This window comes from Ancylobacter lacus, from assembly GCF_018390635.1.
Lineage (GTDB): Bacteria > Pseudomonadota > Alphaproteobacteria > Rhizobiales > Xanthobacteraceae > Ancylobacter > Ancylobacter lacus.
This window is the reverse complement of the sequence record NZ_JAHBGE010000074.1, coordinates 31,975-87,913: the sequence shown is the minus strand read 5'-3', so window position 1 is coordinate 87,913 and position 55,939 is coordinate 31,975. Positions and strand designations below refer to the sequence as shown.

Below are 55,939 nucleotides of genomic sequence, written 5' to 3'. Positions count from 1 at the left end.
CACACCGGCGGTGAAGGAGGGGCGCATCTTCCGCGTCGACGGCGGCTATGCCCTCAATTTCGGCCCGCGCACCCCGCAGGCGGCGCGCGACCTGATGGCGCTGGTCTATCCCGAACTCGACCTTCCGGCCCTGCCGGCCCATGGCTGGACCCGCCCGGCCAATGCCGCGGCCACCCCGCCGGCCGACCGCCCCGCGATTGCCGCACCGGCGGGATCGCCGGGGTGAGGTCCCCCGCCATGAGGTCCCCGCCATGAGGTTCCCGCGATGAGCCTTGCCGTGGCGAAGGCCCCGGCCGGCGGCCGGCGGGTGGGCCCGCGCGCCGGGCTTGCCGCCTGCGCCGGCCTGCTGGGGCTCGCGGTGCTGGCCTCGCTCGCCATCGGGCCGGTCACGCTTCCCGCCGGGCGGGTGCTGGAGGTGCTGGCGGCGGCGCTGCGCGGCGCTTCGCTCGCCGGGGTGCGCGACGCGGTGATCGTGCTCGACATCCGTCTGCCGCGCACCCTGCTCGGGGCGCTGGTGGGGGCGGCGATCGCGCTGGGCGGGGCGGTGATGCAGGGCCTGTTCCGCAACCCGCTGGCCGACCCGGCGCTGATCGGGGTTTCCAACGGCGCGGCGCTGGCGGCGGTGATGTGGATCGTGCTCGGTGCGCCGGTGCTCGACGGGCTGGCCGCGGCGCATCTGCCGGCGGCCCTTGCCGGCGCCGGCCTGCCGGCCTGCGCCTTTCTCGGCGCGCTGGCGGCCACCTTCGCGCTCTACGCCATCGCGACGCGGGACGGGCGCACCTCGGTCGCCACCCTGCTGTTCGCCGGCATCGCGGTCGGCGCGCTGAGCGGGGCGGGCACCGGGGTGATGGTGTTCCTCGCCTCCGACCAGCAATTGCGCGACTTCACCTTCTGGACCTTCGGCAGCCTCGGCGGCGCGACCTGGGCCAAGGTCGCGGCGGGGCTGCCCTTCCTGCTGTTCATGCTGGCCGCCGCCCTGCCGCTGGCGCGGCCGCTCGACGCGCTGGCGCTGGGCGAGGCCGAGGCCTTCCATATCGGCGTCGACGTGCAGCGCACCAAGCGCCTCGCCATTGCCGGCGTCGCCGCCGCGGTGGGGGCGGCGGTGGCGATGGCGGGGGTGATCGGCTTCGTCGGGCTGGTGGTGCCGCATCTGGTGCGGATGATGATGGGGCCCGGCCACCGCGCCCTGCTGCCGGCGAGCGCGCTGCTCGGCGGCGCGCTGCTGCTGGGGGCGGATGTGGCGGCGCGCACACTGGTGGCGCCGGCCGAGCTGCCGCTCGGCGTGGTGACCGCCGCGTTCGGCGCGCCGTTCTTCCTCGCCCTGCTGCTGCGCCGCCGGGCGGCGCTGTTTGGATGAGCGGGGTGGCGGAGATGGAGGAGGGCGCCGGCTATGTGGCGCAGGGCATCGGGCTGCGCCGCAACGGCCGGCGGCTGCTGGAGGGGGCCGGCGTCGCGCTGGCGCCGGGCCGGGTCAGCGTGCTGATCGGCCCGAACGGGGCCGGCAAGTCGAGCCTGCTCAAGGTGCTGGCCGGCGAGATCCGCCCGCAGGAGGGCCGGGTGAGCCTCGACGGCGGGGACATCTTCCGCCTCCCGCCCGCGGCGCTGGCGCGGCGGCGGGCGGTGCTGCCGCAGGCGGCGCAGGTGGCCTTTCCCTTCACCCTCGCCGAGGTGGTCGCGCTCGGCGCGCCGCCCGGCCGCACCACGGCGGAGCGGGTCGCGCGGCTGCTGGCCCGGGTCGGCCTCGCCGGCCGGGGAGCGGGGCTCTATGAGCGGCTATCGGGAGGGGAGATGCAGCGGGTGCAGCTCGCCCGGGCGCTGCTCCAGCTCGAACACGGCGCGCGGCCGGGCTATCTGCTGCTCGACGAGCCGACCGCGAGCCTCGACCTCGCCCACCAGGTGCAGGTGGTGCGGCTGATGCGGGAGATCGCGGCGGAAGGGGTGGGGGTGCTCGCCGTGCTGCACGACCTCAACCTCGCGGCGATGGCGGCGGACGAGATCGTGGCGCTGCAGGCGGGCCGGGTGGCGGCGCGCGGCACCCCGGCGGAGGTGATGACCGATGCGGGGATCGCCGCGCTCTATGGGGTGCGCGCCCGCATCGGCTGGGCGCCGGCCTCGCCTTTCCTGCTGCCGCAGGGGCTGGAGGGATGAGGCGGGCCGCCGGCCCGGCGTCTTGCCCGCGGCCGGGGCTCGACGTCGGGAGAGAGGGGCTCAGCCGCCGAGTTCCTCGCCCGCCAGCTCCAGCCGCACCAGCTCCAGCACATGGGCGAAGGCGGCGCGGGCGGCGGCTTCGGCCCGGGCCTCCTCTTCCGCCGAGAGCGCGACCGCGTCCAGCGCGGCGGTGAAGCGGCGCCAGTGCAGGCCGCGCCCTTCGGCGTGGCCGGCGAGATGGCGGGCGCCGAAGCCCTCGTCGAGGCCGAGGCCCGCGGCCTCGCGGGCGAGGAGCGCGGCGCCCATGTTGGAGCCCTCCACCACATAGAGCCAGCCGAGCGCTTCCGGCAGCGGCAGCGCCACGGCTTCCGCCGCGGGGGGCAGGTCGAGGCCGAGATCGGCGAAATCCTGCTCCAGCGCCGCGAGGCGGGAGCGGGCGGCAAGGCCGGGCAGATGCGCGGCCAGCGCGGCATCGGCATAGAGCGCCTCCACCCGGCGGTGCAGCCGGTGCTGGAAGCGCAGGAAGCCGGCGTAGCGGTGGCGGCTCGCGAAGGGCGCAGCGGCCATGACCGCGGCGTCGACCCGTTCATGCGCCTCGTGGGAGGCGTTGCGCAGGCGGCGGGCGCGGGAGGCGGCGGGTTCGGCGGCAATCGTCATGTGTCGGCTTCTTTCGTGTCGGTGCGGCGTGTGGCCCGCGGACCGGCGCCGCGGACCGCTGGTGCCGAGGGGCGGCGGAGCCCCGCCGGAGCCGCCGGGGCGGCCGGTTTCCGTCGGTTACTTGGTGATCAGCGGCTGGGCGCTCGCCACCCCGCCGCCGAAGCGCACGGTGATGCCCGCCTTCACCGTCAGGCCGGCGCTGGGCAGGAAGGTCTGGTATTGGGTATATTGCTCGTCGAGCAGGTTTTCCACGGAGAGCCGCAGCAGCGTGTCCGGGTTCCACTGGTAGCCGGCATAGAGGCTGACGAGGTTGAAGCTCGGCGTGGGGTCGTAGACCGCATTGTCCGGCAGGTCGGAGGCGGTGACGGCGGCGACCGCGGTCCAGCGGGCGGCGATGGTGAGCCGCTCGTCGAGGAAGCGGAAGCCGAGCGTGGTGGTGATCTGGTCCGGCGGCACGGTGGAGAGCGGCTGGCCGGCATCCGCGCCCGCGGTGACCTCGCCGTCCGTGGTCTGGCCGGACAGGCCGAGGAACCAGCGCCGGGCATCATAGGTGCCCTCGAACTCGAAGCCGCGCAGCCGCGCCTCCTCGACATTCTGGTACTGCGCGAGGGAGTAGCCGTTATAGGCGACGCAGCGCCCGCGCACCGAATAGATGCAGGCGGGATCGCCATAGGTCACCAGCTCGATGTAGTTGTCGACATCGTTCTGGTAGTAGCTCGCCTTGATGCGCAGCCTGTCGCCGCTGACGAACAGGTCGTCCTTCTTGATGTTGACGCCGATTTCCTTGTTCTTGCCGACTTCCGCCTGCAGCCCGGGATTGGGCACGAAGGCGAACGGGGCGGAGCCGCCGGTGAAGAAGGCGGGGTGCGAGCCGGAGATCAGCGCCTCGGTGACCGACGGCGCGCGGTAGCCTTCGGCATAGGTGCCGTAGACGGTGATCCAGTCCCACGGGGTGACGCCGAGGGTGAATTTCGGCGAAAGCCGGTCGCCGGAGGTGCCGCCGTCGTCGGAGCTGAGGGAGTAGGCGTCGTAGCGCAGCGCGGCGATGGCCTCCAGCCAGGTGGAGTAGTTGCCCTTCCACTGCACGAAGCCGCCGCCCACGCCGCGCTCGCCCGAGGGGTTGTAGCCGTCGCCGAAGCCGTAATCGTCGGTGTTGTCGACATCGTCGTGGAAATAGTCGCCGCCATAGGTGATGGCGTTGGCCCAGCCGGCGCCCTCGAAGCGCGAGGTGTTGTTGGCGTCGAAGCCCACCGTGTCGATGACGAAGCTGCGGGGATCGCCGATCGCGCCGGTGATGAGGCTGGTCGAGCCGGCGACCTTGGTCTGGTCCTCGTCCACCCGGTTCCAGTAGACGCTGGAACGCCAGTCGAACAGATTGTCGTCGGGGTTGGAGTAGTTCCACGCCGCCGACACCGTGGTGTTGGTCACGGTGGTGTCGTACTGGGTCGCCGTGCTGGCGGAATCGCTGCTGGTGGTGAAGTCGCTGACATAGTTCATCGCCGAGATCTTCACCTCGTGGAAGTCGGCGGGGCGGAAGGTCGCTTTCGCGATGCCGGTCCAGGTGTCGTAGGCGGTGTTGGCGACGGTGTCGCCGTTGCCGTCCTTGTAGTCGCCCTGGTCGCGATAGGTGCCGCCGACGAAAAGGTCGACGTTCTGGCCGACCCTGGTGGCGCCGAACAGCGAGCCGAACCCCATCGGCCCGTTGCTGCCGCCCTCGGCATTGGCCTCGATGCCCCAGCTCTGGCCGGGGGCGATGATGTCGGCGGCATCCTTGGTCTGCATCGTCACCACGCCGCCGATGGCGCCGGAGCCGTAGATGTTCGACACCGGGCCGCGCACCACGTCCACGGTCGAGATCAGCCCCGGCTCGACGAAGAAGGTGCCGGCGCCGTTGCCGTGGCCGAGCTGGGTGAAGTTCTGCCGGGCGCCGTCGATGATGACCGCGACGCGGCCGAAATCCTGCAGGCCACGAATGTTGATGGCGGTCTGGGTGGAGTTGCCGTTCTCGATGGCGGTGACGCTCGGCATGCCCTGGAACAGGTCGGCGGTGCGTACCGGCATCAGCCTCTCGATGTCGTCCGGCCGCAGCACGCTGACCCCGGCGAGGGTGTCGATCCAGCTTTCCGGGGTGCGGGTGGCGACCACGGTGACGGGGTCGAGCGCGATGTACTGGTCGGTGGCGATCATCGCCGCGCTGGTGCCGGCGGGCGTCGTCGTCGCGGCCTGCTGCGCCAGCGCCGGCACCGCCGCGGCGAGGGAGAGCAGCGACACGCCAAGACGCAGGCGGCGGCGGGCCGCCCGGCGCGGCGGGGTCCGGTGGGACCTGGGGTGGCGGGCGGGCGTCGCGGTCATGATGAAATCCCCAATTCGGCCGGCCTCGCGGCGGGCGCTGCTGCATCCAAGGCCCGGCCCGGCGATGCCGGTTCCGGCGCAGCGAAGCCCCCGCATTCGCTGCGTCAAGGACAAGTATTTGGGTGATTTCTCTCAGTCAAACGGGCCTGATATTTATTTGGAGTTATTACAAAATCGAAATCTTGTTGAATCAGTGACTTAAATGGATTCGTCGGTGTCGCATTATTGCCATGAGTGAGGCGAATTGTTTTTGATATTTATTACAGCTACAGACAAGGGCTCTGTGTGGAGACGGTGTAAATGCCGGGCGCCCGTCCGGCGGGAATGACGGGGGTTCGAAAACCAGAGGCAGAACGGTCGCGCTGCCGTCGAATCGCGCGCATCGCGTCGACACGGGGCCGCCTCAGCCGGCAGGTGCGGTTCGTGTCCGGTGGCTCGGCGACGGCCGGCGGTTGGTTGCTTCGGCAAGGAGACGGGCGTGGAGGCGCAAGCGGCGCCGGGGGCGCGGGGAGGGCTCAGCCTTCGCCGGCGCGCCCCGGCTGCGCCATCACCCGGCGCACGCCCTCCGCCACGGTGCGGCGGAACTGCTCCGGCGAGAAATCGCCGACATAGGCGTCGACCGCGGCATCATGGGCCGCCAGTGACCGGGTGCCGGCATCGGTGCGGGCCTCGCCAAGGTCCAGCCCGGCGAGGACGTCGAACAGGGCCTGCGCCAGCGCCTCGACATCCCCCGTCTTCGCGAGCCGGCCATGGCCGCCGGCGATGAAGGCGAGGTTGTAGGCGTCATAGGTCACCGGCAGGCAGCCCGCCCGCAGCGCCTCCACCACCGGCTTGCAGAAGCCCTCGTGATAGGACGGCAGCACGAACAGATGCGCCCGGGCATAGAGCGCCGCGCGCTCGGCGTCGGTCACGGTGCCGAGGAACTCGATGCTGTCGGCGAGCCCGCTCTCGGCCACCGCGGCGCGGACGCGGGCGACATAGTCCGCCGGCGACCATTCCATATTGCCGGCGATGCGCAGCCGGATCGGCCGGTCCAGCCGCGGCGCCAGCCGGCCGAGCGCCTGCACCAGGTCCAGCACGCCCTTGGAGGCGACGATGCGGCCGAGGAACAGCATCTCGATCGGCGCGCCCGCGGCGTGGCGGCCGGGGGCGAGCTTGGCGGCCAGCGTGCCGCGCGGCGGCTCCTCCACCGCCAGCGGCGAGAGCACCAGCCGCTCCGGCGCGACGCCGTGGTCGCGGGCGACCTGCGCGTTCACCGGGCTGCAGGCCCAGACCAGATCGGCCTCGCGCAGCAGGTGGACCTGCTCCCACGCCCGGGTCAGGCTTTCCCGGTCGGCCGGCGGCATCAGCTCGGGCGGGGTGATGTTGTGGAAGCGCACGATGTGGCGCCGGTGCGGATGCGACAGCAGCAGCGTGTCGAACAGCGGGGCGAACACGCCGAACTCGAACACCGCCACGTCGCAGCCGACGAAGAACGGGTCGGTCAGCAGGTCGACCGGGCCGGTGGCGCGCCGGGCCTTCAGCTCGGGAAAATCCGACCGGCCGGTGAAGTAGCGGACCTCCGCGTCCAGCGCCTCGGCGAGGGCGCGCCCGGTCTCGATCGCCGTCAGGGAGATGGCGTCGAGCCGGGCGATGATCGGCGAGACGATGGCGATGCGTGGGCGCCGGGCCGGGTTCGGGCCCCCGGCCGGGGCGGGTGTCAGGGTCACGAGGCGATCTTCCGGTTGCGCGCGGCGAAGCGGCCGGCGGCCTCGTCCAGCAGGCGGAGCACGTCCTGCGCCATCCGCTCGGCGGTGAAGCGCGCCTCATAGCGGCGGCGGCCGCCCGCGCCCAGCCGCGCCCTCAGCTCGGCATCGTCGATCAGCCGGGCCAGCGCCGCCTCCAGCGAGGCCTCGTCCCCCGGCTCGGCGAACAGGGTGGTCTCGCCTTCGATGCCGATTTCCACCATGCCGCCGGCGCGGGAGGCGATCGTCGCCTTGCCCCGCATCATCGCCTCGACCAGCACCAGCCCGAAGCTCTCGAACAGCGAGGGCACCACGACGAGATCGGCCTCGGCGTAGAAACCGCGCAGGTCCGCCTCCGGCGTGCGGCCGTGGAAGCGCAGCCGTGCCTTCACATCCTCCGGCGCGTTGCCGGCCTCGAAGGCCTGCCGGAAGGTGAGCCCGCCGGGCGCGTCGGCGATGCTGTCGTCGCCGACCATGTCGACATGGAGGCCCGGCCGGCCCGCCATGAGCCGGGCCAGCGCCGGGAGCAGGAACTGCACGCCCTTGCGCAGTTCCAGCCGCCCGACGAACAGCACCCGCACCGCGCCGGGCGGCAGCGGGGCCGGCGGGACCGCCGGCAGGCCGGTCTCGTCGATCAGCCCGTGCGGCACGATGGTGAGGCGCGGCGGGGCGAGGTCGACCCCGTGGCGGGCGCGGATTTCCTCGACGATGGCGGCGCTGTTGCCGTGAATCGCGTCGGCCTCGCGCAGCAGCCGGGCCTCGGCCGCCAGCATGGGCGTGCCGAAGCGCTCCATGAACTCGGTGTCGGCGGCCTTGTCGGGGTGGCTGTCGAGCCACTGCCGCATGGTGGTGTGCAGGCCGACCACATGGGCGAATTCGCCGCTCTGGGTGACAGCGATGCCTTCGGCGTCCCAGATCGGCGAGTGCACCACGCGCACCGGGCGCTTGGCGGCGATGCGGCGGATTTCCTCCAGCACGCGGGTGGCGTGCCGCCACGCCGAGCGCGGCACCTCGACGCCGGCGGGCGGGTGGACCCGCGGGAGGTTGCGGTCCAGCCGGTGCACCCACACGCCGTGCTCGAAATCGACGCGGTGGTGGTTCTCGCTCTCGGTGATGACGTGCACCTGATGGCCCATCGCCGCGACGGTGGTGGCGAGCGCGAAGATGTGCGAGCCGATGCCGCCGACCACGCCCGGCGGATATTCCCGGCTGACGAAGCAATAGGCCCCGGCTCCGGGCCGGGGGATGCTGCGCGGGAAGGGCAGGAAGGGGGCCGGCTGGCTGAGGAAGCCGGGCGGGGGCAGGCGACGCGCGCCCGAAAGGCCGCGCGCCATGCCGGCCTCCAGCGCGAGGTCGGCGTCGGCGTGGAACTCGGCGAGGTCGGCCGGCAGGAGCTTGCCGTGGTCGACGTTGTAGACCATGTCGCGGGTGTGCTCGCGTATGAACGCCAGCGCGTCCTCCACGATCTCCACCCGCGAGTGATGGCCGCGATTGTTGATGATGGAGAAGTAGATCTTGTTCTTCAGGATCGCGTAGCGCTTGCGCGTGATCTTGTTCTCGGAGCGGATCGCGCTCGGCAGGAACTTGTGGTGGACGAAGGCGTGATCGAGCTGGCGTATGGTCCAGCCGGCGTCGATCAGCCGGCAGCACAGGTCGGTCTCGTCGAGATAGAACTCGTATTCCTCGTCGAACCCGCCGATGTCCAGCAGCGCGGCGCGGCGCGCCGATGAGTTGGCCCCGAGTATGTGGGGGAATTGCGAGGAATAGGGGAAATTGAACTCGTCCGCGGCGCGGTGCCAGTTGCGGTCGGTGTGGCCGAGCCGGTCGGAGACGGCGAAGTCGTACTGGATGCCGACGCCGGTATGGTCGTAGACGATGCCGCCGACCGCGCCGACCTGCGGGTCGGCATAGGGGGCGACGAGCTGGCCCAGCCATTCCGGCTCGGGAAAGGCATCGTCGTCGAGGAAGACGATGATCTCGCCCGACGCCGCGGCGATGCCGATGTTGCGGGCGACGGAGATGTTGCGGACCGCGCAGTGCCGGACCTTGATCCGCTCCCGCAGCGCGGCCATCGCCTCGCGGGTGCCGTCAGGCGTCGGCCCGCAGACCACCACCACCTCGAAGCTGGCGGCTTCCAGCCAGTTGAGGCTCTCGAGGGTCTTGACCAGCGCGTCGCGCCGTCCGTCGGAGACGATGACGATCGAGACGCTGGGGTCGGGGAAGGCGTTCAGGTGAGGCATGGGCAAACGATAAACCGCCATGGTCCGCCGCCGGGGCTGTGTGGGAGGGGCCGGTGTCGTGGCGCGGCGGGTCTTCCGGGGAGAGCGGGCGCGCCCGACTCACGAAGCCTTCTGCGAGAGGTTCCGCACTTCGAACCGGCGGCCCGGCAGATCCGGGTCGGCGTGGGGGGCGGGCCCCCCCGCCGTGCCGGCCACGGCGTTCTTCAGCGCCTCGATCTCGGCGCGCAGCGCCTCATTCTCCGCCTTCAGCGCCGCCACGTCGCGGCGAACCCCGGAGAGTTCGAAGCCGAACGCCTTCACCGTGCGAACGGCGGCGAGAAAGGCGGGAATCTGTTCTTCGAGCGCGCTCTGGCGGGCGCGCTGCCGCCGCTCGGTCTTGCCCGTCCAGCGGTCGACATGGGGCTTCAGCCGACGTTCCACGGGGCGCCAGAGCTTGGAGACCTTCTTGCTGAAGGTGCGCATGATGCCAGCCAATGATTCTCTCCCGTCCCCGATGCTGCGGCGGAAACCCTGCCGTTGCATCAACGTGGAAGCGCAGGATTGGACCCATCCGCTTCTCCTAATGTTTCTAAGGTGCCGGGTGCGTGCCGGCAACGGCCGGAGCGGAAGGTGCCGGGATTTTCCGTTCCGAATATGGAAATCATTGTCCGAAAACGGAAAATCATTGGCCGCGGCATGAGGTGGCGGCTGCCCGATGAACGCGTCCGGCGTTAGTAAGACCCGGAATGGTGGTGATGAGGTCTTTTACCATGGCTGAGCAGGGGCGAATCGGTATCGGGATCGGCGGATGGGTGTTCGAGCCGTGGCGGGATACCTTCTACCCCGACAAGCTCGCCCAGAAGCGCGAGCTGGAATATGCCGCGCAGCGCCTGACGTCGATCGAGATCAACGGCACCTATTACGGTTCCCAGAAGCCCGAGAGCTTCGCCCGCTGGCGCGAGGAGACGCCGGACGGCTTCGTCTTCGCCATGAAGGGGCCGCGCTTCGCCACCAACCGGCGGGTGCTCGCGGAAGCCGGCGCCTCGGTGGAGCGCTTCATCGCCAGCGGCATCCTGGAGCTGAAGGACAAGCTGGGGCCGATCAACTGGCAGTTCATGGCGACCAAGCGCTTCGACCCTGCCGATTTCGAGGCTTTCCTCAGGCTGCTGCCGGCGAGCTATGAAGGCCGCGCCCTGCGGCACGCGGTAGAGGTGCGCCATGACAGCTTCCGCCACCCGGATTTCATCGCCATGGCCCGGGCCTACGGCGTCGCCATCGTGACGGCGGGGGACAGCGAACACCCCCAGATCGCCGACACCACGGCGCCCTTCGTCTATGCCCGCATCATGGGCACGCGCGAGGCCGAGCCGCTCGGCTATTCCGCGGCGGAGCTGGACGCCTGGGCCGGGCGCGCCCGCCGCTGGGCCGAAGGCGAGCGGCCGGCGGACCTCGCCCATGTCGCCGACGCACCCGCCCCGGCCGGGCCGCGCGACGTCTACCTCTATGTGATTTCCGGCTACAAGGAGCGGAACCCGCACGCCGCCATGTCCCTGATCGAGCGTCTGGGCTGACGGACGGCGGCACGAACGGAGGCGAAGGAATGGTCACCCTGTACGGCATCAAGACCTGCGATACGGTGCGCAAGGCGCGCGGCTGGCTCGACAGCCACGACGTCGCCTACCGCTTCCACGATTTCCGGGCGGACGGGCTGGAGCGCGACCGGCTGGGCGGCTGGATCAAGGCGGTGGGCTGGGAGACCCTGCTGAACAAGGCCGGCACCACCTTCCGCAAGCTGCCGGAGGCGCGGAAGCAGAATCTCGACGGCCTCGCCGCCTTCGAGCTGATGCTGGCCGAACCCACCCTGATCAAGCGCCCGGTGCTGGAACGCGACGGCACCGTGGTGGTCGGCTTCCGGCCGGAGCGCTACGAGGGGCTGTTCCCGGGCTGAGCCCCGCCGGTCGGTGCCGGGAGGGCGTTCGCGCCCTTGATATTGGCGGGCTTCCCTGCCACATCCGCGGGCATGGACTCCCTCACGACCTCATCACCCCCCGCGCTTTCCCCGCTCGCCCGCGAGGTGTCGCGCCGGCGCACCTTCGCCATCATCTCGCACCCGGATGCGGGCAAGACGACGCTGACCGAGAAGCTGCTGCTGTTCGGCGGCGCCATCCAGCTCGCGGGACAGGTGCGCGCCAAGAAGGACCGCCGCTCCACCCGCTCGGACTGGATGGCGATCGAGCGGGAACGCGGCATTTCGGTCGCCACCTCGGTGATGACCTTCGAGTTCGGCGGCCATGTGTTCAACCTGCTGGACACGCCGGGCCACGAGGACTTCTCCGAGGACACCTACCGCACGCTCACCGCGGTCGACGCCGCGGTGATGGTGATCGACGCGGCCAAGGGCATCGAGGCGCGCACCCGCAAGCTGCTGGAGGTCTGCCGGCTGCGCGACATCCCGATCATCACCTTCATCAACAAGATGGACCGCGAGAGCCGCGACCCGTTCGAGATCCTCGACGAGATCGAGAAGACGCTGGCGCTCGACACCACGCCGATGACCTGGCCGGTGGGCCGGGGGCGCGACTTCGTCGGCACCATGGACATCGCCACCGGCGGCATGCGGCTGCTGGATGGAGACGAGGGCAAGACCGGCCCGCTGCGGCAGATGAGCATGGCGGAGATCGCCGCGCTCAACGCCTCGCTCGATGAGGCGGCGCTCGCCGAGGAGCTGGGGCTGGTGCGCGAGGGCTGCAACCCGTTCGATCTCGATTCCTTCCTCGAAGGCCACCTGACGCCGGTGTATTTCGGCTCGGCGCTGCGCAATTTCGGCGTCGGCGACCTGCTCGAGGGGCTCGGGCGCCACGCCCCGCCGCCGCGCGCCCAGGACGCCGACAAGCGCCGGGTCGAGGCGGAGGAGCCGCGCATGACCGCCTTCGTCTTCAAGATCCAGGCGAACATGGACCCCAACCACCGGGACCGCATCGCCTTCGCCCGGCTGTGCTCGGGCAAGCTGGCGCGGGGCATGAAGGCGAAGCTGGTGCGCACCGGCAAGCCGATGAGCCTTGCCACGCCGCAGTTCTTCTTCGCCCAGGACCGCCAGCTCGCGGAAGAGGCCTATGCCGGCGACGTGGTGGGCATTCCCAACCACGGCAATCTGCGCATCGGCGACACCCTGACCGAAGGCGAGGAACTGAACTTCGTCGGCGTGCCGAGCTTCGCGCCGGAAATCCTGCGCCGGGTGAAGCTGGCCGACGCCATGAAGGCCAAGAAGCTGAAGCAGGCGCTTCAGGAAATGGCGGAGGAGGGCGTGGTGCAGGTCTTCCGCCCGGTCGACGGCTCGCCGGCGCTGGTCGGGGTGGTCGGGCCGCTGCAGCTCGACGTGCTGAAGAACCGGCTGGATGCCGAATACGGCCTCGATGTCGGCTTCGACATGAGCGAATTCCAGCTCGCCCGCTGGGTGAGCTGCACGGATTCGAAGAAGCTGGAGGATTTCGGCACCGCCAACCGCTCCGCCATGGCGGAGGACCTCGACGGCGACCCGGTGTTCCTCGCCTCCTCGGCCTTCATGATCGGCTATACCGGCGACCGCTGGCCGGGCGTGGTCTTCACCGACATCAAGGATGTGAAGAAGGTCGCGGCGTAGGGGTGAGCAAGGTCACGAGGCGGGCGCTCGCGATGGCGACGCGGTCCCGCCCGTTCCGCTTGGCGCCGTAGAGCATCTGGTCGGCCGCGTTGAGCGTCGCCTCGAAATCATAGCCGTTCGGCTGGCCGAAGGCGATGCCGGCGCTTGCGGTGCAGCCGAGGTGGAGCCGTTCCTGCACGAGGGCGGCGAAGCGGGCGCGCACCGCCTCCGCCTCGCGCAGGGCGGACTCGGCGACGGCGCCCCGCAGCAGCAGCGCGAATTCCTCCCCGCCAAGCCGGGCGAAGACCGGGGGCAGGGCGGGGCCTTGCTGCGCCCGCTGTTCGACCCGCTCGCGCAGCGCCTGTGCGAAGCAGGCCAGCACCTGATCGCCGGCGGCGTGGCCGCGCTCGTCGTTGATCGTCTTGAAGCGGTCGATGTCGAACAGCACGACGGCGACATCCCCGCGCAGAGGCTCGTTCGCCACCAGATCGAACAGCGCCCGCCGGTTGAGCAGCCCGGTCAGGGAATCGGTCATCGCCTCCTGCTTGTGGGCGCGGGCGAGCCGGGTCTGGTTCAGCGCCAGGGTGAGGGCGCCGGCGCCGGGCACCGCGATGATGCCGATGATGACGTTGAGGTCCTCGGCCCAGTTTTGCGGCGGTGCGTCCAGCCGTGCCTTGCCGTTGAGCACCAGCAGCACGGTGCAGGGCAGGAAGGAGAGGCCGGCCAGCATGTGGAGCCCGGCGAGCGCGGTGATGGCGCCCGGCGCCTCGGCGCGTCCGCGCCAGTATTCGGCGGCGGTGGCGGCGAGCAGCGTGGCGGCAGCAAGGTTGAACAGCACGCAGCCGACCCCGTCATAGCCGGCCAGCAGGGGCGGCGCCACGATCGCAATGGCGAGGCCGCCGGCGAGCGGGGAGGACCACGACGATGCCCCCAGCCGGAACTGGCGGGACGCGGCGTGCAGCGTGGCGAGCCCGGCGAGCAGCAGGCTGAAGGCGAAGGCGCCGAGCCAGGGCACCGGGCGTGCGATGTACAGGCTGTAGCTGAAGACGTGGAGGACGAGCAGCCCCAGCGCGGCGGCGCAGGTGAGAAGAAAAGTCTCCGTCCGCGCCGTGATCCAGCTCGAAAACAGGATGACGGACAGGCATATGGCCGAGAACCCGATCGCGATCAGCAGGGACGAATAGTCGATCAGCATAAAGCGTTCCGCGACGAAGGACACCGTCCTCCGTGGGTAAGGGCCGCCGGCAAGACAGCCTACCTTACCACCGCCCGGGCGATGGCGCGCCAGGATTATGCACGTTTCGCCGGTATCATGGCGGGTATCAGCCCGGAAAAGTTGCGGGCCTCCGAACCGAGCGGGGGAGCGGGGCCCGAGGGATGCCGCCGCGCTGCCCCGGCCGCTGCCGCGTGCGAACGCCGCGTGGCGCCGAGGCTGGAATCCCTCTAGCGTGCGGGCCGCACCGACCGTCCCCCCCAACGGTCCAGCCCGGAGTTTCCGCCATGATCACGATGCTGATCGGCCTCGTCCTGTTTCTCGGCGCGCATGTCTTCACCACCCGGCGCGACGCCCGCGCGGGCGTGATCGCGCGGATCGGCGAGGGGCCGTACAAGGGGCTGTATGCGCTGGTCTCGACCATCGGCCTGCTGCTCACCGCCTATGGCTTCGGCGAGTGGCGCTCGGAAGGGCCGCGCGTCCTGTATGACCCGCCGGTCGGGCTGCGCCACCTCACCCTGCTGCTGATGCTGTTCGCCAGCATCGCGCTGGTGGCGGCCTATGTGCCGAGCCACATCCGGGCGAGGCTCAAGCATCCCATGCTGGTGGCGGTGAAGATCTGGGCGCTCGCCCATGTGCTCGCCAATGGCGACGTCGCGTCGCTGACGCTGTTCCTCATCGTGCTGGCCTGGGCCGTCTATGACCGCATCTCGGTGAAGAAGCGGGGCGAACCCCTGCCGGTAGCGTCTTCCGGCTGGGGCGGGGACCTCGTTGCGGTGGCCGGCGGTCTCGTGCTTTATGCGGCGCTCGCCTTCCTGTTTCACCCGTACGTCGTCGGCGTGCCGGTGATGCCGGGTTGAAGAGACGCCCCATAAAAGAGACGCTCATGTCCATTCAGTCCGCCGCCCGGCGGCTCACCGCACCGGACATCCGGGCCCGCAAGGGTGGCGAGCCGATCGTTTCCCTGACCTCCTACCATGCCCACACCGCGCGGCTGATCGACCCCCATGTCGACTTCATGCTGGTCGGCGACTCCCTCGGCATGGTGATGCATGGGATGGAGACGACGGTGCCGGTGACGGTGGAGATGATGATCCTGCAGGGGCAGGCGGTGATGCGCGGCTCCTCCCGCGCGCTGGTGGTGGTCGATCTGCCGTTCGGCTCCTATGAAGGCAGCCCGCAGCAGGCCTTCGCCACCGCGGCCCGGGTGCTGAAGGAAACCGGCGCTGGCGCGGTGAAGCTGGAAGGCGGGCGCCGCATGGCGGAGACGGTGCGCTTCCTCGCCGACCGCGGCGTGCCGGTGATGGGCCATGTCGGCCTCACCCCGCAGGCGATCAACACGCTCGGCTCGTTCAGGGCGGTCGGGCGCGACGAGGCGGGCGCGGAACTGATCCGGGACGATGCCCGCGCGATCGCGGAGGCGGGGGCCTTCGCCATCGTGCTGGAGGCCATGGCCGAGCCGCTGGCCCGCGCCATCACCGCCGAGGTGGCCTGCCCGACCATCGGCATCGGCGGCTCCTCGGCCTGCGACGGCCAGATCCTGGTGCTGGAGGACATGCTGGGCCTCTCCGACAAGGTGCCGCGCTTCGTGAAGAAATATGCCGACATCGGCCCCTCCATCGGCGCGGCGGTGGAGAACTTCGCCGCCGATGTCCGGGCGCGGGCGTTCCCCGGGCCGGAGCATGTCTACGCCTCGAAGAAGAGCGCCTGAAGGCGTGGCCGGCGCCGCGGCGGGGCGGCGCCCGGACATTTGCCTTGATCGGGCCGCACCGATGATTTACCCGCGCTTCACGGATGGCCTTTTCCCGCGTCTTCGGGCGTGAGGCCGGCTGTCCCCACCTTACTCATTCCGCGTACGGACGTTCGATGGCAGACATCTTCCACGAGATCGACGAGGACCTTCGCCGCGAGCGGCTGGGCAAGATCTGGTCGCGCTATGGCGCCTATATCGTCGCCCTCGTCGTCGTCATCGTCCTCGGCGTGGCGGCCTGGCGCGGCTATGAGTGGTACCGCGCCAAGCAGGCCGAAGCGGCCGGTGCCCGCTTCGCCGCCGCCCTGCGGCTGGCGGGGGAGGGCAAGCACGAGGAGGCCGAGAAGGCCTTCTCAGCGATCGCCGTCGACGGCAGCGGCGGCTACCGGGTGCTCGCCCGCTTCCGCGCCGCGGCGGAGCTGGCCGCCACCGACAAGCCGGCCGCCGTCGCCGCCTATGACGGGCTCGCCAACGACACGGCGCTGGACCCGCTCACCCGGGATATCGCCCGGCTCCGGGCCGGCTACCTGCTGGTCGACACCGCGCCGCTGGCCGATGTCGAGGCGCGGATGAAGCCGCTCGACACCGATACCGGCCCGTTCCGCCATTCCGCGCGCGAGATCGTCGGGCTCGCGCAGTACCGCGCGGGCGACCTTGCCGCCGCCACCAAGACCTTCGAGACCATTCTCTCCGACCCGGAGACGCCGCCCGGACTGCGCCAGCGCGCGGAGCTGATGCGCGGCCTCGCCGCCGGCGGCCCGGCGCCGGAGATCGCGCCGGCTCCGGCCGCGGTGATCGCCCCCGCGCCGACGCTCGACGCTCCGACCCTGCAACTGCCGACGCCGCTGCCGGACGCCCCCGCCGGCACGCCGCCCGCGACCCCCGAGGCCGGCGCCCCCGCGATCGCGGCTCCCGAGACCACGGTTCCCGACACCGCCGCGCCAGCGCCGGAAGCCGCCGCTCCGGCCGCGCCCGCTTCTCCCGTCCCGGCGGAGCCGGCCCCCGCCGAGGCCGCGCCTGCGGCCCCGGCCGAGCCGGCGCCTGCCGCGCCCGGGACGCCGGCCCCCGCCACGCCGCCCGCCGCCGTTCCGGAGCCCGCCGCGCCGGCCGCGCCCGGCGGCGCTTCGCCCGCCGCCCCGCAATAGGAGCCAGCCATGTCGAACCGCCCGAAGGTACGCCGTCTCGCTCTTGCCGCCCTGGCCATCGGCCTTTCGGTCGGGCTGGCGGGCTGCGAGTCGATGGACGCGCTCAATCCCTTCGCCCAGAAGGAGAAGAAGCTGCCCGGCACCCGGGTGCCGGTCTTCCCCGAGGGCGTGCCGGGCGTCGACTACAATGCGGCCCCGCCGCAGCCGGCGAATTCCGCCATTCCCGACTATCCCGCCCCGGCGGCCGAAGGGGCTGCGGGCGCCGCCACCCCGGCGGCGTCGGGCACCGCATCCGGCACCGTGTCCCGCGGCACCGTCACCACCCAGTAACGGGCGCGGAGGCGCTTCACATGTCCCTCACCGTCGCCATTGTCGGACGGCCGAATGTCGGCAAGTCGACGCTGTTCAACCGGCTGGTGGGCAAGCGCCTCGCTCTGGTGGACGACCGCCCCGGCGTGACCCGCGACCGCCGCGAGGGCGAGGGCCAGCTCGGCCACCTGCAGTTCCGCATCATCGACACCGCCGGGCTGGAGGAGGCCAAGGCCGACAGCCTGGAGGCCCGCATGCGCGGCCAGACCGAGGCGGCCATCGCCGAGGCCGACGTGCTGCTGTTCCTGGTCGATGCCCGCAGCGGCCTCACCCCCACCGACCGCGTCTTCGCCGAGCTGGCGCGCCGTTCCGGCAAGAGCACCATACTGGTCGCCAACAAGAGCGAGGGGCGGGGCGGCGAGGCCGGGTTCCTCGATGCCTATGGGCTCGGCCTCGGCGAGCCGGTGGCGATTTCCGCCGAGCATGGCGAGGGCATGGGCGAGCTGTTCCGCGCCCTGCGCGAGAACTTCCCCGACGACGCCGAAGAGGAAGACGAGGACGAGGAGCCGGAAGCCGACGGCGCCCCCCGCCGCATCCGCGTCGCCGTGCTGGGGCGGCCCAATGCCGGCAAGTCCACTCTCATCAACGCGCTGCTGGGCGAGGAACGGCTGCTGACCGGCCCCGAGGCCGGCATCACCCGCGATTCGATCGCGGTCGACGTCGAACGCTCCGGCGTGCCGCTGAAGGTGTTCGACACCGCCGGCATGCGCAAGCGCGCCCGGGTCGAGGACAAGCTGGAGAAGCTCTCCGTGGCCGACGGGCTCCGCGCGGCGAAATTCGCCGAGGTGGTGGTGGTGATGATGGACGCCACCCACCCCTTCGAGGAGCAGGACCTGCGCATCGCCGACCTCGTGCTGCGCGAGGGCCGCGCGCTGGTGATCGCCATCAGCAAGTCCGATCTCGTGAAGGGCGAGGCCGGCCTCGTCACCCGCATGCGGGAGGAGGCCGACCACTGGCTGCCGCAGGCCAAGGGCATGCCGGTCGTCCTCGTCTCCGGCCTCACCGGCGACGGGCTGGACCGGCTGGTGCAGGCCATCGCCGGCACCTACGAGGTGTGGAACCGGCGCATCGCCACCAACCCGCTGAACCGCTGGCTGACCGAGACCACCAATGACCATCCGCCGCCGGCGGTGTCCGGCCGCCGCATCAAGCTGCGCTACATCACCCAGCCCAAGAGCCGGCCGCCGAGCTTCGTGCTGTTCTGCTCGCGGGCCGAGGCACTGCCCGAGAGCTATCTGCGCTACCTCACCAACGGCCTGAGGGCGACCTTCGACCTGCCCGGCGTGCCGATCCGGCTGACGCTGCGCGAGAAGGACAATCCCTACGCCGAGAAGGACTGAGGGCGCCGGCCGTCGCCGCGCCGCCGCTCACTCCAGCGGCGGCAGCCGGCGCCGCACGGCGTGGCCCTTCACGATCGCGGTGCTGGTCATGGCGTGATCGGCGAGGCTCGAGAGCACGGTGTCGAGCTGGTCGACCGAGCGCACAACGAGCTGGGCGAGGAAGGCGTCGTCGCCGGTGACCTTCAAGCATTCCACCACATGGGGGCATTGCTCGATCAGCCGCTCCACCACATGCAGCTTGCCGGGCAGCGGCCGGATGCGGGCCAACGCCCGCAGGGCATAGCCGAGCGCCGCCGGGTCCAGCTCCACCGAGAAGCCCTTCAGCACGCCGTCCGCCTCCAGCCGCCGAAGCCGCTCCGACACGGCGGGCGGCGACATGCCGACCAGCCGCGCGAGCGCGCTCACCGGCTGCCGGGCGTCGCGGTCCAGCGCCGCGAGCAGGGCGGCGTCCACGGGGTCGAACGGGCGTCTTTCGTTTGCAAGGCGGATCATCGCATCAGCCTTCGTTTCGCAGGCAGCTTGCGCCCTGAGCCGTCGAACCGCCATTCGAATCGGCGCGTGCACCTGCCATTATACGGCTCTCCCGCCATCGGACCCTTCCCATGTTCCTCGGCCTTCTCGCCGGCCTCACCACGGGCGCCCTGTGGGGCCTCGTCTTCGTCGCGCCGCGCATGGTCGCGCCCTTCACGGCCTGGGACTTCACCCTGGTGCGCTATGTGCTGTTCGGCCTCGTCTCGGTGCTGCTGATGAGCCTGCCGCGATTCCGGCCGTGGTCGATGTCGCGGCGCCGGCTGGTGATGGGCTTCGGGCTCGGCGGCTTCGGCTATGTCGGCTATTTCCTCGCGGCGGCGTGGTCGGTGCATTACGCCGGCGCGGTGCTGCCGCCGCTCATCATCGGCAGCTCGCCGGTGGTGCTGGCGGTGATCGCCAATCTGCGGGAGCGGGCGGTGGGCTGGGGCCGGCTGGCGCTGCCGCTGGCGCTGGTGGCGGGCGGCATCCTCGCCGCCCATCTCGGCGCCGCCCCGCTGCCGCCCGAGGCCGCGCCGGAGCGCTGGATCGGCCTTGCCGCGGCCACGGCGGCGCTGGTGCTGTGGGTGCTCTACGGGCTGGTGAACGCGGAGGTGATGCGTGCCGGCGACGCGCCGGACGGGCTGGGCTGGACCGGCCTGCAGGGCCTCGGCGCCGGCCTCGGCGCGCTGCTGCTGATCCCGCTGCTCGGCGTGCCGCACCCGGAACTCGCCACCCCGGCCGAGGGCCAGCGCTTCCTGTTCTGGACCGTGACGATGGCGGTGGTGGGCGGCTGGTTCGCCACCTGGTGCTGGATGGTGGCTTCCGCCCGCCTGCCCATGGCGCTGACCGCGCTGCTGATCGTCGGCGAGACGGTGTTCGGCCTGATCTATGGCCTGATCTACGAACAGCGCCTGCCAACCGCGCCCGAGGCGGTCGGCATCGTGCTGCAGCTCGCCGGCGTCAGCGCCGGGGTGCTGCTGTTCGCCATGCGCCGCCCGGCGGGGGTGCCGCCCGCCGCCGCGGAGGGCTCAGCCCGGCAGGTGGAAGTCGACCAGCTTGCGCGAGGGGAAGTCGTAGAGCCGGCCGGTCTCCTCGAAGGTCGGCAGGCATAGGCTCACAATGGTTTCAGCAACCGCCTCCGGCGTCGGCAGCGTCTCCGGGTCTTCGCTCGGGAAGGCCTTGGCCCGCATCCGGGTGCGCACCGGGCCGGGATTGAGCAGGTTGACCCGCAGGTTGGAGAGATTGGCGGTTTCCGCCGCCCAGGTCCGCGCCAGAACCTCCACCGCCGCCTTGGTCACGGCATAAGGCCCCCAATAGGCCCGGGCCTTGTGCGCCGCGCCCGACGACACCAGCACCGCGCGCCCGGCGGTGGACAGCCGCAGCAGCGGGTCCAGCGAGCGCACGAAGCGGTAATTGGCGGTGAGGTTGATGGCGACGATCTCGTCCCACTCCTTCGGCTCGACCTGCTGAAGCGGGGTCATGGGACCGAGGATGCCGGCATTGCCGATGAAGATGTCGAGCCGGCCGAACCGCTCGTACAGTGCGCCGCCGAGCCGGTCGATCGCCTCGCCGTCCTTCACGTCCAACGGCACCAGCGTGGTGGTGGAGCCGGCCGCGATGACTGCGTCGTCGAGCTCCTCCAGCGCGCCGGCGGTGCGGCCGGTGGCGATGATGTGGGCACCGGCGCGACCGAGCGCGACCGCGGTGGCACGGCCGATGCCGCGGGTGGCGCCGGTGACGAGGGCGTAGCGGCCGGCGAGCGGGCGGGCGTCGGTGGCGTCGGTCATGAAGCTCCTCGGGAAGGCCTAGCCGGCGTCGGTCAGCACCACCGAGGCGGCGGATCGCGTCGCCGGGCCGTGATACACCGCCTCGATATTGTTGCCGGCCGGGTCCAGCACGAAGGCGGCGTAATAGCCGGGGTGATAGTCGCGCGGCCCCGGCGGACCGTTGTCGCGCCCGCCGGCGGCGAGCGCGGCGGCATGGAAGCGGCGGACCATCTCCTCGTCCGCCGCCTGGAAGGCGAGATGCGTCCGCCCGGTGAGCGGATCGCCGGGCGAGACGAAAAGCTCGTCGGCGAAGAAATAGCCGTCGCCCTCCACGATGGGCACACCCAGCACCTCGAGCACGGCGCCGTAGAAGCGGCGGCAGGCCGCATAATCGGCGACCACGAGCGAGATGTGGTCGATCAGCCGTCCGCGATGCCACTCGGAAAGCGCGACCACCTGCCGCCTCCGGTCAGCTTGCTTCCGCCAGCAACGAAAGCTGCCGGGTCGGCACCTCCGTGGCGCGGTCGGTGAGCTGGGTGGGATAGTCGCCGGTGAAGCAGTGGTCGGTGAACTGCGGGCGAACGGGGTCGCGGCCCTCATAGCCCATGGCGCGGTAGATGCCGTCCACCGAGAGGAAGGCGAGGCTGTCGGCGCCGATATAGCGGCGCATGCCTTCCAGATCGTGGGTCGCGGCCAGCAGCTTGTCGCGGTCCGGGGTGTCGATGCCGTAATAGTCGGGGTGGGTGATCGGCGGGGAGGAGATGCGGAAATGCACCTCGCGGGCGCCGGCCTCCCGCATCATCCGCACGATCTTCACCGAGGTGGTACCGCGCACGAGGCTGTCGTCGATCAGCACGATGCGCTTGCCCTCGACTACCGAGCGGTTCGCCGAATGCTTCATCCGCACGCCCTGGTCGCGCACCGACTGGGTCGGCTGGATGAAGGTGCGCCCGACATAGTGGTTGCGGATGATGCCGAGCTCATAGGGAATGCCGGAAGCCTGGGCATAGCCGATGGCGGCGGGCACGCCGGAATCCGGCACAGGCACCACCACGTCGGCGTCGGCGGGCGACTCGTTGGCGAGCTGCATGCCCATGGTCTTGCGGACCTGATAGACCGAGCGGCCGCCGACGATCGAATCCGGGCGGGCGAAATAGATGTATTCGAAGATGCAGGGGCGCGGCGCCACCGGCGGGAAGGGACGCAGCGTCTCCACCTTGTCGGAGGAGAACACGATCACCTCGCCGGGCTCGACGTCCCGCACGTAACGCGCACCGATTATGTCGAGAGCGCAGGTCTCCGACGTCATGATCGGGTGGCCGTCCAGCTCGCCCAGCACCAGCGGGCGGATGCCGAGCGGGTCGCGGGCGCCGACCAGCTTCTTGTTGGTGAGGCCGACAAAGGCATAGGCGCCCTCGATGTGGCGCAGCGCCTCGATGAAGCGCTCGGTGAAGCGGGCCTTCTTGGAGCGGGCGACGAGGTGGAGCATCACCTCGGTGTCGGAGGTCGACTGGCAGATGGCGCCGTCGCGGATGAGGTTGCGGCGCAGCGTCAGCCCGTTGGTGAGGTTGCCGTTATGGGCGATGGCGAAGCCGCCGCCGTCCAGCTCGGCGAAGAGCGGCTGGACATTGCGCAGGATGGTCGCGCCGGTCGTGGAGTAGCGCACATGGCCGACCGCGATGTGGCCGGGCAGGCGCTTGATGACCTCGGCGTCGGAAAAGGCGTCGCCGACAAGGCCCAAACGGCGTTCGGAATGGAAGCGCTGGCCGTCATACACGGTGATGCCGGCGGCTTCCTGGCCGCGATGCTGCAGGGCGTGGAGGCCGAGCGCGGTGATCGCCGCGGCGTCCGGGTGGCCGAAGATGCCGAACACCCCGCATTCTTCCCGCAGCCGATCCGCATGGGGATCGAACGCCTCGGCATCGCCGTCGGTCCGTTTCACCGCAGCGTCATCAACCATCGTGTACGTCATGGGACCTCCGGTCCGTGCGCAGTCCGGCGGCTGCGCGTGCTCCCTGCGCTTCGACAACGCGTCCGTTAAGGACACAAACCGCCGAAACGATGACGTTGCGGCGGCTTACATCATTGGGCCGGCTGCGGCGCCGGGGTCGTCGGCTCCGGCGGCGGCTCGGTGTCGGCATCCTTGGGCCCGCGTATCTCGCGGATGAGGCCTTCGGGATCGTCCGGCAAGACGGAGATGAGCCAGTCGCCCGCACTTTGCAAGACCACCCGGGAGCGCGCATCGCGAATCCACCCGGGCTGTCCCTGTTCGTTCTGGGAAAGCCAGTTGAAGAACAGGAAGGCCACAACCATGATGAGAAAGCCGCGGCCGAGCCCGAACAGGAAGCCGAGCGTCCGGTCCAGCACGCCGATGCGGCTGTCCAGAACGGCGTCGGAGATGCGCACGGTGATGATCGAGACGATCAGCAGCGTCAGCATGAACACACCGCCCGCCGCGGCCGCAATCGCCAGCGTGTCGTGCGAGACATACTGCTTCGCCAGCGGCAGGGCGTGGGGATAGGCGTAAAGGGTGACCACCGCCGCGATGACCCAGGAGGCGATGGCGAAGACTTCGCGCACGAAGCCCCGGACCATCGCCAGCAGCCCCGAGAGCAGCATCACGCCGAGCAGAATGATATCGAGCAGCGTCAAGGACATCCACCTGGGAGGATTCGGGGACGAATCTGGCTCGCGGCCGGTTTCAAGGCGCGCGTGGTATAGCGTGCCTCGCCGGAATCGTCACCCTTCTTCTGTGGCCGCCTGTGGAGCCCGGCGCGGGGCGCGGGCGGCGATGCCGGCGACGAGGTCGGCCAGCGTCGCCGCCGGGCGGATCGACAGGGCGTTGTCGGAGGGCAGCGGGTCGCTCGCCAGCATGGGCGGCACCATCGCACCCTGAAAACCGAGCTTCGCCGCCTCCTTCAGCCGCGCCACGGTGTGGGCGACCGGCCGGATCGCGCCGGTGAGGCTGAGCTCGCCGAAATAGACGTCCTCCGCCGGCAGCACCGCTCCGGTGAGGGAGGAGACCAGCGCCGCCGCCACCGCGAGGTCGGCCGCCGGCTCGCTGATGCGGAAGCCGCCGGCGACATTGAGGTGGACGTCGTGGCCGCCGAGCTTCACCCCGCAGCGCGCCTCCAGCACCGCCAGCACCATGGACAGGCGGCTCGGGTCCCAGCCGACCACCGCGCGGCGCGGCGTGCCGAGGCTGGTGGGGACCACCAGTGCCTGGATCTCCACCAGCACCGGGCGGCTGCCCTCCATGCCGGCATACACCGCGGTTCCCGGCGCGCTGCGGTCGCGGTTGGCGAGGAAAAGCTCGGAGGGGTTGGCCACCTCGCGCAGGCCGAGCCCGGTCATCTCGAACACGCCGATCTCGTCGGTGGGCCCGAAGCGGTTCTTCTGCGCCCGCAGGATGCGGAAGCGGTGGGCGCCGTCGCCCTCGAACGACAGCACGGCGTCGACCATGTGCTCCACCACCCGCGGCCCGGCGATCTGGCCATCCTTGGTGACATGGCCGACCAGGATCACCGCCGCTCCCGCCTTCTTGGCGTAGCGGATGAGGAGCTGCGCGGAGGAGCGCACCTGCGTCACCGTTCCCGGCGCGGATTCCGCGGTCTCGGTCCACATGGTCTGGATGGAATCCACCACCACCAGCGCCGGCGCCCGCCCGGCGGAGAGCGTGGCCACGATATCCTCGACATTGGTTTCGGCGGCGAGCTCGACCGCCGCCCCGGCAAGGCCGAGCCGGCCGGCGCGCAGCCGCACCTGCGCCACCGCCTCCTCGCCCGAGACGTAGATGACGCGGTGCCCGCTTTCCGCCAGCGCCGCAGAGGCCTGGATCAGCAGGGTGGACTTGCCGATGCCGGGATCGCCCCCGATCAGCAGCACCGAGCCCGGCACCAGCCCGCCGCCGGTGACGCGGTCGAATTCGGCAATGGCCGAGACGGTGCGCGGGGCGTCCTCGCTGGTGCCGGCGAGGCCTTCCAGCGGGAAGATGCGGCCCTTGCGCTCGGTGCGCTGGGCGACGGGGAGGGCGCTCTGGCCACCCTGTTCCTCGGCGATGCTGTTCCAGGCGCCGCAGGAATCGCATTTGCCCTGCCAGCGGGGATAGGCGGCGCCGCAGATCTGGCAGATGAAGGAGGCGGGGCGTTTGGCCAAGGCGGTCTCCGATGCCGGAAGCGGCGCGAATCGGTGGCGAGGATGACGCCGCGGCGCGGCGCCGTCACCCCGCCCCGGCATCTCGCCCGGTCAGTCGTGCCAGACCCGGTGATAGCGCCGGCCGAGAGAGGTCAGCACCTCATAGCCGATGGTCTCGGCGTGGCGGGCCCAGTCGTCGACGCCGATGCCGGCACCCAGCGCGGTGGCGAAATCGCCGGCCTGCACCTCGTCGGCCGGCACATCGGTGACGTCGACGGTGATGAGGTCCATCGAGATGCGGCCGATCAGCGGGCAGCGCCGCCCGGCGATCATCACGGCGGCGCCGCGGCGCAGATCGGAGGAGCCGGCGAGGCGCGGCAGCCCGTCGGCATAGCCGGCCGAGAGCACGGCGATGCGTGTATGCCGCCGCGCGGTCTGCGCCGCGCCATAGCCTACCGGCTCGCCCTCGTGCACGTCGCGAAGCTGCACGATGCGCAGCTCCAGCCTCACCACCGGCCGCAAGGCCGACACATCGGCCCGTGCCCGCCCGCCATAGAGCGCGATGCCCGGCCGCACCAGGTCGAAATGCAGCGCGGGATCGCCCAGCGTGCCGGCGGAATTGGCCAGAGAGGCCGGCACGCCCGGGAACAGGGCGACGATGGCGCGGAAATCCTCGAGCTGCCGCATCGTCAGGGGGTGGGAGGGTTCGTCCGCGCAGGCGAGATGGCTGAGGATCAGCGCCACCGGGAAAGCCAGCTCGTCCCGCCGGTCGGCGAGCCCGATCGCATCGGTCGGCGCGAGGCCGAGCCGGTTCATCCCGGTGTCGACATGGATGGCGGCCGGCAGCGGGCCGGCGCGCCCGCGACAGAACGCGCTCCAGCGCTCGATCTCCTCGACGCTGCCGAGAACCGGGCGCAGCTTCTGCGCGAGGTAGACCGGCTCGGCTCCGGCGAAGAGGCCGTTGAGGACATAGATGGTCGCCTCCGGCAGCACCGCCCGCAGCCGGCGCCCCTCGATGGGAAGGGCGACGAAGAAGGTGCGGGCCCCGGCCTGCCAGAGCCGCGCCGCGGCCGGCTCGAGCCCGAGCCCGTAGGCGTCGCCCTTCACCACCGCGGCGCATTCGGCCGGCGCGGCGCGGGCGGCGAGGGCGGCGTAATTGGCCGCCAGCGCGCCACCGTCGAGGGTAAGGCGGCCGCCGGTTTCCTCCAGCGGAAGGGTGGTGACGTTGCGCTCGTTCATCGCCGGTCCGTCACATTTCCTGCGGCGGCAGGAAGTCCTCGCGGGCGAGCGAGGAGAATCGGGTGTACTGCGCCTCGAAGGCCAGCTTCACGGTGCCGGTGGGACCGTGGCGCTGCTTGCCGATGATGACCTCGGCGGTGCCCTGCACCGCCTTCAGGTCGCTGTCCCACTTGAACCACTCCTCGGTGCCTTCCTTCGGCTCCTTGCCCTTCAGGTAGTATTCCTCGCGGAACACGAAGAGCACCACGTCGGCGTCCTGCTCGATCGAGCCGGATTCGCGCAGGTCCGAGAGCTGGGGGCGCTTGTCGTCGCGCGACTCGACCTGACGCGAGAGCTGGGACAGCGCCATGATCGGCACGCTCAGCTCCTTCGCCAGCGCCTTGAGGCCGGTGGTGATCTCGGTGATTTCCTGCACGCGGCCTTCCGAGGCGCGCTTGGACGAGCCGGTGAGGAGCTGCAGATAGTCCACCACCATGAAGTCGAGGCCGCGCTGGCGCTTCAGCCGGCGGGCGCGGGCGCGGAGCTGGGCGATCGAGATGCCGCCGGTGTCGTCGATGTAGAGCGGCACGGTCTGCATCATCTGCGCCCCGGCGGCGAGCTTGCCGAACTCGCTCTCGGAGATGTCGCCGCGGCGGATCTTGTAGGACGGAATTTCGGTCTGCTCGGCGAGGATACGGGTGGCGAGCTGCTCGGCCGACATTTCCAGCGAGAAGAACGCGCAGATGCCGCCATCCTCCGCCCGGGTGGAACCGTCCGGCAGCGTCACGCCGCGATAGGCCGCGGCGATGTTGTAGGCGATGTTGGTGGCGAGCGCGGTCTTGCCCATGCCAGGGCGGCCGGCGAGGACGATGAGGTCGGAGGGCTGCAGGCCGCCCATCTTCTCGTCGAGGGTCGCCATGCCGGTCGCGATGCCGGAGAGGTGGCCGGCGCGCTGGAAGGCGCGGCTCGCCATGTCGACCGCCTCGGTGAGGGCGTCGTTGAAGCGCACGAAGCCGCCGTCGTAGCGTCCGGTCTCGGCCAGCGCGTAGAGCCGCTTCTCGGCCTCCTCGATCTGCTCCTGCGGGGTGGAATCGATCGGGGCGTCATAGGCCTCGTTCACGATCTCCTCGCCGATGGTGATGAGGTCGCGCCGCACCGCGAGGTCATAGATGGTGCGGCCATAATCCTCGGCATTGATGATCGTGGTGGCCTCGGCGGCGAGCCGGGCGAGATATTGCGGCGCGGTCATGCCGCCGATGTCGAAGTCGGCGGGCAGGAAGGTCTTCAGCGTGACCGGCGTCGCCACCTTGCCGGCGCGGATCAGCGAGCCCGCGGTCTCGTAGATCTTGGCGTGGATCGGCTCGAAGAAGTGGGCGGCGTTGAGGAAGTCGGAGACGCGATAGAACGCCTCGTTGTTCACCAGAATGGCGCCGAGCAGGGCCTGCTCCGCCTCGATGTTCTGCGGCGCGCTGCGATAGGAGGGTTCGGTGCCGGCAGAGGCGCGTGCGGGTGTATCGAGCATTCGTCCACTGGTCCGTTGTCAGACCCGACAGCTACCGCCGTCCGGCCCGCGAGTCCGTGCGAATCACGAGACGACCATCTTTGTCTTGTGGAGCGCCTGTGGACAGAGGATTCCGCCTTGACCGGCGAATCGGCCTCCGCCGGGGCACTGCCGGCGCGCCGGGCGGGCGCGCGCGGCCTGTCGTGTGCGGCTGTGGGTCATTCGCCGGCGAGGCGCAGCTCCGGCCGCCGATGCCCCTCCACGGCGCGCAGGGCGGCTTCGGCCTTGGCGATGTAGCCCCGGGTGATGGGGACCACGCCCTCCTTCTTCGCGAGCTGGATCTGGAACACCATCATGCCCTGATGCCGGAACGCCATCTCGGAGGCGGCGAGGTAGAACTCCCAGAGCCGGATGAAGCGCTCGTCATAGAGCCGCTCCGCCTCTTCGCGATGGGCGAGGAAGCGCTCGCGCCAGGCCTTCAGCGTCTCGGCGTAGTGCAGCCGCAGGATTTCGATGTCGGTGACGTAGAGCCCCGCCTTCTCCACCGCCGGCAGAACCTCCGACAGGGCGGGGATGTAGCCGCCCGGGAAGATGTAGCGGGCGATCCACGGGTTGGTGATGCCCGGGCCTTCGGAACGGCCGATGGCGTGGATCATCGCCACGCCGTCTTCCGCCAGCAGCTCGTTCACGCGCCGGAAATAGGTGTCGAAATGGCTGATGCCGACATGCTCGAACATGCCGACCGAGACGATGCGGTCGAACGGGCCGGGTGTGTGGCGGTAGTCCTGCAGGCGGAACTCGGCCCGCTCGGCAAGGCCGCGCTCCTGCGCCCGCCCCTTGGCGACGGCGAGCTGTTCCTCGGACAGCGTCACCCCGGTGACGCGGGCCCCCGCATTTTCCGCCAGATAGAGCCCGAGCCCGCCCCAGCCGCAGCCTATGTCGAGCACCCGCAGATCCGGCCGGTCGAGCCGCAGCTTGGCGGCGATGTGGCGGCGCTTGGCGAGCTGGGCATCGTCCAGCGACTGTCCGGGATGCTCGAAATAGGCGCAGGAATATTGCCGGTCGGCATCCAGGAACAGCGAATAGAGCCGGCCGTCGAGGTCGTAGTGATGGGCGACGTTGCGCCGGGAGCGGTCCGGCGGATTGAACTGGGCGATGCGCCGCGCCATGAAGCGCAGCCACAGCATGCCCTTGGCGCTGACGCCGGGCGGCGACAGGCCGACCTGGGCCATGAGGATCGCCAGAAGGTCGGCGATCGAGCCGCGCTCCATGACGAAGCCGCCATCGGTGTAGGCCTCGCCCAGCTTCAGCTCGGGGTCGAGGGCGACGGCGCGCTGCCAGCGCGGCGAGGTGAAGCGCATCTCGACCGCGGGGCCGGAGCCGTCACCAAACCGGCAGCGCCGGCCGGAGGCAAGGATGATGGTGAGGTTCCCGGTCCGCACGACCCGGGCAAGCACGCCAGCGAGCAACCGTTCCATCGGCCGCCTCCACCTGTCACAACCCTCCATCGAGGGCATTCACCTGCATCAAACCAGAGCAATCGGGCATATGCCTAAATCGATTGCACCACAGGCTTTGGATGGCCGCAACGTCCGTTTCGGGCTGAAAATACGAAAAAGCCCGGCCGAGTTCCGGCCGGGCTACGCAATTCGACGTATGACGTTAAGTAATGTCGATCAGGCTTCTTCGGTTTCCTCGGCTTCCGCCTCGGTTTCGGCCGGCTCGAAGGCCTCGTCTTCATCCTCGTCGTCGCGAACCACAGAGAGGTCCTCGCCGCGCGACTGGCGCACCGCTTCCTCGGCGCTGCGGGCGACGTTCGCCTTCACGGTGACTTCCACTTCCGGGTGCAGCAGCACCGGCACGACATGCAGGCCGATGGTCTTGATCGGGTGGTTGAGGACAACCTGCTGGCGGCCGACGCTGAAGCCGGCGGCGGTCAGGGCGTCGGCGATGTCGCGGGTGGAGACCGAGCCATAGAGCTGGCCGGTCTCGCCGGCCTGGCGGACGAGCACGACCTCGGTGCCGGCCAGCTTGGCGCCGACCTTGGAGGCTTCGTTCTTCAGCTCGAGGTTGCGCGCCTCGAGCTGCACCTTCATGGTCTCGAAGCGGGCCTTGTTGTCCTTGGTCGCGCGCAGGGCCTTGCCCTTGGGCAGCAGGAAGTTGCGGGCGAAGCCGTCCTTCACGCGCACCACTTCGCCCATCTGGCCCAGCTTGGCCACGCGCTCCAGCAGAATGACTTCCATCTCAGTTCTCCGTCTATTCGTCGTTGATGTCTTGGTCGGTTCAAAGATCGTTCGCCGCCGGCGGGCGTGTGCCCATCCGGCCGCGGAGGTCGAGGAAAAGGTCGGCCAGCCCCAGCGCCGCCAGCACCAGGAACGGCCAGCCGAGCACCAGCGTCGCCAGCCACACCGTCGCCAGGATGAGCCGGCGGCCGCCGGCGTTGCGGGTGATGGCGTGGACCACGGCAAATCCCAGCACGCCGAACGCGGTGACCAGGGTGGCGCCGAGCAGCTCGGCCAGCAGCCCGACGAAGCCGGGCACCAGAACGGCGATCGCCAGCGAGGCCGCCAGCAGCACGGCGGCGCCCTGCGGCAGCCGCATCTGCGCAAGATCCGGCCACGGCCGCATCAGGCGGTCCGAGACGCGGGCGATGCGGCCGGCGAGATAGAGGTTGCCGAGCTGGGTGATCATGGTCAGCACCGCCGCCGCGGGCGGCATGACCATCACCATCAGATCGACGAAGCGGCTGGCATCCGGCGGCAGCTCGCCGGCGCGGTCCTGCAGCATGGCCTCGAACAGCTCGCGCAGCGCCGCCTGATAGGATTCGACGTCGCTGGCGACCAGCGGCACCAGCGCCGCGACGGCCACCACGCCCGCCACCGCGGCGGCGAGCACCAGCCGGCCGGTGGGGAACCATTCCAGCTCGCCATCCCGGCCGGGGCGTGCCATCAGCGCGAGATAGGACAGGACATAGGCCGGCAGGCCGACACCGGCGACATAGGCCGCGACCAGTTCGGTTCCCAGCAGCAGGGCGATGGCGAGGGTGGCGGTGGCGGCGGCGATGAGGGCGGCGCGGTGGGACCAGCCGATTCCCGCGATGAGCACCGGGAGCGGGGCGAGGTAGAACAGCGGCAAGGCGATGACGCTACCCGAGGCGACGCTCGCCACGAGCAGGGCGGACGCCGCACCGGCGCCGAGCGCTATCACAAAGGGTCCCATCGACGAGCTGTCCCGCATCGCGGTTAGGGGCAGGACGCCGTCTGGACGACGGGCCTCCCCAGCCAACGGCTTGCGGGAGGAGCCCCGCCGGCCGGTCGTTTTTCACGAAGGCCGTCCCCGGCGTGCCGGGGACGGAAAGGCGAACCTCCCGGGGGAGGCGTGCGATCCGCTCAGCGGATCACGAAGGGCAGCAGACCGAGGAAGCGGGCGCGCTTGATCGCCTGGGCCAGCTCACGCTGCTTCTTCGCCGAGACGGCGGTGATGCGCGAGGGCACGATCTTGCCGCGCTCGGAGATGTAGCGCTGCAGCAGCCGCACGTCCTTGTAGTCGATCTTCGGCGCATTGGCGCCGGAGAACGGGCAGGTCTTGCGACGACGGAAGAAGGGGCGACGCGCGCCGCCGGCGGACGAACCGCCCGTAGGACCGAGAGCCATCATTCGCCCTCCACGTTGGAGCTGACTTCTTCACGATCCCGGCGCGGGCCGCGATCCTCGCGGTTGAAGCCGCCACGGCCGCCGCCGAAGCCGCGATCGCCGCCGCCGAAGCCACGGTCGCCGCCGCCGAAGCCGCGATCGCCGAAGCCGCGGTCGCCGCGGTCGTCACGGTCGCGCTTCTGCAGCATCACCGACTGGCCTTCCTCCAGCGCCTCGACCCGGATGGTCATGACGCGGAGAACGTCCTCGTCGATGCGCATCTGGCGCTCCATCTCGGCCACGGCCGCGGCCGGAGCGTCGATGTTGAGCAGCGAGAAGTGCGCCTTGCGGTTCTTGCGGATGCGGTAGGTGAGCGTCTTCACGCCCCAGTATTCGGTCTTGCCGACCGTGCCGCCATTCGCCTCGATCACGCCCTTGTAACGGGCGGTCATGTCCTCGACCTGCTGCGCCGTCACATCCTGGCGCGCGAGGAACACGTGCTCATAGAGAGCCATGTCTCGTGCCTTTCCCTTTGATCCCGCACTATTGCGGACGCCATCCCGACGGCGAGCCCTTCGAGCCTCGCGGAAAGGCTCGAAACCATCTCGAAGGCGGGGACACGGGACGTCGGCGAACCGTGTGAAGGTCGCCCTGCCGCGCCGTCTCCGCCGAAGCGGGGACGCACGAAGCCATCCGTTCAGCCCCCGGCCGGGACTGACGATGCGCGCGCTTATACTGAAAAACCGCGCAAATGCAAGCCGCGGCGCCCTGGCGGGACACGCGTGCTTGACAGCGCGGCGCCGGGCGTGTTCCTGCCGCACCGTTTTCACCATAACGGATCGCGCCCGCATGAGCACCGCCTTCATCTTCCCCGGGCAGGGCAGTCAGGCCGTCGGCATGGGCAAGGCCCTGGCCGACACCTTTCCCGCCGCCCGCGCGGTGTTCGACGAGGTGGATGCGGCGCTTGGCGAGAAGCTCTCCGCCGTGATGTGGGACGGGCCGATCGAGACCCTGACCCTCACCGCCAACGCCCAGCCGGCGCTGATGGCGGCCTCGCTCGCGGCGATCCGCGTGCTGGAGGCCGAGGCCGGGCTCGATCTCGCCGCCGACGCGGCGTTCGTGGCAGGCCATTCCCTCGGCGAATATTCGGCGCTCGCCGCCGCCCGCAGCTTCACCATCTCCGATGCCGCCCGGCTGCTGCGCCTGCGCGGCACCGCGATGCAGAGCGCGGTGCCGGTCGGCGCCGGGGCGATGGCGGCGATTCTCGGACTCGACTACGACAAGGTGGTCGCCGTGGCGCAGGAAGCCGCGGCCGGCGAGGTCTGCGACATCGCCAATGACAACGCGCCGGGACAGGTGGTCGTGTCCGGCGGCACCGAGGCGATTGCCCGCGCCGTCGACATCGCCAAGCGGGAGGGCGCCGCCCGGGCCATCCTGCTGCCGGTGTCCGCCCCGTTCCACTGCCGCCTGATCGAATCGGCCGCCGAGGCGATGCAGGTGGCGCTGGCGGATGTCGAGGTCGCCGTTCCCCTCGTGCCGGTGGTGGCCAATGTCACCGCCGCGCCGGTGAGCGACCCCAATGCGATTCGTGCGCTGCTGGTGCGCCAGGTCACCGGCACCGTGCGCTGGCGCGAATCCGTTGCCTTCATGGCCGGGGCGGGCGTGACCCGACTGGTCGAGGTGGGGTCCGGCAAGGTGCTGGCCGGCCTCGTCAAGCGGATCGCGCGCGAGATCGCGGCCGCCAACGTCTCGTCGCCGGAAGACGTCGCGGCCTTCGCCGCATCGCGCCAGCCGGCCTGAGTTGAGGACACATCATGTTTGATCTGAGCGGCAAGACGGCGCTGGTGACCGGCGCCACCGGCGGGCTGGGCAACGCCATCGCCCGGGCGCTGCACCGCCAGGGCGCCACCGTGGCGCTTTCCGGCACGCGCCGCGAGGTGCTCGACGCCCTCGCCGCGGAGCTCGGTGAGCGGACCGTGGTGCTGCCCTGCAACCTCGCGTCTTCCGAGGAGGTCGAGGCGCTGGTGCCATCGGCGGAAGAGGCCTTCGGGCCGCTCGACATCCTGGTCAACAATGCCGGCATCACCCGCGACGGTCTCTTCATCCGCCTGAAGGACGAGGACTGGGACACGGTGATCGCGGTCAACCTGACCTCCGCCTTCCGGCTCAGCCGGGCGGCGGCGAAGTCGATGATGCGCCGCCGCACCGGCCGCATCATCGGCATCACTTCCGTGGTGGGCGTCACCGGCAATGCCGGGCAGGGCAACTATGCCGCGGCCAAGGCCGGCATGATCGGCATGTCCAAGGCGCTCGCCAAGGAGGTCGCGGCGCGCGGGGTGACGGTGAACTGCATCGCGCCCGGCTTCATCGCGACCCCGATGACCGACGTGCTCAACGACAAGCAGAAGGACGCCATCCTCGGCGCCGTGCCGGCCAACCGGCTCGGCACGCCCGAGGACATCGCCGCGGCGACGGTGTATCTGGCGTCCGATGAAGCGGCCTATGTCACCGGCCAGACGCTGCATGTGAATGGCGGCATGGCGATGATCTGACGAAATCGAGCAATTCCGGCACTTTCCGGCTCATGTCCGGGTGCTGGCCTTGCTGGATGAAGTGTGCTAACAGCCGCTCCGGCTAACGGGAGGGACACCGCAAAGGTGTTCCGCACAACCGAAAAATCCTGTAATCGGGGCAGGAAACGGGCCGCCCACCGAACCGGTCGGAACGGTGTGGCAAAGCGAAACAACTGATCAAACCTCCGGATACGGACGAGGGTGGACCGATGAGCGACATTGCCGATCGCGTGAAGAAGATTGTGGCCGAACATCTCGGCGTCGAGGCCGACAAGGTCACTGAGAACGCCAGCTTCATCGACGATCTCGGCGCGGACAGCCTCGACACCGTCGAGCTGGTCATGGCCTTCGAAGAAGCCTTCAACTGCGAGATTCCCGACGACGCCGCCGAGACCATCCTCACGGTCGGCGACGCGATCAAGTTCCTCGAGAAGAACGCGGCCTGAGCCGCACATCGCGGCGCGGCGGCCAAGGCCGTCGCGGCCGCTGATCCAGCAGTGACAATCCGGAGAGTGCGGATGAGGCGCGTCGTCGTCACCGGCCTCGGCATGGTGACGCCGCTCGGGTGCGGCGTCGACATTACGTGGCAGCGGCTCCTCGAGGGGCGGAGCGGCGCGCGCCGCATCGAGCATTTCGAGGTTTCCGACCTTCCGGCCAAGATCGCCTGCCGCATCCCCCGTGGGGACGGCAGCGACGGCACCTACAATCCCGACCAGTGGATGGAGCCGAAGGAGCAGCGCAAGGTCGACGAGTTCATCGTCTACGCGATGGCCGCGGCGACCCAGGCGCTGGACGATGCGGGCTGGCATCCCTCGACCTATGAGGACCAGATCGCGTCCGGCGTGCTGATCGGCTCGGGCATCGGTGGCCTGCAGGGCATCTCCGAGGCGACCCTGCTGCTGCAGGAGCGCGGCCCGCGCCGTATCTCCCCCTTCTTCATCCCCGGCCGGCTCATCAACCTCGCCGGCGGCTATGTCTCGATCCAGCATGGCCTCAAGGGCCCGAACCACGCGGTGGTGACGGCCTGCTCCACCGGCGCGCACGCCATCGGCGATGCGGCCCGGCTGGTGGCGCTGGGCGATGCCGACGTGATGGTCGCGGGCGGCGCCGAATCGCCGATCAACCGCCTCGCGCTCGCCGGCTTCGCCGCCTGCCGCGCGCTGTCGACCAGCTACAACGACACCCCGGAAAAGGCCTCGCGGCCCTATGACCGGGACCGCGACGGCTTCGTCATGGGCGAAGGCGCCGGCGTGGTGGTGGTCGAGGAGCTGGAGCATGCCCTTGCCCGCGGCGCCCGCATCTATGGCGAGGTGATCGGCTATGGCATGTCCGGCGACGCCTTCCACATCACCGCGCCGTCCGAGGATGGCGACGGCGCGTTCCGCTGCATGTCGGCGGCGCTGAAGCGGGCCAACATCTCCGCCTCGGAGATCGACTACATCAACGCCCATGGCACCTCGACCATGGCCGACGAGATCGAGCTTGGCGCGGTGCAGCGCCTCGTCGGCAACGCCGCGGCGACCGTGTCGATGTCCTCGACCAAATCCTCGATCGGCCATCTGCTCGGCGCGGCCGGCGCGGTGGAGGCGATCTTTTCGCTGCTCGCCATACGCGATGGCGTGGCCCCGGCGACGATCAATCTCGACAATCCGGCGATGGAAACGCCCATCGACCTGGTGCCGAACGCCCCCCGGAAGCGCAACATCGACGTCGCGCTTTCCAACTCCTTCGGCTTCGGCGGAACCAACGCGTCGCTGGTGTTCCGCCGCTACGCGAGCTGACGGCGAGGCGAGGGCGGAAATTCCCTAACGGGAAGCTCCCGCTTTCGCCACATTTCCCGCTAGTCTGCGTTTGGCCGCGTTGCCAGCCGCACGCCACGCGAGGCCAGAATGGACGATGACGTCGAGAAGCCGCCTGTCCGACCCTCCAGCCGGGCGCGGCACCCGCTGATCGTCGCCGGCAATGTGTTCTTCACGTTGCTCACGGTGCTCATCGTCGTCGGCGGCGGCATCCTCTGGGTGGTGAAGAGCGGCTTCGATTCGCCTGGCCCGCTTCAGCAGGATTCCACGGTCATCATCCCGAACCAGAGCGGGCTGGTCGAGATCGCCGAGCTGCTGGAGCAGAAGGGCGTAATCGCCGACCAGTGGATCTTCATCGCCGGTGCGCTGGGCAACCGCGCCTCCGGCAAGCTGAAGGCCGGCGAATACGCCTTCGCCCGTCAGGCGACCCCGCATCAGGTTCTCGACACCATCGTCTCCGGCAAGGTGGTGGAGTACGACGTCACGATTCCCGAGGGCCTGACGTCGGAGCAGATCGTCGAGCGCCTGCAGGAGTCCCCGGTCCTCACCGGCGTGGTGCGGCAGGTGCCCCGCGAAGGCTCACTGCTGCCGGAGACCTACAAGGTCACGCGCGGCACCTCGCGCGAGGAGCTGCTGCGCCGGATGGCGCGCGAGCAGCAGCAGGCGCTCCAGCAGATCTGGGACGCCCGTTCGCCCGAGATTCCGATCAAGTCGCCGGACGAGCTGGTCGTGCTCGCCTCCATCGTCGAGAAGGAGACCGGCGTCGCCGAGGAGCGCCCGCAGGTCGCCGCGGTGTTCATCAACCGCCTCAACAAGAAGATGCGGCTGCAATCGGACCCGACCATCATCTACGGCATCGTGCGCGGCAAGGGTCGGCTGGACCGCCCGATAACCCGCGCCGACATCACCGCGCCGACACCGTTCAACACCTACGCCATCGACGGTCTGCCCCCCGGGCCGATCGGCAATCCCGGCAAGGCCTCCATGCAGGCGGTGGCGAACCCGGCCAAGATCAAGGCGGTTTATTTCGTCGCCGACGGCACGGGTGGCCATGCCTTCGCCGACACGCTCGACCAGCACAACAAGAACGTCGCGCGCTGGCGGCAGATCGAGCGCAGCCAGAAGCTCGACACCGCCCCCGCCGGCACCAGCGGCACCACCGGCGTGACGCCGAGCCAGTGAGCTGCCTTTCGCCGCAGCGGGTGAAAACCGCGCCGGTGGCCGGCTATTGCGCCCCGACGGCTTGAGGGGGCGCCGCGCCGCCGCTAAGGTCCGCCGCCTTGATGGCGGGCAGGCGAGGACCTCGGAATGGCGTTGACCAGCATGACCGGATTCGCCCGGACGCACGGCTCGTCCGACGGCTGGAGCTGGGCGTGGGAGCTGAAGTCGGTCAATGGTAAGTCGCTCGACCTGCGCCTGCGGGTCCCGCTCGGGTGGGACGGCATCGAGCCCACGCTGCGGCAGGTGGCCGCGCAGGCGCTGGCGCGCGGCAATGTCAGCGCCACCCTCACGCTCAACCGCGCCGGCACGGCGGTGCAGGTTCGGGTCAATGAAGAGCTGCTGCGCGCCGTCGCCGCGGCGGTCGGCCGGGTCTCCGTGAGCCTCGGCATGCCGGCGGCAAGCCTCGATTCGCTGCTGGCGATGAAGGGTGTCATCGACATCACCGAGGCGGAAGACACCGAGGAACAGCGCCGCGCGCTGGAGGCGGCGGTGCTGGCGGGCTTCCAGCGCGCCGTCGCCGAACTCGCCGCCATGCGCCGGCGCGAGGGCGACGCCCTCGCCCTCGTGCTGGGCGACCGGCTCGACGCCATCGCCCGTCTCACCGCCGCGGCCGAGGCCTGCCCGGCCCGGCAGCCGGAGGCGATCCGCGCCAAGCTCGCCGACCAGATCCGCACCCTGCTCGACACCGCCTCCAGCTTCGATCCCGACCGCCTCCACCAGGAGGCGCTCATGATCGCCGCCAAGGTCGACGTCCGCGAGGAGCTCGACCGGCTCGTCACCCATGTAGCGGCCGCCCGCGTCATGATCGCCGAGGGCGGCCCGGTCGGGCGGCGGCTCGATTTCCTCGCGCAGGAATTCAACCGCGAGACCAACACGCTCTGCTCCAAGGCCAACGACGTGTCGCTGACCTCCATCGGCCTCGAGCTGAAGGGTGTCGTCGAGCAGTTCCGCGAGCAGGTCCAGAACATCGAGTGAGGTTCATGCCCCCCGTCACGTCCCCGATCGTCATCGCGCGCCGCGGCGTCATGCTGGTGCTGTCCTCGCCGTCCGGTGCCGGCAAGTCCACGCTCGCGCGGCTGCTGCTGGACAAGCACCCGGAAATCCACCTGTCGGTGTCCGTCACCACGCGCGAGCGTCGCCCCAGCGAGGTGGATGGCATCCACTACCACTTCATCAAGCGCGAGCGTTTCGAGCGCCTGCGCGACACCGGTGACCTGCTGGAATCGGCCGAGGTGCACGGCAATTTCTACGGCACCCCGCGCGAGCCGGTGGAGGCCGCTCTCTCCGCCGGGCGGGATGTGCTGTTCGACATCGACTATCAGGGCACGCTGCAGCTTTACGACAAGATGCGCTCCGACATTGTCGGCGTGTTCATCCTGCCGCCCTCGGCGGTGGAACTGAAGACCCGGCTGGAGCGGCGGGCCGAGGATGCGTCGGGCGTGATCGAGAAGCGGCTGAAGAATGCCCGCACCGAAATCGCCCACTGGGACCATTACGATTATGTGCTGGTGAACCAGGACCTCGACACCACCTTCCGCAGCCTCGAAGCTATCCTTATCGCCGAGCGCCTGCGCCGCGAGCGCATGATCGGCCTGCCGCCGATCATCGAGCGGCTGGATCAGGAGCTTTCCGACCTCACGGCCTGAGAGGCCGCCCGGCGGACGGCCTCCTCGGCGAGGAGGGCGTTGGCGAGGGCGACGAAGCCCTCCACTGGGATTTCCTCGGCCCGCGCCGTCGGGGTAATGCCGGCGGCATCCAGCAGCCGCGACGGCTCGGTGCCGAGGCTTTTCAGGCTCTGCCGCAGCATCTTCCTGCGCTGGCCGAACGCCGCCTCGGTGACGCGCTCCAGCGCCCGCAGTGAGCCCGGCAGCGGCGTGGACCGGGGCACGATGTGCACCACCGACGACGTCACCTTGGGCGGCGGTACGAAGGCGGAGGGTGCCACATCGAAGGCGATCCGCGCCTGTGCCCGCCAGCCTGTGAGCACGCCCAGCCGGCCATAATGGTCGGAGCTGGGATCGGCGACGATCCGCTCGGCGACCTCGCGCTGGAACATCAGCGTCAGGCTCTCATACCAGGGCGGCCACGGGTCCGCCGACAGCCAGCCGATCAGCAGCGGGGTCGCGATGTTGTAGGGCAGGTTGGCGACGACCCGGGTCGGGCCGTCGGCCAGCGCCGCCATGTCGGTCTTCAGCGCGTCGCCCTCGACAATGTCGAGCCGGCCGGGATAGCGCGCAGCGACCTCGTTCAGCGCGGCGATGCAGCGCGAATCCCGCTCGATCGCGATCACCCTGCGCGCGCCGAGCGCCAGCAGCGCCCGCGTCAGCCCGCCGGGACCGGGACCGACCTCGATGACGGTGACGTTCTCAAGGGCGCCGGCCGTGCGGGCGATGCGCGCGGTAAGGTTCAGATCCAGAAGGAAATTCTGCCCCAGCGCCTTCAGCGCGGAGAGGCCGTGCTCGCGGATGACCTCGCGCAGCGGCGGCAGATCGTCGATCGCGCTCACGAGGCCACCTCGACCGGGTGCGCCGCCGCGGCGGCCTCAACATCGGCGAGGCGGCGGGCGAGGCGGAGCGCCGCGATCAGGCTGGACGGGCTCGCACGGCCGGTGCCGGCGAGGTCGAAGGCGGTGCCGTGGTCGGGCGAGGTGCGGATGAAGGGCAGGCCGAGCGTGACGTTCACCGCCTCGTCGAACGCCAGCGCCTTGATCGGCGCCAGCACCTGGTCGTGATAGGCGCCGATGGCGACGTCGTAGCCGGCACGTGCGGCCGGGTGGAACAGCGTGTCCGCCGGCAGCGGGCCGCGGGCGTCGATGCCGCGGCGGCGCAGCTCGGCGACGGCGGGCCGCACCACGTCCTCATCCTCGCGGCCCATCGTTCCCTGTTCGCCGGCATGGGGGTTGAGGCCGCAGAAAACGAGGCGCGGCCTTGCGATGCCGAACCGCCCGGTGAGTTCGCGGGCGGTGATTTCGCCTGTACGCACAAGGAGTTCGCGGGTGAGGCGGCTCGGCACCTCGGCCAGCGGCACATGGATGGTCGCCGGCACCACGGCGAGGCGCTCCGACCACAGCATCATCACCGGGAGCGCCGCGGGATCGCCCGCGAGATGGGCGAGAAACTCGGTATGGCCGGGGAAAGGGAAGCCCGCCTCATAGAGAACCGCCTTCGAAATCGGGTTCGTGACCACGGCCGCGGCCTTTCCGGCCCGCGTCAGCGCCACCGCGGCCTCGATCGCGGCGAGGCTCGCGGGGGCGCTGGTGGCATCCGGTATGCCAGGCAGGGCGGAGGCGGCAGGGCCCGCCGGCACCACCGGCAGGGCCCGGCGGAACATCGCCGGCGCCTCCGACGGCGCGAGCCGTGCAACCGACACGTCGAGCCCGAGCTGCCGCGCCCGCCGCTCCAGCACGGTGGCATCCCCGGTGACGAAAAACGCTGGGACCTCATCGGCTTCGCGCCGACTCCAGGCGGCGAGGGCGATGTCCGGCCCGATACCGGCGGGGTCGCCGAGGGAAAGCGCGAGAGCGGGCATGGCGGGCGGTCGGGGGCCTTCGGGGCGGTGGAGGGTCGGTGCGGTGAGGTGGACGATGGGACCGATGACGCCCGGCCCGGCTCTAGCGGTACTCGATCAGCGCCGCCTTGCGGGCTTCCGCCAGAAGCCGGTCGGAGAGGGTGTCGAACTGCTTGCTCTGGAGCTCCTGCTGGATCTCCTTCTTCTCCGCGCTGTCGCCGATCACCTCGCGCTTGGCGCAGACCGCGACCATCTCGACGCCGGCCTGGGTTACCTCCGGGGCGGTGGCGCCGCCCACCGGGGTGTCGGCGAGGATCTTGCGCAGCCCGGCGGAGACGTCGGCGCCGGTGCGGACCACCGGGTCGCGCACCACGACCTCGCGCATCGCCTTGGCGGCGGCGACGCCGCTCTCGCAGTCGCCGTTGAACTTCTGCCGCAGCGCATTGGCTTCGGCGAGGCGGGTCGAGCGCATCGAGGCCGGCGCGGTGCGGCCCACCACCAGCACAATCTGGCGGATGGTGAACTCGGTGGTGCGCTGGGCCTGCCGGCTGTCGGTGCCCTTGGCGTTCAGCGCCGCGAAGATGTCGGAATCGCGCACGGAGGCGACCGAGGAATAGCGGCCGCGGACATAGTTGCTCCAGACATAGTCCGCCCGCATCTTGTCCTTCAGCAGCCGGGCGTCGACGCCGGACTGGGCCAGCGCCTGGGTCAGCTCGGCCGGGGTGCGGCCTGTGCGGCTCGCCATGTTGGCGTACATCTTGTCGATTTCGGCGTCGTCGGCGGTGACGCCGTAGCGGTCGGCGGTGAAGATCTTCAGCCGGTCGTTGACCAGGGCGTCGAGCGCCTGCTTCTGGCTGAGCTTCTGCCGCTCGGTGAGCTGGGCGATGCGGATGCGCTGGGCGACGTCGAAGCTGGTGATGGGCTGGCCCTGCACCATGACGAGGATCTGCTGGGCCTGCGCGGGCGAGGAGGCGAGGGGGGCGAGCGCGGACAGCGCCAGCGCAGGCCCGGCGAGGCCGAGCAGCAGCCGCGCCACGCGCAGCGCCCGGCCGGCGCCGCGGCCCTGCGGCCCACCGGACGGGGAAAGCCGCGGCGCCGGCGCCGGAGCCGACGTCATCCGAGCTGCGGCCGCGCCCTGCGCCCCGACCGTGTCCCAACTCCGGCTGATCCTCATGCTCTCGTCATCCCTGCTTGCGCCCGCCGCGCGCCCTTCGTTCCGGGCCCGCCGATCCGCACCGTGCTGCGCCGGGCCACCATCGGTCGTCACACGACCGACGTGTTGTGTGCAAGCCTTGTGGCCTCAATGCGACAGGTGGCCGCCGGGGCGCGGAAAAGCGCCGCCGGTCAGTTGCCGCCGAGGCCGGTGGAGAACCCGGCCTCGCCGAGGGTGCGCAGGCTGATGGTCAGCAGCACCTTGTCGTCGCGTTCGCGATTGGTGTTCTCGGTGTAGCTGGAGATGTAGTTCAGCGCCACGCCCAGGCAGTCGTTGAGATATTTGATGCCGAGCGTGGTGTAGTCGACCTGGTCCAGCGCGAGGTCGTAGCGCACGCCGGCCGACAGGCTCCACTGGTCGTTGATCTTGTAGTTGCCGCTGCCGACGATGCCCTCGCGCAGGGTGTAGTAGCCCAGCTCCGGCTGCGGGTCGTACTTGCCGTAGAGCGCGCTGACGGAGAAGCGGTCCCAGCTCTTGTTGCCCTGAACCTCGACGCGCGACATGTCCATGGTGTCGTGGTCGAAACGGAAGCGGCCGACCAGCGAGAAGTCCGGCGCCGGGGCGTAGTAGAGCCGGCCGACATAGTCGGAGACGTCGTCCTGCAGGCCCGACTCGGCGCCGGTATTGGCCATGTCGTACTGGCTGTAGGAGTTGACGCCGGCGAGCTGGTAGGACTGCCCGAACAGCGCGTTGACGAGGCCGCCGCCGTTCAGATTGGCGGTGTACTGCAGGCCCACATTGGCGCGGGTGCCGCCCTCGACCCGGTCGTAGCCGGAATATTTGCTGAGCGAGAACAGGTTGGTGTCGTCGAAGACGAGGCTCTGCGCGTCTTCGTTGGGGAACTTGCCGATGTCGCTCTCGTCGGGGCGCACGATCACCTGGGCGATCGGCTCCAGGGTCTGGGTGCCCCACTTCTCCACGGACATGAAGGGGTAGCGGTATTCGAGGCCAACCGCCGGCATGGCGCGGACGAGCTGGCTGTCGCCCGAGGCGAGCCACGGCTCGTTCTCGCTGTCGGAGGAGAGCGCGGCGACGTCGACCCGCACATTCATGAACGGGGTCCAAACCTGCCCGGCGCTGTCGGTCACGCTCTTGCGCCAGTCGGCCTGGCCGGAGAGGCGGGAATAGGAGCCGGCCATGCCGCGCAGCAGGCAGTCCTGCGCGGGGTTGTTGGTCAGCGTCAGGTCGCACTCGTTGGTGGCGCCGTTGGTCTGGTTCGGCACCACGAAGCTGGCGGAGGTGGCGCGGATGTCGGCTTCCTGCCGGGTCAGGCTGATGAAATTGAAGTTGTAGCTGAACTGGCCGTCCATGACGGGATGGTCCAGCACCTTGCTGTAGTCGATGACCGGCGCGACGAGGGCCTGCTGGTTCTCGTCGTCATAGGTGGTGAGGCCGTAGAACTGCATCACCCGGGCGTCGAAATAGCTGCGGTCGCCCTGACCGACGAGGAAGATCTGCGAGGTCACCTCGCGGCTGCCGGTGTTGGCCAGCGAGTAGTCGCTGAGGAAGGTCTGGTCGGTCAGGAGGTAGCCGTCCCAGCCCCAGTACCACTGCGTGTTGATGTTGAACTTGCCGTGGCTTTCCAGCAGGCCGCGGCTGTCGCGGTCGCCGGGGTCGCCGGAGAAGGCGCTGGGGTCGGCCTGCTGGATGCCGGCGGCGCGGATCGACCAGGTGCCGGTTTCCAGCCGCTGCCGGAACTCGGCGTCCATCAGGAAGCCCTGCTTGGTCGTCAGCATCGGCGAGAAGGTCACGTCCATATTGGGCGCGATGTTCCAGAAATACGGCACGGTGACACCGATGCCGACATTGCTGGAACTCATGAACTTCGGCAGCAGGAAGCCCGACTTGCGCTTCACCGAGGGGTCCGGGGCCTCGAAATAGGGGAAATAGGCGATCGGCAGCCCGAAGAACTCGAAGGTCGCATCCTTGAAATAGAGGGTCTGGTCTTTTTCCTTGTGGATGATGCGGGTCGCCTTGATCTGCCAGAGCGGCGGCTTCTCCGGGTTGGCGCGGCAGGGCTCGCACGGCGTGTAGGAGCCGTTGGTCAGGGTGGTGGTGTCGCCGCCCGAGCGCTGGGCCGCGGCCGCCACGAAGTGCATGTTGTCCGGCGTGTCGATGCGCAGCGACCGGACGAAGCCGTCGGCGAAATCCTGCGACAGGTCGAGATTGTCGGCGGTGATGATCTTGCCGTCGCGGTCCTTCAGGCGCACGCCGCCCTCGGCCTTCAGCCGCTTGGCGTTCTGGTCGTAGATGATGCGCTGCGCCTCGACGACGGCGCCGTCGTAATAGATCTGCACATGGCCGATGGCCGAGACTTCCTGACGCTTGAAGTCGTAGACCAGCTCGTCCGCGGTCACGATCATCTTGGCGTTGGGGTCGACCTGGCGCTGCCCGGAAAGCTCGCCGGCAAGGCTCGAGGAGCCCTTGGCGTGGGTGAACGAAGCCTGAGCCATCGCGTCGCCCGCCGGGAGCAGGATGCCCAGCGTGCCGAGGACGACCGTCGAGAACAGCCAACAAGCAGAGACGAGGCCGCTGCCGGATGCCCGGCGGGAGGCCTGACCTGCTTGGCCGGCGGAAACGCTGCCGACCTTCATCCGTCCTCCCGGTGGAGCAAAATGAGGACTCCCATCAATGCCCCAACGACCGCTGGAAACCACGCTGCAAGAATCGGGTGAACGACACCCGCCTCGCCAAGATCCTCGGCGAGCTTGGTAGCTACATAAAGCAGAAAGCCGGCAGCGACGCCACCGAGAATCGCCTCGCCTATCCCGCCGAAGCGGAACACCCGCAGGCTCACCGAGGCGGCGATCAGCACCATCGCCAGCAGCAGCAAGGGCCGGGCGAGAAGGCTTTGGTATTGCAGGCGATAACGCTCCGCGCCGAAGCCGACGCGGGTCGCCGCCTCGATCGCCTGTGGAAGATCCCAGAACGAGACGATGTCGCTCTGCAGGGTCTCCTGAACCTGGTCGGGCGTGAGGTTCGTGGCGACGAGGAAAGTGTCGTAGTGATCGAGCCCGAGGCCGACCGTGAGCACCCGCGCGTCGCTGAGTTCCCAGGCGCCGGCGCCGAGCCGGGCGGTGCGGGCTTCGATGCGCTCGGAGAGCTTTCCGTCCCGGCCGAACACGAACACCGTCACTCCCGACAACTGCCGGCCGCCGTCCTGCTTGGCGGCCGCCTGGATGATCGCCTGCCCGTCCACGCTTTGCTGGCGTATCCAGAAGCCGGCGCTCGATGAGGCGAACATACCGGTCTCCCGGTTAAAAATTTCGGCCTCGATCTGGCTGGAGCGATCCTTGAACTCCGCCGAGAGCGGATTGTAGAGCGTTGTGGACAACACCCCGAGCACCAGGGCGATGAGGCAGGCGGGCGCGATGAACTGCCACGCCGAGATGCCCGCCGCCCGCGCCACCACCAGCTCCAGCCGCCGCGACAGGGTGAGGAAGGTGCCGATTCCCGCGAACAGCACCGCGAAGGGCAGCAACTGCTCGGTGTAGAAGGGGATGTGGTAGATCACCAGTTTCAGCAGCGTCGTGCTGTCGACGTCGCGCTCGCCCACGCGGCGGCTCAGCTCGAGGAAATCCACGAGCATGATGAGGAAGGCGCAGCCGACATAGATTCCCAGCACGGAGCTGAAGAAGCGGCGGCCGAAATAGAAGCCGAGCGTGCGACCGATCACGGGCGGCCTCCGGCGGTGCGGCGGGAACGCGGCATCGGATTCAGTTCACCGTTTCGCGCACGACGCGCTGGGCAAGCTTGTCGAAGAACCGGCTGACGGAGGGCGGCGTCTTCACCTTGTAGCCGGCCAGGATCGCGACGCTGCCGAGGATGACGACGAGCGGGATGAGATAGACCACGGGAATCAGCTCCGGCACCCGGCGAACCTGGTTGATGAGGCCGAAGCTGGCGACCTGCAATCCCACCACATAGGGAATCGTCGCCGCCAGCGCGAGGCCGCGGCTCTCTCGCGTCGTGCGCGGCTCGGCCAGCGCGGCGACCGCGATGCCGAAGAAGGCCAGCACATAGAGCGGCAGCGACAGCCGGCGGTGGATCTCCTCGGCGTAGCGGCCGGGGTCCTTCTTGTAGGCGGGGTCCTCGGTGTCGGGGTTGAGCAGCTCGGCGAAGGTGCGCTCCGGCGCCCGCAGGGTGGGGCCGTCCTGGCTGGAGTTGAACGGCGAGAGGTCGAAGGCGTAGCGCTGGAACTCCACCACGTTGGAGTCCGGCTTGCCGGGGGTGCGGCGGTGGATGGCGCCGTCCTCCAGGATGAGGAAGGTGCCTTCCTTGGTGTCGACGATCTGGCCGCGGTCGGCGAGATAGGTGCTCACCTCCTCGCGGTTGCGGGCGTCGTTGATGAAGATGCCGCCCAGAACGCCGCTGGCGTTGCGCTCGCGCACGTTGAACACCATGCCGTCGGCGATCGTGGTGAAGCGCCCGGGCTGGGCGATGAAGCCGACGAGGTCGCCGCGCACCCGGGTGATCTCGGTGCGGAACTGCCGCAGCGCGGCCGGGACCAGCTCCAGCGACAATGCCGCGCAGGCCCCCGCCACCAGCAGCGCCAGCACGATCAGCGGGCGCAGGAAGCGGCGGGTGGAGATGCCGGAGGCGCTGGCGACCACGATTTCCGAATCGCCGTTCATGCGGAACAGCGTGTGGGCCACCGCCATGAACAGCGCCGCCGGGGCGAGGGCGAGCACCAGCGCCGGCATGGCGAGGCTGGTGATGTAGACGAAGGCCAGGATGGTCTGGCCCTGCGTGGTCATGATGTCGAGCTGGCGCAGGGCCTGGGTGACCCAGATCATGCCCGTGAGCACGACGAGGGTGCCCGCGAAGGCGAAGCCGGCCGAGCGGAACACGTAGCGGTCGAGGCGCGTGATCATGTGGCGTGTCCGTCGCTGCCTTACTTCAAGTCGCCGCCCGCAGGTGTGTGGATAGGCGGAACCATTCCAATGTGCAAATGAACGCTCGATCGCCGCTCTCGTCGCCGGGCCATCATTGGGCTAAACATGCCCAAATCAAGCCGCTGGCGAAAAGGTGCGTACCATGCCCGACCCGATGAAGATCAGCTTTGCCAAGATTCCGGCCGCGCCGGGCGCGATCACGGTCGTGCTGGCGGGGGAGGGGCTGGCGCTTTCCGCCGGCGCCGCCGCGCTGCTGGAGCCGACCGGCGACCTGCTGGCGCGCGCCGCGGCCTCGGAGCGCTTCGAGGGCAAGGCCGGCAGCGCGCTGGAGCTGGTGGCCCCGGCCGGGCTGGAGACCGGGCGCCTCGTCGTGCTCGGCGTCGGCAAGGCCGCGGAGCTGAAGCCGCTCGACTGGCTGAAGCTCGGCGGCGCGCTGATGGGCCGGCTGCCGGCGGCGGCGAAGGAGGTAGCGGTGGTGCTGGAGCTGCCGGAGGTCGAGGTCTCGCCGGAGGCGGTCGCCGAATTCGCGCTGGGCCTGCGGCTGCGCGGCTATGCCTTCGACCGCTACAAGACCCGGCAGAAGCCGGAGGAGCAGGCGGCGCGCCCGAAAGTCACCCTCCACGTGGTGGATGACGTCGCCGCCAAGCGGGCCTGGAAGAAGCGGGAGGGGGTCGGCGACGGCGTCGTCATCGCCCGCGACCTCGTGAACGAGCCGGCCAACGTGCTGACGCCGACCGAGTTCGCCCGCCGCGCCGGCGAGCTGAGCAAGCTCGGCGTCGCGGTCGAGGTGCTGGACGAGAAGCAGCTCAAGAAGCTCGGCATGGGCGCGCTGCTCGGCGTCGGCCAGGGCTCCGAGCAGGAGAGCCGCGTCGTGGTCATGCGCTGGGACGGCGGCAAGGAAGGCGTCGCCCCGCTCGCCTTCATCGGCAAGGGCGTGGTGTTCGACACCGGCGGCATCTCGATCAAGCAGGCCGCGGGCATGGAGGACATGAAGGGCGACATGGGCGGCGCCGCCTGCGTGGTCGGCCTGATGCACGCCCTCGCCAGCCGCAAGGCCAAGGTGAACGCCGTCGGCGTCATCGGCCTCGTCGAGAACATGCCGGACGGCAACGCCCAGCGCCCCGGCGACATCGTCACCTCGATGTCGGGCCAGACCATCGAGATCATCAACACCGACGCCGAGGGCCGCCTCGTGCTCGGCGACGTGCTCTGGTACGTCAAGGACCGCTTCAAGCCGCAGTTCATGATCGACCTCGCCACCCTCACCGGCGCGATCATGGTGGCGCTGGGCCAGGAACATGCCGGCCTCTTCGCCAATGACGACGCGCTGGCGGCGCGGCTGACCGAGGCGGGCCTCGCCACCGGCGAGAAGGTGTGGCGCATGCCGCTGGCGCCCGAATACGACAAGCTGATCGATTCGCGATTCGCCGACATGAAGAACACCGGCGGCCGATTCGGCGGTTCCATCACCGCCGCCCAGTTCCTCAAGCGATTCGTCGGCGACGTGCCGTGGGCGCATCTCGACATCGCCGGCACCGCGATCTCCTCGCCGGCCTCCGACATCAACCGGAGCTGGGCCTCCGGCTGGGGTGTGCGGCTGCTCGACCGGCTGGTGGCGGAGAACTACGAGGGCTGAGCCCCCGCCGCGACGACCGCGGCGCGCGGGCACGATGCCGGTGGATGGGCCGGCATGGCTGCCCTTGGGCCGGGACGCTCCGGCCCGGGAAAGGCCGGGGCGGCCAGAGCCGCGACGCCGGAAGCCGCGGCGGCGAAGGCGGTGCCGCCCTCGGCGCGGCGCCGGGCGGGCGGATGAAGACGGGCGGGGATGATGGGCGAGGTCTTCTTCTATCACCTGCAGCGCCAGCCGCTGGAAAAGGCGCTGCCCCAGCTTCTGGAGAAGTGCCTGGAGCGGGGCTGGCGCTGCGTGGTGCAGGCCTCATCCCGCGAGCGGGTCGACGCGCTCGACCATCTGCTCTGGACCTATGACGACGCCTCCTTCCTGCCCCACGGCACCGACCGTGAGGCCGAGCCCGCGCTGCACCCGGTGATTCTCACCGATGGCACGGCCAACCCCAACGCCGCGCAGGTGCGATTCCTCGTCGACGACGCCGAACTGGGCGACGTCGCTTCCTATGTCCGGGTCGTGCTGGTGTTCGACGGCAACGACCCCGACCAGACCGCCCGGGCCCGGGAGAACTGGCGGGCCGCCCGGGCGCAGGGCGCCGAGGTCTCCTATTGGCAGCAGGGCGAGGACGGCCGCTGGCGCCGCAAATAGCCGGCGGTGCGGTGGCGCCGCAGCGGCTTGCGCTCGCCCGGCGCCCGGCCGCCTCGCGCCGCCCGCCGGACATGGTGTTGCGCGGGGCAGGAGGCGTCCCCGTCGCAGGCACCGTGCCGGTTCACCACAGTGTCGCTCGGGCGTTTGGCCATCATTCCCGGCGCTGCGGCCGCCACGTTCGCGGCGCGATTAAGCCTTTGTTTACACTTGGTTGCGGCGGGCCGGGGTGGCGGCCTCGCGGACAGCCGGGAGGGTCTCGAAATTGTGACCCATCAGCAACACTCGGTGGCTGAATGCCCCGAAAGCCCTGTGGGGAGCCACTTTGGCTTTGCGCCCCAAGATCGATTCAAACAATATCATCAGCGGATGCCGTGCCCAACGTGCGGTGGGTCCTGACAACTGAAAACCCAACATTGGTCCAATTTGGGGGAGAATGAAGTGAAGACGGTCATGAAGAATGTGCTGCTCGGCTCCGTCGCCGGGCTTGCGATGGTCGGGACTGCCGCGGCGGCCGATCTGCCTGTGAAGGCGAAGGCTGCCGAGTACGTGAAGATCTGCTCGACCTATGGCGCGGGCTTCTACTACGTTCCCGGCACCGACACCTGCCTGAAGATCGGTGGTTACGTCACGGCCGACACCTACGCCACCGGCGGCGAGAACAAGTTCGTCACCACCGGCGCTGATGGCTATGCCGCCGGCACCTACAAGGACAGCGGTTCCGAGACCTACTTCCTGACCCGCGGCGCGATCCAGCTCGACGCCCGGACCCAGACCGAGTACGGCACCCTGCGCTCCTACATCGAAGCTCGCTTCACCTACGGCAACACCGGCGGTATCGCGAACGAGTTCTCGAACGACCAGACCCCCACCACGTCTGATTACGGCGGGCGTTCGGGCACCTCGACCGAGCTGAAGTACGCCTACATCCAGTTCGCTGGCTTCACCTTCGGTCGCGCCACCTCGGCGTTCGACTTCTGGGCGGGCGACTTCTGGTACGGCATTCAGCCGGGCGCCTTCTACTCCGACACCACCACCAACCTGGTGTCGTACACCGCTGACTTCGGCAACGGCTTCTCGGCCACCCTGTCGGTCGAAGACGGCTATGCTCGTGAGGCGTCCTACGACTACGTTTACTGGACCCCCACCGAGAACGACAACCAGACCGTTCCGGACATCGTCGCGAACGTTGCCTACGAAGGCACCTGGGGCGCTCTGAAGCTCTCCGGCGCGTATCACGACCTGCAGCAGCTCGAGGGCATCCAGTCCCAGGACAGCAGCGGCTGGGCCTTCCTGGCTGGCGTGCGCTTCGACATCGCTGAGACCACCACCCTCTACATCGAAGGCGCTTATGCCTCCGGCGCGGTTGGTTACACCGGCCTCGGCGACTACGTTCCGGAAGTCGACTCTTCGGGCAACGCGGTCTCCACCTGGTACATCGGTGGCGCTCTGCAGCACTACTGGACCCCGACCGTGTTCACCAGCGTGGTCGGCAGCTACAGCGAGTCGGACACCTTCGACGTCGCCAGCGGCTCCGGTTCGTCCTACGACTTCGACGGCACTGCCTCCTGGACCGGCTACAACGTCGGCGCCAACATCGGCTGGCAGCCGGTTAAGGGTCTGACCCTGGTCCTGCAGTACGACTACCTCGACGCCCAGTACGACTTCGGCCAGACCGGTGGTTCGTCCTCGCTCGACTACACCCAGAACCGCGTGACCTTCTCGGCCAAGCGCGCCTTCTGATCACCTGATCCGTCAGGTTCCAAGGGAAGCCCCGGCCTTGCGCCGGGGCTTTTCTGTTGAAAAGCCCCCGTTCTGCGTCGCGCGATCTGCGCGCGATGGCATGGGCGGCGCGATCCGCGCCACGCGGCTTTCAAAGGCGGTCATATCGCGGCGCGCGATGCGCTACCCCGCGAGAGCGGAGGCGGCGCGACGTTCGGCTTCCGTGCGAGACGGCTTCCGCGCGAGATCGCTGCCGGGCAAGATCGCTTCCGAGCGAGATGGGCTTCCGAGCGAGATGGGCTTCCGCGCGAGATGGGCTTCCGCGCGAGATGGGCTTCCGCGCAAGATCGGCTTCCGCGCAAGATCGGCTTCCGCGAGAGATCGGCTTCCGCGCGCGGGTCGCGCCCGTCGCCGATCGCAGGCCCGGCCATGCCGCACCCTTCCGGCCATGCCGCACCCTTCCGGCCATGCCCTTTCAGGGCCGCGCCGTTCCGCCCATTCAGGGGAGGGGTATCGGTGGCGGTCCGCCTCCGGGCGCGCGACATCCCGGGCCTCGCGCCGCCGGTGCCGACCACGCACCCTGCCGTCAGGCTTCAGGCTTCAGGCTTCAGGCTTCAGGCTTCAGGCGTCAGGCGTCAGGCGCTCTGCGCCTCCTCCAGCCTTGCCGAGAGGTCGAGCCAGTTCTCTTCCAGCCGCCCCAGCGCCTCGGCGGCCTCGGCGCGCTGCTTGGCCAGCCGGGTCGCCTTGGCGGGGTCGCGGGCATACAGATCGGGCGCCGCCAGCTCGGCGTCGAGCGCGGCCATCTGCTTTTCCAGCCGGGCGATGGCGGCCTCGGTGTCCTTCAGCTGCTTGCGCAGCGGCGCCAGCTCCGCCCGGCGCTCCGCCGCGGCCTGCCGCTCCTGCCGGCGCTCGGAACCCGCGGCCTTCGCCGCGCCGCCGGCCCCCGCGCCGCTGCCGAGCACCTCGCGGCGGTAATCGTCGAGATCGCCCTCATAGGGTGCGATGGTGCCGCCGCCGACCCGCCAGAGCCGCTCGGCGCAGGCGTCGAGCAGGGTGCGGTCGTGGCTCACCAGGATGACGGCGCCGGGAAAATCGTTGATCGCCTCGATCAGCGCCTGCCGCGCCGCGATGTCGAGATGGTTGGTCGGCTCGTCGAGGATCAGCAGGTGCGGCCCCTCGAAGGTGGAGAGGCCGAGCAGCAGCCGGGCCTTCTCGCCGCCGGAAAGGGCGGCGATGCGGGTGTCGGCCGCCGCGCCGGAAAAGCCCATTTCGGCGGCGCGGGCGCGCACCTTCGCCTCCGGCGCGTCCGGCATCAGGGCGCGGACATGCTCGTAAGGGCTCTGGTCGGCGTGCAGCTCGTCGAGCTGGTGCTGGGCGAGATAGGCCACCTTCAGCCCGCTGGCGCGCACCAGCCGGCCGCGCTGCGCCGGCAGCCGGTCGGCCAGCAGCTTGGCGAAGGTCGATTTGCCGTTGCCGTTCGGGCCGAGCAGCGCGATGCGGTCGTCATGGTCGATGCGCAGGTTGAGCCCGCGCAGGATCGCCCGGCCAGGATCGTAGCCGGTGGCGACGTCCTCCAGCACCAGGATCGGCGGGGAGGGAATGCGCTCGGGGTGGCGGATCGAGATCGCCGCCGGCTCCTCGCCGGGAATGTCCTCCAGCGGCGCCAGCCGGGCGAGCGCCTTCAGCCGCGATTGCGCCTGCCGCGCCTTGGTCGCCTTGGCGCGGAAGCGCTCGACGAAGGCTTCCATGTGCTTGCGCTTGGCTTCCTGCTTGGTGCGCTGCTTCTGGTCGAGCACCAGCTTTTCCCGGCGCTGCCGCTCGAAGGAATCATAGCCGCCGCGCCACAGGGTCAGTCGGCTGCGCTCCAGATGCAGGATCGAATCGACCGAGGTGTTGAGCAGGTCGCGGTCGTGGCTGATGAGCAGGATGGTGTGGGGGTAGCGGGCGAGGTAGTCCTGCAGCCACAGCGTGCCTTCGAGGTCGAGATAGTTGGTCGGCTCGTCCAGCAGCAGCAGGTCCGGCTCGGCGAAAAGAATGGCCGCCAGCGCCACCCGCATCCGCCAGCCGCCGGAAAATTCCGAGGAGGGCCGCGCCTGCGCCGCCTCGTCGAAGCCGAGCCCGGCGAGGATGCGGGCGGCGCGGGCGGGTGCGGCATGGGCGCCGATATCGGCCAGCCGCAGCTCGATCTCGCCGATCCGGTCGGGGTCGTGCGCGCTTTCGCGCTCCTCCATCAGCCGGGCCCGCTCGGTGTCGGCGGCGAGCACGATGTCGATCAGCTTCTCCGGGCCGGCCGGCGCCTCCTGCGCCACCTGGCCGATGCGGGCGCGGGCCGGCAGGCGCACCTGCCCGGTTTCCAGCGCCAGCTCGCCGGTGATGGCGCGGAACAGCGTCGTCTTTCCCGCGCCGTTGCGCCCCACCAGCCCGACCCGCGCGCCGGTCGGCACGGTGGCCGAGGCGTGATCGATGAGAAGCCGCCCGGCAAGGCGGAGCGAGATGTCGTCGAAGATGATCATGCCGTCTTGTGCCCCGTGGCCCGGCGGCCGGCAAGAGGCAGAAACCGCCGGCGCCCGCACCGCGACGGCGCACGGCGCGGTATGCCCGGGGCGGCAAGGATCGGGTACGGGCGGCGGAGCAAGGTCCGCCGCCCGCCCCGACGGCCGGGTCGAGGGAGGGTTTTCTTCCCGGTCATCGGTCCCGGCGCGTGGGGCACCGGGACCGGCAGGCGGCGCGGCCGGTCGGGCCGCGCCGCGCAGGCGTGCGCGGCGTCACTCCGCGGCGGCGGCGGTGCCGTCGAGGCTGATTCCGAGGCGGCGGGCGACACCCTCGCCGTAGCGGGGGTCGGCCTTGTAGAAATGCGCGATCTGCCGCTTCAGGATGAACTCCGGCACCCCGCCCATGGAGGCGACGAGGTTGTCCATCAGCCGCTCGCGCTGCTCCTCGTTCATCAGCCGGAACAGGTTGCCCGGCTGGGTGTAGTCGTCATTGCCGACGCGGTGGTCGTAGCGGGCGGCGTCGCCGGAAATCGCCAGCGGCGGCTCGGCGAAGGCCGGGTTCTGGACCGGGCCGTCGAAGGAGTTCGGCTCGTAAAAGGCGTCGGCCGTGCCGGTCTTCGGCTCGAAGAACCGCATGGAGCCGTCCTTGTGGTAGTGATGCACCGGGCACTTCGGCTGGTTCACCGGGAGCGCCTCGTAATGCGTGCCGATGCGGTAGCGATGGGCGTCGGCATAGGAGAAGATGCGGGCCTGCAGCATCTTGTCCGGCGAGAAGCCGATGCCGGGCACGATGTTGGAAGGCGACATCGCCACCTGCTCGATCTCGGCGAAGTAGTTCTCGGCGTTGCGGTTCAGCTCCATCACGCCGACCTCGATCAGCGGATAGTCGCCATGCGGCCACACCTTGGTGAGGTCGAAGGGGTTGTAGGGGGTCTTCTCGGCGTCGGCTTCCGGCATCACCTGCACATGCAGCGTCCACTTCGGGAACTCGCCGTTCTCGATGGCGGAGAACAGGTCTTCCTGGGTGGATTCGCGGGTGCGGCCGATGACTTCCGCCGCCTCGGCGTTGGTCCAGTGGCGGTGGCCCTGCTGGGTCTTGAAGTGGAACTTCACCCAGAACCGCTCATTGGCGGCGTTGATGAAGGAGAAGGTGTGCGAGCCATAGCCGTTGATGTGGCGCACATCGGTGGGCAGGCCGCGATCCGAGAACAGGATGGTGACCTGGTGCAGGCTCTCCGGCGAGAGCGACCAGAAGTCCCACATCGCGGTGGGCGAGCGCAGATTGCTCTTGGGGTGGCGCTTCTGGGTGTGGATGAAGTCGGGGAACTTCAGCGGGTCGCGGACGAAGAACACCGGGGTGTTGTTACCGACGAGGTCCCAGTTGCCTTCCTCGGTGTAGAACTTCACCGCGAAGCCGCGCACGTCGCGCTCGGCGTCCGCCGCGCCCAGCTCGCCGGCGACGGTGGAGAAGCGGGCGATCAGCTCCGTCTTCTTGCCGACTTCGGAAAACACCTTGGCGCGGGTGTACTTGGTGATGTCATTGGTCACGGTCAGGGTGCCGAAGGCGCCCCAGCCCTTGGCGTGCACCACGCGCTCGGGGATGCGCTCGCGGTTCTGGTGGGCCAGCTTCTCGATGAGCTGGTAGTCCTGCAGCAGAACCGGACCGCGCGCACCGGCCGTGATGGAGTTCTGGTTGTCGGCGACGGGGGCGCCGGCGGTCGTCGTCAGCGTCGGACGGGTCATGCTCTTCTCCCTCATGCGCGGCCACCTCCCGGGGCGGCCGAAGCGGGTAGCATAATGACCAGAGGTGACGATAAGATCAAATCAGATTGCTTCCCATAAACGATAAGTTAGTCTGATCGCATGATCACCTTGCGCCAGATGCGCTATCTCGATGCGCTGGCCCGCACCCGCCATTTCGGCCGGGCGGCGGAGGCCTGCGCCGTCACCCAGCCCGCCCTGTCGATGCAGCTTCGCGAGATGGAGGCCGAACTTGGCGTCACCCTGATCGAGCGCGGGCGCGACGGGGTGCGGCTCACCGGCGCCGGGCAGGAGACCGCGGAGCGCGCCCGCGCCATCCTGCTCGCGGTGGCCGACCTCGAGGCGGCGGCCAGCGCCCATGGCCGGGTGCTGGAAGGCCGCTTCCGGCTCGGCATCATCCCGTCCATCGCGCCCTTCCTGCTGCCCCGGCTGCTGCCGCTCGCCCGCGCCGAGTTTCCCGGTCTCGAACTGGCGCTGCGCGAGACCCAGACCGACATTCTCACCACCGAGCTGCTGGCCGGCGAACTCGACGCCGTCATTCTCAGCCTGCCGGTCGATCACGCCGAATTGTGCGCGGTGCCGCTGTTCTCCGACCCGTTCCTGCTCGCGGTGGCGGCGGCCGGGCCGATGGCCGGGCACACCATCGCCCATCCCGATCTTCTGGAGCACAAGGACCTGCTGCTGCTGGAGGACGGGCACTGCCTGCGCGACCAGGCGCTGAAGGTGTGCGCCAAGCTCGATCCCCGGCAGCTGCGCTCCTATGGCGCCACCAGCCTCACCACCATCGTGCAGCTCGTCGCCAACGGGCAGGGCATCACCCTGCTGCCGCAGATCTTCGTCGACACCGAGGGCACGGCCGATCCACGGGTGCGGCTGCTGCGCTTCGCCGAGCCGGAACCGCGGCGCGAGGTGGGGCTCGTCTGGCGCCGCGCCGCGCCGCGCGGGCCGAACATCGAGGCGCTGGCGCGGCTGGTGCGGCAATGCCGCGGGGTTCACCGCATCGAGCCGGAGCCTGCGGTGCTCTCGGCCTGAGGGGCGGAGCGGAGCTTTCGGCCGGTTTGCGACGATTCCGGCCCGGGCGAAGCCGGGCGCCGCCGGAGGCCGCGTGCTGCAAAGACTCCGGCCCGGTCGAAGCCGGGCGCCGCCGGAGGCCGCGTGCTGTAAAGACTCCGGCCCGGTCGAAGCCG

50 protein-coding genes (1 of these 50 cut by a window edge) are annotated in these 55,939 nt (G+C 70.0%); 23 read left to right on the top strand and 27 right to left on the bottom strand.

Annotated features, from left to right (window positions below; genetic code table 11):
• The 3 genes in view from KHC27_RS18750 to KHC27_RS18740 are tightly spaced (at most 39 nt apart) and all read left to right on the top strand, a layout consistent with a single transcriptional unit that may run on beyond the window.
• Positions 1–226, top strand: the 3' portion of a protein-coding gene (locus KHC27_RS18750; protein WP_213341041.1) for a heme/hemin ABC transporter substrate-binding protein. Its footprint begins 788 nt before the window's first position; the window shows 226 of its 1,014 coding nt (coding positions 789–1,014); its start codon lies beyond the left edge, outside the window; its stop codon occupies positions 224–226.
• A 39-nt stretch (positions 227–265) separates the two neighbouring features.
• Entirely contained in the window at positions 266–1,357 is a 1,092-nt protein-coding gene (locus KHC27_RS18745) for a FecCD family ABC transporter permease (protein WP_213341039.1), read from the top strand.
• Positions 1,354–2,148: a heme ABC transporter ATP-binding protein gene (locus KHC27_RS18740; protein ID WP_246520065.1), complete on the top strand. Its 795-nt coding sequence runs from the start codon at positions 1,354–1,356 to the stop codon at positions 2,146–2,148. The genes KHC27_RS18745 and KHC27_RS18740 overlap by 4 nt, the downstream gene beginning before the upstream one ends.
• 60 nt (positions 2,149–2,208) lie before the next feature.
• Here the strand turns inward: KHC27_RS18740 and KHC27_RS18735 are convergent, their stop codons facing one another.
• From KHC27_RS18735 to KHC27_RS18715, 5 genes are all read right to left on the bottom strand, one after another.
• Positions 2,209–2,805 (bottom strand): biliverdin-producing heme oxygenase, encoded by a 597-nt coding sequence (locus KHC27_RS18735; protein WP_213341037.1) that lies wholly within the window; start codon positions 2,803–2,805, stop codon positions 2,209–2,211.
• Positions 2,806–2,922: 117 nt separating this feature from the next.
• Positions 2,923–5,157 carry a TonB-dependent hemoglobin/transferrin/lactoferrin family receptor gene (locus KHC27_RS18730; protein WP_213341035.1) on the bottom strand — a complete coding sequence of 745 codons (2,235 nt, stop codon included), beginning with the start codon at positions 5,155–5,157 and terminating at the stop codon, positions 2,923–2,925.
• Positions 5,158–5,672: 515 nt separating this feature from the next.
• Positions 5,673–6,866 (bottom strand): glycosyltransferase, encoded by a 1,194-nt coding sequence (locus tag KHC27_RS18725; protein WP_213341033.1) that lies wholly within the window; start codon positions 6,864–6,866, stop codon positions 5,673–5,675.
• Complete coding sequence (locus KHC27_RS18720) at positions 6,863–9,142, bottom strand: glycosyltransferase (RefSeq protein ID WP_213341031.1); 2,280 nt, start codon at positions 9,140–9,142, stop codon at positions 6,863–6,865. The genes KHC27_RS18725 and KHC27_RS18720 overlap by 4 nt, the downstream gene beginning before the upstream one ends.
• A 78-nt stretch (positions 9,143–9,220) precedes the next feature.
• A complete protein-coding gene (locus KHC27_RS18715) occupies positions 9,221–9,595 on the bottom strand; it encodes a hypothetical protein (protein ID WP_213341029.1) in 375 nt (124 codons plus the stop codon).
• 275 nt (positions 9,596–9,870) lie between these two features.
• On the opposite strand from KHC27_RS18715, the gene KHC27_RS18710 reads away from it, so the two are divergent.
• The 3 genes from KHC27_RS18710 to KHC27_RS18700 all read left to right on the top strand — a co-directional run bounded on the left by KHC27_RS18710 (position 9,871) and on the right by KHC27_RS18700 (position 12,740).
• A complete protein-coding gene (locus KHC27_RS18710) occupies positions 9,871–10,671 on the top strand; it encodes a DUF72 domain-containing protein (protein ID WP_213341026.1) in 801 nt (266 codons plus the stop codon).
• Between the two features lie 29 nt (positions 10,672–10,700).
• On the top strand, positions 10,701–11,048 hold the full coding sequence (locus KHC27_RS18705; RefSeq protein WP_213341024.1) for an ArsC family reductase: 348 nt from the start codon (positions 10,701–10,703) through the stop codon (positions 11,046–11,048).
• 72 nt (positions 11,049–11,120) lie between these two features.
• A complete protein-coding gene (locus KHC27_RS18700; protein WP_213341022.1) occupies positions 11,121–12,740 on the top strand; it encodes a peptide chain release factor 3 in 1,620 nt (539 codons plus the stop codon).
• Here KHC27_RS18700 and KHC27_RS18695 read toward each other — a convergent pair.
• Positions 12,712–13,914, bottom strand: coding sequence for a GGDEF domain-containing protein (locus KHC27_RS18695; protein WP_213341020.1), 1,203 nt, complete (start codon positions 13,912–13,914; stop codon positions 12,712–12,714). The two genes, KHC27_RS18700 and KHC27_RS18695, sit on opposite strands and share 29 nt — an antisense overlap.
• A gap of 305 nt (positions 13,915–14,219) precedes the next feature.
• On the opposite strand from KHC27_RS18695, the gene KHC27_RS18690 reads away from it, so the two are divergent.
• The 5 genes from KHC27_RS18690 to der all read left to right on the top strand — a co-directional run bounded on the left by KHC27_RS18690 (position 14,220) and on the right by der (position 18,536).
• Positions 14,220–14,792, top strand: coding sequence for an NnrU family protein (locus KHC27_RS18690; RefSeq protein WP_213341018.1), 573 nt, complete (start codon positions 14,220–14,222; stop codon positions 14,790–14,792).
• Positions 14,793–14,818: 26 nt separating this feature from the next.
• On the top strand, positions 14,819–15,643 hold the full coding sequence (gene panB / locus KHC27_RS18685; protein WP_213341016.1) for a 3-methyl-2-oxobutanoate hydroxymethyltransferase: 825 nt from the start codon (positions 14,819–14,821) through the stop codon (positions 15,641–15,643).
• A gap of 155 nt (positions 15,644–15,798) precedes the next feature.
• Positions 15,799–16,827, top strand: a complete 1,029-nt coding sequence (locus tag KHC27_RS21920; RefSeq protein WP_213341014.1) for a tetratricopeptide repeat protein — start codon at positions 15,799–15,801, stop codon at positions 16,825–16,827.
• A 9-nt stretch (positions 16,828–16,836) separates the two neighbouring features.
• Entirely contained in the window at positions 16,837–17,157 is a 321-nt protein-coding gene (locus KHC27_RS18675) for a hypothetical protein (protein ID WP_213341013.1), read from the top strand.
• Between the two features lie 20 nt (positions 17,158–17,177).
• Positions 17,178–18,536, top strand: coding sequence for a ribosome biogenesis GTPase Der (gene der / locus KHC27_RS18670; RefSeq protein WP_213341012.1), 1,359 nt, complete (start codon positions 17,178–17,180; stop codon positions 18,534–18,536).
• Between the two features lie 27 nt (positions 18,537–18,563).
• Here the strand turns inward: der and KHC27_RS18665 are convergent, their stop codons facing one another.
• Positions 18,564–19,028 carry an Lrp/AsnC family transcriptional regulator gene (locus tag KHC27_RS18665; RefSeq protein ID WP_213341010.1) on the bottom strand — a complete coding sequence of 155 codons (465 nt, stop codon included), beginning with the start codon at positions 19,026–19,028 and terminating at the stop codon, positions 18,564–18,566.
• A gap of 110 nt (positions 19,029–19,138) precedes the next feature.
• On the opposite strand from KHC27_RS18665, the gene KHC27_RS18660 reads away from it, so the two are divergent.
• A complete protein-coding gene (locus KHC27_RS18660; protein ID WP_213341008.1) occupies positions 19,139–20,158 on the top strand; it encodes a DMT family transporter in 1,020 nt (339 codons plus the stop codon).
• Here the strand turns inward: KHC27_RS18660 and KHC27_RS18655 are convergent.
• The 12 genes from KHC27_RS18655 to rpsF form a co-directional block, all read right to left on the bottom strand.
• Positions 20,075–20,833 carry an SDR family NAD(P)-dependent oxidoreductase gene (locus KHC27_RS18655; RefSeq protein WP_213341006.1) on the bottom strand — a complete coding sequence of 253 codons (759 nt, stop codon included), beginning with the start codon at positions 20,831–20,833 and terminating at the stop codon, positions 20,075–20,077. The two genes, KHC27_RS18660 and KHC27_RS18655, sit on opposite strands and share 84 nt — an antisense overlap.
• A gap of 18 nt (positions 20,834–20,851) precedes the next feature.
• Positions 20,852–21,268 carry a VOC family protein gene (locus KHC27_RS18650; RefSeq protein ID WP_213341004.1) on the bottom strand — a complete coding sequence of 139 codons (417 nt, stop codon included), beginning with the start codon at positions 21,266–21,268 and terminating at the stop codon, positions 20,852–20,854.
• A 13-nt stretch (positions 21,269–21,281) separates the two neighbouring features.
• Positions 21,282–22,772 carry an amidophosphoribosyltransferase gene (purF, locus tag KHC27_RS18645; protein ID WP_425514894.1) on the bottom strand — a complete coding sequence of 497 codons (1,491 nt, stop codon included), beginning with the start codon at positions 22,770–22,772 and terminating at the stop codon, positions 21,282–21,284.
• Between the two features lie 122 nt (positions 22,773–22,894).
• Complete coding sequence (locus tag KHC27_RS18640; protein WP_213341002.1) at positions 22,895–23,470, bottom strand: CvpA family protein; 576 nt, start codon at positions 23,468–23,470, stop codon at positions 22,895–22,897.
• Between the two features lie 81 nt (positions 23,471–23,551).
• Positions 23,552–24,967 carry a DNA repair protein RadA gene (radA, locus tag KHC27_RS18635; protein WP_213341000.1) on the bottom strand — a complete coding sequence of 472 codons (1,416 nt, stop codon included), beginning with the start codon at positions 24,965–24,967 and terminating at the stop codon, positions 23,552–23,554.
• Between the two features lie 90 nt (positions 24,968–25,057).
• Positions 25,058–26,185 (bottom strand): alanine racemase, encoded by a 1,128-nt coding sequence (alr, locus tag KHC27_RS18630; RefSeq protein ID WP_213340998.1) that lies wholly within the window; start codon positions 26,183–26,185, stop codon positions 25,058–25,060.
• Between the two features lie 10 nt (positions 26,186–26,195).
• The gene (locus KHC27_RS18625; RefSeq protein ID WP_213340996.1) at positions 26,196–27,686 is read right to left on the bottom strand and encodes a replicative DNA helicase; all 1,491 of its coding nucleotides are present in this window, start codon (positions 27,684–27,686) and stop codon (positions 26,196–26,198) included.
• Between the two features lie 197 nt (positions 27,687–27,883).
• Positions 27,884–29,143 carry an SAM-dependent methyltransferase gene (locus KHC27_RS18620; RefSeq protein ID WP_213340994.1) on the bottom strand — a complete coding sequence of 420 codons (1,260 nt, stop codon included), beginning with the start codon at positions 29,141–29,143 and terminating at the stop codon, positions 27,884–27,886.
• 198 nt (positions 29,144–29,341) lie between these two features.
• Entirely contained in the window at positions 29,342–29,908 is a 567-nt protein-coding gene (gene rplI, locus KHC27_RS18615; protein WP_213340992.1) for a 50S ribosomal protein L9, read from the bottom strand.
• Between the two features lie 40 nt (positions 29,909–29,948).
• Positions 29,949–30,884, bottom strand: a complete 936-nt coding sequence (locus tag KHC27_RS18610) for a DUF2232 domain-containing protein (RefSeq protein ID WP_213340990.1) — start codon at positions 30,882–30,884, stop codon at positions 29,949–29,951.
• A 170-nt stretch (positions 30,885–31,054) separates the two neighbouring features.
• The gene (gene rpsR / locus KHC27_RS18605; protein WP_029355583.1) at positions 31,055–31,318 is read right to left on the bottom strand and encodes a 30S ribosomal protein S18; all 264 of its coding nucleotides are present in this window, start codon (positions 31,316–31,318) and stop codon (positions 31,055–31,057) included.
• Positions 31,318–31,812, bottom strand: coding sequence for a 30S ribosomal protein S6 (gene rpsF, locus KHC27_RS18600; RefSeq protein WP_213340988.1), 495 nt, complete (start codon positions 31,810–31,812; stop codon positions 31,318–31,320). The genes rpsR and rpsF overlap by 1 nt, the downstream gene beginning before the upstream one ends.
• A 334-nt stretch (positions 31,813–32,146) precedes the next feature.
• Here rpsF and fabD point away from each other — a divergent pair, with 334 nt between their 5' ends.
• The 7 genes from fabD to gmk all read left to right on the top strand — a co-directional run bounded on the left by fabD (position 32,147) and on the right by gmk (position 38,536).
• The gene (gene fabD / locus KHC27_RS18595) at positions 32,147–33,097 is read left to right on the top strand and encodes an ACP S-malonyltransferase (protein WP_213340986.1); all 951 of its coding nucleotides are present in this window, start codon (positions 32,147–32,149) and stop codon (positions 33,095–33,097) included.
• Between the two features lie 14 nt (positions 33,098–33,111).
• Positions 33,112–33,849, top strand: coding sequence for a 3-oxoacyl-[acyl-carrier-protein] reductase (gene fabG / locus KHC27_RS18590; protein WP_213340984.1), 738 nt, complete (start codon positions 33,112–33,114; stop codon positions 33,847–33,849).
• 230 nt (positions 33,850–34,079) lie between these two features.
• A complete protein-coding gene (locus KHC27_RS18585; protein WP_213340982.1) occupies positions 34,080–34,316 on the top strand; it encodes an acyl carrier protein in 237 nt (78 codons plus the stop codon).
• Between the two features lie 72 nt (positions 34,317–34,388).
• On the top strand, positions 34,389–35,651 hold the full coding sequence (gene fabF / locus KHC27_RS18580; RefSeq protein ID WP_213340980.1) for a beta-ketoacyl-ACP synthase II: 1,263 nt from the start codon (positions 34,389–34,391) through the stop codon (positions 35,649–35,651).
• A 108-nt stretch (positions 35,652–35,759) separates the two neighbouring features.
• The gene (gene mltG, locus KHC27_RS18575) at positions 35,760–36,851 is read left to right on the top strand and encodes an endolytic transglycosylase MltG (RefSeq protein WP_213340978.1); all 1,092 of its coding nucleotides are present in this window, start codon (positions 35,760–35,762) and stop codon (positions 36,849–36,851) included.
• A 126-nt stretch (positions 36,852–36,977) separates the two neighbouring features.
• Positions 36,978–37,865 carry a YicC/YloC family endoribonuclease gene (locus tag KHC27_RS18570; protein WP_213340976.1) on the top strand — a complete coding sequence of 296 codons (888 nt, stop codon included), beginning with the start codon at positions 36,978–36,980 and terminating at the stop codon, positions 37,863–37,865.
• A 5-nt stretch (positions 37,866–37,870) separates the two neighbouring features.
• On the top strand, positions 37,871–38,536 hold the full coding sequence (gene gmk / locus KHC27_RS18565) for a guanylate kinase (protein ID WP_213340974.1): 666 nt from the start codon (positions 37,871–37,873) through the stop codon (positions 38,534–38,536).
• On the opposite strand, the gene rsmA is transcribed toward gmk, so the two are convergent.
• From rsmA to lptF, 6 genes are all read right to left on the bottom strand, one after another.
• Positions 38,509–39,396 (bottom strand): 16S rRNA (adenine(1518)-N(6)/adenine(1519)-N(6))-dimethyltransferase RsmA, encoded by an 888-nt coding sequence (gene rsmA, locus KHC27_RS18560; RefSeq protein WP_213340972.1) that lies wholly within the window; start codon positions 39,394–39,396, stop codon positions 38,509–38,511. The two genes, gmk and rsmA, sit on opposite strands and share 28 nt — an antisense overlap.
• Positions 39,393–40,418 (bottom strand): 4-hydroxythreonine-4-phosphate dehydrogenase PdxA, encoded by a 1,026-nt coding sequence (pdxA, locus tag KHC27_RS18555; RefSeq protein WP_213340970.1) that lies wholly within the window; start codon positions 40,416–40,418, stop codon positions 39,393–39,395. The genes rsmA and pdxA overlap by 4 nt, the downstream gene beginning before the upstream one ends.
• A gap of 82 nt (positions 40,419–40,500) precedes the next feature.
• Entirely contained in the window at positions 40,501–41,514 is a 1,014-nt protein-coding gene (locus KHC27_RS18550; protein ID WP_213340968.1) for a SurA N-terminal domain-containing protein, read from the bottom strand.
• A gap of 227 nt (positions 41,515–41,741) precedes the next feature.
• Positions 41,742–44,204: an LPS-assembly protein LptD gene (locus tag KHC27_RS18545; RefSeq protein WP_213340966.1), complete on the bottom strand. Its 2,463-nt coding sequence runs from the start codon at positions 44,202–44,204 to the stop codon at positions 41,742–41,744.
• Positions 44,201–45,286: an LPS export ABC transporter permease LptG gene (gene lptG, locus KHC27_RS18540; protein ID WP_213340964.1), complete on the bottom strand. Its 1,086-nt coding sequence runs from the start codon at positions 45,284–45,286 to the stop codon at positions 44,201–44,203. Before lptG ends, KHC27_RS18545 begins: the two co-directional genes overlap by 4 nt.
• Positions 45,287–45,326: 40 nt before the next feature.
• Positions 45,327–46,484 carry an LPS export ABC transporter permease LptF gene (gene lptF / locus KHC27_RS18535; protein ID WP_246520063.1) on the bottom strand — a complete coding sequence of 386 codons (1,158 nt, stop codon included), beginning with the start codon at positions 46,482–46,484 and terminating at the stop codon, positions 45,327–45,329.
• 163 nt (positions 46,485–46,647) lie between these two features.
• On the opposite strand from lptF, the gene KHC27_RS18530 reads away from it, so the two are divergent.
• The 3 genes from KHC27_RS18530 to KHC27_RS18520 all read left to right on the top strand — a co-directional run bounded on the left by KHC27_RS18530 (position 46,648) and on the right by KHC27_RS18520 (position 50,520).
• Entirely contained in the window at positions 46,648–48,141 is a 1,494-nt protein-coding gene (locus KHC27_RS18530; protein ID WP_213340961.1) for a leucyl aminopeptidase, read from the top strand.
• Between the two features lie 192 nt (positions 48,142–48,333).
• Entirely contained in the window at positions 48,334–48,780 is a 447-nt protein-coding gene (locus KHC27_RS18525; RefSeq protein ID WP_213341093.1) for a DNA polymerase III subunit chi, read from the top strand.
• Positions 48,781–49,230: 450 nt separating this feature from the next.
• Positions 49,231–50,520, top strand: coding sequence for a porin (locus KHC27_RS18520; protein WP_213340959.1), 1,290 nt, complete (start codon positions 49,231–49,233; stop codon positions 50,518–50,520).
• A gap of 614 nt (positions 50,521–51,134) precedes the next feature.
• Here the strand turns inward: KHC27_RS18520 and KHC27_RS18515 are convergent.
• On the bottom strand, positions 51,135–53,012 hold the full coding sequence (locus KHC27_RS18515; RefSeq protein WP_213340954.1) for an ABC-F family ATP-binding cassette domain-containing protein: 1,878 nt from the start codon (positions 53,010–53,012) through the stop codon (positions 51,135–51,137).
• Positions 53,013–53,264: 252 nt separating this feature from the next.
• Positions 53,265–54,734 (bottom strand): catalase, encoded by a 1,470-nt coding sequence (locus KHC27_RS18510; RefSeq protein WP_213340952.1) that lies wholly within the window; start codon positions 54,732–54,734, stop codon positions 53,265–53,267.
• 120 nt (positions 54,735–54,854) lie between these two features.
• Between KHC27_RS18510 and KHC27_RS18505 the strand changes: the two genes are divergently transcribed.
• Positions 54,855–55,784 (top strand): hydrogen peroxide-inducible genes activator, encoded by a 930-nt coding sequence (locus KHC27_RS18505; RefSeq protein WP_213340950.1) that lies wholly within the window; start codon positions 54,855–54,857, stop codon positions 55,782–55,784.
• The last annotated feature ends 155 nt before the right edge of the window (positions 55,785–55,939 follow it).

What these genes read in the sequence shown, in the direction of transcription:
- fabF (WP_213340980.1), top strand. Translation starts at nt 34,389, where the DNA reads ATGAGGCGCGTCGTCGTCACCGGCCTCGGCATGGTGACGCCGCTCGGG.
- KHC27_RS18675 (WP_213341013.1), top strand. Translation starts at nt 16,837, where the DNA reads ATGTCGAACCGCCCGAAGGTACGCCGTCTCGCTCTTGCCGCCCTGGCC.
- rpsF (WP_213340988.1), bottom strand. Translation starts at nt 31,812, where the DNA reads ATGGCTCTCTATGAGCACGTGTTCCTCGCGCGCCAGGATGTGACGGCG.
- rpsR (WP_029355583.1), bottom strand. Translation starts at nt 31,318, where the DNA reads ATGGCTCTCGGTCCTACGGGCGGTTCGTCCGCCGGCGGCGCGCGTCGC.
- KHC27_RS18585 (WP_213340982.1), top strand. Translation starts at nt 34,080, where the DNA reads ATGAGCGACATTGCCGATCGCGTGAAGAAGATTGTGGCCGAACATCTC.
- gmk (WP_213340974.1), top strand. Translation starts at nt 37,871, where the DNA reads ATGCCCCCCGTCACGTCCCCGATCGTCATCGCGCGCCGCGGCGTCATG.
- alr (WP_213340998.1), bottom strand. Translation starts at nt 26,185, where the DNA reads ATGAACGAGCGCAACGTCACCACCCTTCCGCTGGAGGAAACCGGCGGC.
- panB (WP_213341016.1), top strand. Translation starts at nt 14,819, where the DNA reads ATGTCCATTCAGTCCGCCGCCCGGCGGCTCACCGCACCGGACATCCGG.
- der (WP_213341012.1), top strand. Translation starts at nt 17,178, where the DNA reads ATGTCCCTCACCGTCGCCATTGTCGGACGGCCGAATGTCGGCAAGTCG.
- KHC27_RS18735 (WP_213341037.1), bottom strand. Translation starts at nt 2,805, where the DNA reads ATGACGATTGCCGCCGAACCCGCCGCCTCCCGCGCCCGCCGCCTGCGC.
- KHC27_RS18695 (WP_213341020.1), bottom strand. Translation starts at nt 13,914, where the DNA reads ATGCTGATCGACTATTCGTCCCTGCTGATCGCGATCGGGTTCTCGGCC.
- fabG (WP_213340984.1), top strand. Translation starts at nt 33,112, where the DNA reads ATGTTTGATCTGAGCGGCAAGACGGCGCTGGTGACCGGCGCCACCGGC.
- KHC27_RS18640 (WP_213341002.1), bottom strand. Translation starts at nt 23,470, where the DNA reads ATGTCCTTGACGCTGCTCGATATCATTCTGCTCGGCGTGATGCTGCTC.
- KHC27_RS18730 (WP_213341035.1), bottom strand. Translation starts at nt 5,157, where the DNA reads ATGACCGCGACGCCCGCCCGCCACCCCAGGTCCCACCGGACCCCGCCG.
- KHC27_RS18625 (WP_213340996.1), bottom strand. Translation starts at nt 27,686, where the DNA reads ATGCTCGATACACCCGCACGCGCCTCTGCCGGCACCGAACCCTCCTAT.
- pdxA (WP_213340970.1), bottom strand. Translation starts at nt 40,418, where the DNA reads ATGCCCGCTCTCGCGCTTTCCCTCGGCGACCCCGCCGGTATCGGGCCG.
- KHC27_RS18705 (WP_213341024.1), top strand. Translation starts at nt 10,701, where the DNA reads ATGGTCACCCTGTACGGCATCAAGACCTGCGATACGGTGCGCAAGGCG.
- KHC27_RS18610 (WP_213340990.1), bottom strand. Translation starts at nt 30,884, where the DNA reads ATGGGACCCTTTGTGATAGCGCTCGGCGCCGGTGCGGCGTCCGCCCTG.
- KHC27_RS18505 (WP_213340950.1), top strand. Translation starts at nt 54,855, where the DNA reads ATGATCACCTTGCGCCAGATGCGCTATCTCGATGCGCTGGCCCGCACC.
- rplI (WP_213340992.1), bottom strand. Translation starts at nt 29,908, where the DNA reads ATGGAAGTCATTCTGCTGGAGCGCGTGGCCAAGCTGGGCCAGATGGGC.
- purF (WP_425514894.1), bottom strand. Translation starts at nt 22,772, where the DNA reads ATGGTTGATGACGCTGCGGTGAAACGGACCGACGGCGATGCCGAGGCG.
- KHC27_RS18530 (WP_213340961.1), top strand. Translation starts at nt 46,648, where the DNA reads ATGCCCGACCCGATGAAGATCAGCTTTGCCAAGATTCCGGCCGCGCCG.
- KHC27_RS18525 (WP_213341093.1), top strand. Translation starts at nt 48,334, where the DNA reads ATGGGCGAGGTCTTCTTCTATCACCTGCAGCGCCAGCCGCTGGAAAAG.
- KHC27_RS18620 (WP_213340994.1), bottom strand. Translation starts at nt 29,143, where the DNA reads ATGGAACGGTTGCTCGCTGGCGTGCTTGCCCGGGTCGTGCGGACCGGG.
- KHC27_RS18550 (WP_213340968.1), bottom strand. Translation starts at nt 41,514, where the DNA reads ATGACGTCGGCTCCGGCGCCGGCGCCGCGGCTTTCCCCGTCCGGTGGG.
- KHC27_RS18720 (WP_213341031.1), bottom strand. Translation starts at nt 9,142, where the DNA reads ATGGCGGTTTATCGTTTGCCCATGCCTCACCTGAACGCCTTCCCCGAC.
- lptF (WP_246520063.1), bottom strand. Translation starts at nt 46,484, where the DNA reads ATGATCACGCGCCTCGACCGCTACGTGTTCCGCTCGGCCGGCTTCGCC.
- KHC27_RS18690 (WP_213341018.1), top strand. Translation starts at nt 14,220, where the DNA reads ATGATCACGATGCTGATCGGCCTCGTCCTGTTTCTCGGCGCGCATGTC.
- KHC27_RS18655 (WP_213341006.1), bottom strand. Translation starts at nt 20,833, where the DNA reads ATGACCGACGCCACCGACGCCCGCCCGCTCGCCGGCCGCTACGCCCTC.
- mltG (WP_213340978.1), top strand. Translation starts at nt 35,760, where the DNA reads ATGGACGATGACGTCGAGAAGCCGCCTGTCCGACCCTCCAGCCGGGCG.
- KHC27_RS18710 (WP_213341026.1), top strand. Translation starts at nt 9,871, where the DNA reads ATGGCTGAGCAGGGGCGAATCGGTATCGGGATCGGCGGATGGGTGTTC.
- KHC27_RS18510 (WP_213340952.1), bottom strand. Translation starts at nt 54,734, where the DNA reads ATGACCCGTCCGACGCTGACGACGACCGCCGGCGCCCCCGTCGCCGAC.
- fabD (WP_213340986.1), top strand. Translation starts at nt 32,147, where the DNA reads ATGAGCACCGCCTTCATCTTCCCCGGGCAGGGCAGTCAGGCCGTCGGC.
- KHC27_RS18520 (WP_213340959.1), top strand. Translation starts at nt 49,231, where the DNA reads ATGAAGAATGTGCTGCTCGGCTCCGTCGCCGGGCTTGCGATGGTCGGG.
- KHC27_RS18570 (WP_213340976.1), top strand. Translation starts at nt 36,978, where the DNA reads ATGGCGTTGACCAGCATGACCGGATTCGCCCGGACGCACGGCTCGTCC.
- KHC27_RS18515 (WP_213340954.1), bottom strand. Translation starts at nt 53,012, where the DNA reads ATGATCATCTTCGACGACATCTCGCTCCGCCTTGCCGGGCGGCTTCTC.
- KHC27_RS18740 (WP_246520065.1), top strand. Translation starts at nt 1,354, where the DNA reads ATGAGCGGGGTGGCGGAGATGGAGGAGGGCGCCGGCTATGTGGCGCAG.
- KHC27_RS18700 (WP_213341022.1), top strand. Translation starts at nt 11,121, where the DNA reads ATGGACTCCCTCACGACCTCATCACCCCCCGCGCTTTCCCCGCTCGCC.
- KHC27_RS18660 (WP_213341008.1), top strand. Translation starts at nt 19,139, where the DNA reads ATGTTCCTCGGCCTTCTCGCCGGCCTCACCACGGGCGCCCTGTGGGGC.
- KHC27_RS18665 (WP_213341010.1), bottom strand. Translation starts at nt 19,028, where the DNA reads ATGATCCGCCTTGCAAACGAAAGACGCCCGTTCGACCCCGTGGACGCC.
- KHC27_RS21920 (WP_213341014.1), top strand. Translation starts at nt 15,799, where the DNA reads ATGGCAGACATCTTCCACGAGATCGACGAGGACCTTCGCCGCGAGCGG.
- KHC27_RS18745 (WP_213341039.1), top strand. Translation starts at nt 266, where the DNA reads ATGAGCCTTGCCGTGGCGAAGGCCCCGGCCGGCGGCCGGCGGGTGGGC.
- KHC27_RS18545 (WP_213340966.1), bottom strand. Translation starts at nt 44,204, where the DNA reads ATGAAGGTCGGCAGCGTTTCCGCCGGCCAAGCAGGTCAGGCCTCCCGC.